The following is a 55,701-nucleotide window of genomic DNA, read 5'->3' on the forward strand; positions in this document are numbered from 1 at the left end:
TACCAAGAGGTCCTGGTTGTTCAGGTCAATTCACGGATTCCCACCCGCCCGCAACGATCAGTTTGTTCACGGGCTCTTAGGGGATGTCACAGCTCGGCCGCAAAGCCGGGCCCGGACCGCCGGGCCCGGCACGTCACTCTCCGGGACCAGGTACGTTCGAGGACGTGGCTGGATTCAGGATCGGACGCGGCGGCCGGGACAACCGGACCCCGCAAGCGCGCCCGCAACAACCTCCCTACGGGCAGCAGGGGCCGTCGAACGGCTATCCCCCGCCGCCGCAGCAGCCGTACAACGGCGGCTACGGCGGTCAGAACGGCGGCTACGCCGGGCAGGGTGGCGGTTACGGCGGTCATGGCGAGCCGGAGTACTTCGGCGACGGCGCACACCATCCGCCGGCCCCGGACCCGTACGCGGCGAACAACCCTGGCCACACCCAGGCGTTCTCGATCCACGAGGACCCCTACAGCCAGGGCCAGACCTACCACGCGGGTGCGGCCCCGGCCGCCCCCGTCGGCCCCCGCCTGCACTGGAAGGACCTCCTGAGGGGCATCGTCCTCTCCCCCGCCAGGACCTTCCTCCAGATGCGGGACTTCACGATGTGGGGCCCCGCCCTGATCGTGACGTTCCTCTACGGCCTGCTCGCGGTGTTCGGCTTCGACGGCGCCCGCGAGGACGCGATCAACGCGACGCTCTCCAACGCGGTCCCGATCGTCCTGACCACTGCGATCGCCATGGTCCTGTCCTCCTTCATCCTGGGCGTGGTCACTCACACCCTGGCCCGCCAGCTCGGCGGTGACGGCGCCTGGCAGCCCACGGTGGGCCTGTCCATGCTGATCATGTCCCTCACGGACGCGCCCCGTCTGGTCGTGGCCATGTTCCTCGGCGGCGACGCGACCTTGGTCCAGCTCCTCGGCTGGGCGACCTGGGTCGCGGCCGGCGCCCTGCTGACGATGATGGTCAGCCGCTCCCACGACCTGCCGTGGCCGAAGGCGCTGGGCGCGTCGGCGATCCAGCTGGTGGCGCTGTTGTCAATCGTGAAGCTGGGCACGTTCTAGGACGGACGTACGAAAGGGCCCCCGGCGGTGCACTGGCGGGTTCTAGCGATCCCCTCAACACCCTGGATTCAGAGAGTTGTTCGAGCCCATGGGCGGCCCGTTTCGCCGGATGCGCTGTGGTGGTGTCGGCGGTTCTGCTCACCTCGTCTGTATGACCCTCGCTGACCGATCTCTGTAGAGCTACGGATCAGAAGGTCGTCAGCGTCCCCGAACAACATGAGAGCCCCTCGATGCCCCTATCGAGGGGCTCTCCCTGTTGATCTACGGAGTACTCGCAGGTCAGAACGCTTCCGTGTTCGACTTGGCCGCTTCCCCAGACTTATGTACTGGAGGCAACACACTCCACGGGAAGTTGATCCATTCGTCGGTCCGCTTCCACACGTACTCGCACTTCACGAGGGAGTGGGACTTCTCGTAGATGACGGCGGAGCGCACCTCGGCGACATGGTCGAGGCAGAAGTCGTGCACCAGCTTGAGCGTCTTGCCGGTGTCGGCGACGTCGTCGGTGATCAGGACCTTCTTGTCGGAGAAGTCGATCGCGTTGGGGACGGGAGCGAGCATGACGGGCATGTCCAGGGTCGTCCCGACCCCGGTGTAGAACTCGACGTTCACCAGGTGGAGGTTCTTGCAGTCGAGGGCATAGGCGAGCCCGCCGGCGACGAACACCCCGCCCCGCGCGATGGAGAGGACGATGTCGGGCTGGTACCCGTCGTCGGCAATCGTCTGCGCGAGCTCGCGGACGGCGGTGCCGAACGCCTCGTAGGTGAGGTTCTCCCGTATGTCACTCATGCTCACACCTGGGTCCGATGGAAGTTGAGGAAGGACCGGGAGGCGGTCGGTCCACGCTGCCCCTGGTACCGGGATCCGTACCGCTCGCTGCCGTAGGGGAACTCGGCGGGCGAGCTGAGTCGGAACATGCACAGCTGCCCGATCTTCATGCCGGGCCAGAGCTTGATGGGGAGCGTGGCGAGGTTGCTGAGCTCCAGGGTGACGTGCCCGGAGAAGCCGGGGTCGATGAACCCGGCGGTGGAGTGGGTGACAAGACCGAGCCGTCCGAGGGAGGACTTCCCCTCAAGCCGCGAGGCGAGATCGTCGGGCAGGGAGATGACCTCGTAGGTGGAGGCGAGCACGAACTCCCCGGGATGCAGAATGAACGGCTCATCACCCTCGGGCTCCACGAGCCGCGTCAGATCGGCCTGCTCGATGGAGGGGTCGATGTGGGGGTACCGGTGATTCTCGAACACCCGGAAATACCGGTCCAGCCGTACGTCGATGCTGGACGGCTGCACCATGGTCTGGTCGTAGGGATCGATCCGTACCCGCCCGGCGTCGATCTCGGCCCGGATGTCCTTGTCTGAGAGAAGCACGTCCCGAGGATACGCAAGGCGCGCGGACCGACCACCATCGGACGGCACCGCGCGCCTGCACTCTCTGCCGGTTACCGCTTCTCCAACGCCACCGGCACGACGCTGCGAAGCCGGGCACAGCGGGGACACCGGACCAGCCGTCCGGGACCGAGCCGCTCGGCCTGCTGCATCGGGAACGAAGCGGTACTGAACACGTGCCCATCGGCACATCGGACGACGGTGCGCTCCATCAAGTCCTTCGAGTCCCTTCCCCAGAGCCGCGCCCGGCTGCTGCCCGCCGGGCGACGAAGGGCCACATTACGGGATGAAAGGGACGGCCCTCCAGGCGGCACTCCGGTCCCACCCGGACCCTCTCCCACCCCTCCACCGTACGCCCCAACTCCGGGCCCCCGCAGCCGCATCCCACCCCTGAAACGCCGTCAGACCCCACGGGCCTGAACACCGGGGGTCTGCCATGAGGTACAGTAGGCGAGCATTCGGACACCGACTCCAGTCGGCGTCTTACGCGGGTGTAGTTTAATGGTAGAACATCAGCTTCCCAAGCTGAGAGCGCGAGTTCGATTCTCGTCACCCGCTCCACGACTAAGGCCCAGGTCAGAGACCCGGGCCTTTTTGCTGTCCGCTGTGATCACTCGCCGCGTGCCAGATTCGTGCCAGAACGCTGATCGTCTGGATCAACGGTGTCGTCTTCTGGCACGGCCGCAGCTTCCTGGCGTGCCTTGCGTACGGTCGCGTCGAGTCCGGCAGCAACTTCCTGCTGTCGTTCGTCGTCGGAGTGCTGGTAGATCAGCGCGGCCTTCTCGGAGGACTGGCCGGCGCGGACCATCGTGTCCTTAAGGGTGGCACCCGAGCGCGTCGACAGGGTGTGTCCCGTGTGACGAAGGTCGTAGAAGCGGAAGCCCTCGGGGACGCCGACGACGGTACGGGCCTTGCGCCACTTCCTACCGAAGCTGCTGCGGCGGAAGGCCGCGCCCTTCTCGCCGAGGAAGACGAGCCCGTTGGGGCCCTTGCCCGCGTACAGCTCCATGTGGAGGCGCAGTTCCGGGCGGAGGAACTCGGGGAGGAAGACGGTTCGGGTCCCTGCCTCGGACTTGGTCTCGCCTGGAGCCCGGCGACCGTTCGTGCGCTCCGGTTCGGCGATCCGAACCGTGATCTTCAGTGCCTTGACGTCGACGTCCCGGCGGCGGAGTCCGGCCAGCTCCTCGGGGCGGAGAGGACCGTACGCGCCGAGGTAGACCATGAGGCGCCAGCGGGGGCCGAGTTGGTCGGCGAAGGCGTCGACCTGGGCGACGGTGGCGATGCGGCGTTCGGCCGCTTTTTCCTTTCCGGCGCCCTTGATCCGGCACGGGTTGCGCTTGATCAGGTCGTCGTCCACGGCCGTCTCCATGATGCTTTTCAGGAGGCGGTACGCCTTGGCGGTCGTCGTCTTCGCCTTGGTCGTACGGAGGCGTTCAGCACGCCATTCACGGACCAGGGGCGCGGTGATCTCGTCGAGGTCCGATTCGCCGAAGGTGGGAAGGATGTGGTCGTCCAGGAGGTAGTGGTACAGGTCTTCGCTCAGTACAGAGAGCTCTCGTTCTTCCACCCACTTCTCCGCGTAGACCTTGAAGTTGACCGACCCCGCCTCAGGGTCGCGCCAGTCTCCGCGTCGGATCTCGGTCTGCTTCTCGGCAAGCCAGTCGTCGGCGTCCGCTGTCGTCGCGAAGGTTTCCGGCGCCGGTCGCATGACACCGTCAGGCCCCGGATAGCGCGCCTGATAGCGGCCGGAGGGAAGCTTTCTGATCGCGCCGAAGCGGCGACGCCTGCCCTTGCTGTTGGCCATCAGGCAGCCCTCCCGCGGCGGGTGCGGGGGCGCCTCAGCGGCTCCACCGTGCGGGTCCGGATGAACTCCTCCACCGCGCTCTTAGGGATGCGGATGTGCCGGCCGACCTTCACGTACCGGATGCGCCGTTCCTCGATCAGTCGCCGGGGGAAGCGGGCGGTCGTGCCGAGCAACTCGGCGACCTGGTCGACGGACAGGTAGCGGTCGGTCGTCATGCGGTCGGTTCCCCTTCCGTTCCGGGGGCGGGTTCGAGGGTTGCGGCAAGCCAGGTCTCGGCAGCGCTGAGGCCCGTACCGGCGAACGCCCAGTGGGCGAGGACGAGCGTGGTGTCACCGTCTTGCGTTGCAGGCGGAGCCGTCTGAGCCCGCCGCCAGTCGGCGCGGGCGGTGCGCAGGGCGCCGAGGGTGGTGGAGTAGCGGCGGGACTTGGTGGAGAAGTGGCCGCGGAAGCCGAGCATGTGGGCCCACGCCCGCAGGCGGAGGTGTTCCAGCTCCTTACGCGCGCCGAGGGTCCAGGCGGTACGGATCATGCGGCGGGCGTGGTCGCTGATCCGGGCGTGGGCCAGCTCGGCGAGGAGCCTGATCGGTCGGTCCAGGGTGCCCGTGGCCGCCTCGGCGCCCTTGGTGGCGTACTTGGCGATGTATGCCGCTACGGCCCGCTCGGTCAGGTTCTGGCCGTCGTCGAAGTCGGCGGAACGGATCGGGCGGACGTCGAGCTGACGCCCGAAGGCGAAGGTGTGGGCTCTTCCGTCGATCTGCGGGCCGTCGATGCGTGCGGCGGTCGCGGCGGCGCGGATGGCGTCGGTCAGCAGCTCGGCCGTGGCCCAGGCCGGGGGCGAGGCGTCACCGCCTTCCGGGCCGTCGAGGCGGATGACCGCGTGGAAGTGGACGGCTCCGCGCTTCTGGTACTCGGCGACCTTGGCGAAGGACACGCGGGCGTGGTCGCGGAAGGCTCGTTGGGTGAGACCGGCGCGCTTGGCGACTTCCCGGCGGAGGTAGATCGAGAAGCGCCGCCAGAGGGCACCGGCATGCGCGTTCCAGAGAACGGCCGCTTCGTAGTCGTAGGTGTCGGAGTTCAGCGGGGTGCCGAGTACGGCGTCCTCCTGGTCGTGGTGGGTGCCGCAGCGGCATGGGCGGCCGTCGGTGCGGCGGTTGTGGACCGGGCCGAAGCCGGGGGCGGTGAAGGTGGCAAAGACACGGGGGTGCGTCGAGACCCGTTCCGGGGTGCCTTTGCCGCCGCGCAGTCCGGCGGTGATCAGGTGGTAGGTGTCGCGGCGGTACGTCTCGGCGCATGCGGCACAGCGGGTTGCACGTCGGTTGTTGCAGCGGACGAGGAGCTGACCGGCGGGGAGCGCGGCGGAGTCCAGGTGGCGCAGGATGTTGCCGATCTCGCCGGTCGCCGTGTTGACGGCGTACTCCGTGCGGTGGCCGTCGAGGCGGACGGGGTGGGTGCAGCCGCCCAGGCCGGAGAGTTGGCGGGCCAGCTCGGGCATGGTGCCCAGCGAGGCCAGCATGGAGAGTTCCGCCAGCGGGGGCGGAGTCTGCCGGGTGATGATGGGAGTTCCTTTCGGCTGTTTCGGTGGTCGGGAGGGACGGCCCCGGGGCGGCGGGATGCTTGGCGGCGTTTGCCGCCCCGGCGGCCGGTCAGCGCCTGTTGGCGTTGCTGACGAGGGAGCGCAGGACCACGGCGGCGATGGCCACGGACACGGCCGTGACGGCGACCGCCGCCAGGAGCGCGGTGAGGACGATGCCGACGACGACCACAGCGGCGACCGCTCCCACGTAGGGGGTGAGCGGGCGGCCGGCGGACGGCAGCAGAGCCTGCACCTGGTGCTGCGTGGTGATGGCCGGGGGCGAGTGCGGGGTGTCGGGGAGCTGCGGGCGGAACAACACGGCGTACCTCCTTGTCACTTGTCGGTGCCGTTGACGACGCCGACCCCGGAGCGGGTGCCGGATTCGATGGCGGGGGCGAGGAAGGTGTGCGAGAGCCAGAAGCCGAACAGGGCGATCACGACGGCGACCCAGAGACGGATGCCGAGGAACTTGATCGCGGCCCAGGCGATGACACCCAGGACGAAGACGAGCGGGAGCGAGACGGTCACGGGATCTCCTCGGATGATCAGCCGACGCGGCAGCGGTGGGTGCGGGCGGCCAGTTCGGCGGCGGCGCGGCTGTCGTAGTCGGTGGAGAAGCCGCAGCGCGGTGCGGTGCAGGCGGCGGTGTGCTTCTCGCGGCCCCTGCTGTCGTAGTACGTGCCGACCTGGACGGGTCCGATGCGGACGACGCGGCGGAAGCGGGGGTTGGCGGGCATCAGGGCAGCTCCTTGGAGTCCGGGTGGTTCTCTCCGGTGAAGTCGGCTACGTGGTCGAGCAGCCACCGCCGGATCTCCTCGCCCTCGTACTCGTCGGCGGTGAGGATCACGGGTTCGGCGATGAGCATTGCTTCGGTGAGGCGGTTCTGACGGGTCAGCTCGGCGGCGCGGTTGAGCGCGCGGAGCGTAGACGGACGCATCAGCGGAAGTACTCCTGACATCAGGTGAGTTGGGCGGCGATCGCTTCAGCGAGCGGCAGCGAGACGCCGAGCCGGGCGCGAAGCGTCGGGGTGTCGATGGGTGTTCCGGTCCGGGTCCGGTGTTCGTCGGCGACCTTGCGTGCGTGGGCGACGAGGGCGGGCGGGACCGGAGTTGTGGACGACGGAGCCGGTTCGGTTTCCACGGCGGGCAGTTCAGGGGCCGAGGTCCCCGCCGCTTCGGGTTCTTCCGGCGATCCGTGAGCGAGCAGCGTTCCGCCGAGGAAGGCGACGGCAGGCCATCCGGCGACGAGGATGCGCAGCCAGGCCGGTACGGCGTCCAGGTCGAGCAGTCCGGCCGTGGCGACGTTGGCGCCGAGCGACGCAGTGAGCGCGACGAGGAACCAACACCACCCGGACGTCTTCGACCCGCCGGAGCGCAGCCGCCGCCAGGCCGCCACCAACAGCAGGTCGACGGAGACCGGGTAGGCCCACGCCTTCCAGCCGTCCTGTCCGGCGGCGGAGGCCAGGTCGTGAAGGTGGGCGAAGGACAGTGCGGCGGCGATCAGGGCTTGGACGAGTACGGCGTCCAGGCGGACGGGCAGCCGCATCACGCCTCCTCGTCCCTTTCCTTCGTGCTGTCGGGCAGGGCGGCGGCGTAGGTCTCCAGAGCCGTGACGTAGTCGGCACAGGCGGCGGACAACTCACGGGCGAAGGCGAGGTGTTCGGCGATGGGTACCCGGTCGAAGACCGACACGCTCAGCGAGTGGTCCGCACCGTCGAGGGTGAGGATCGGAGAGCGGTCCGTGCCGTACTGGCTGAGGCGGATGGTGGTGTTGCCGTCGGCGTAGAAGGCCATGGAGGCGGTCACGAGCGTTCCTCTCTCTTTTCAGGCATGGCGGGGGTAGGGACGTGGCGCGGGACGGCCGCACCGACCGAGGGAACAGGTGTGGTTACTCGGTGACCGGGCGGGGAGCGGTCACCGGCACGGAGGCGTCTACGGGCACGGGCGGGGTGTACGGCCGGAAGGGCGCGAGCGCCGGTACGTCCGGGGCGAGGTGCGCAGACTCCCGGCAGATCTCGGCGGCGGCGCCGAGGGAGAGGTAGGGAGTGCGGATACGGGACCAGCCGCCGGAGGTGTCACCGACGACGGCCAGACCAGGCAGCTCGGGAGCGATGGAGCAGGCCGCGTAGACCGCTTCGGGCGCGATGTCACCCAAGGCCATCTTGGCGGAGGCTTCGTCGTTGACGCGGTGGCAGACGCGGCCGGTCAACTGGGCCCGGAGCATGGTCGCGCCCTTGCCCAGTTCGGCGCCGAAGCGCTGCCCGCAGACTTCCAGGTAGATGCCGGCCGCGCGGCCGAGTTGGGCGAGGCGGATGAGGTGGGTGACCATCTCGTCGCGCCGTTCCTCGTCCTTGCGGGTGGCGACGAGGAAGAGTTCGGCCACCTCGTCGACGAAGAGGACGATGGGATCGGGGCGTTCGCTCTCGGGCAGTCCCCAGACGTCAGAGGTGATCTCCTCGTCCGGGGTGCCGGGCGCGATGCCCTGTCGGGCTTTGATCAGGTCGTATCGATCCTCCATTTCCTTGACCAGGGCTGGTAGCAGCTCGGCCGCTTCCTCCTGGTCCGTCGCCAGCGCGGAGAGCCTCGAAGCGAAGGGCGCCAGTTCGACACCACGCTTGCAGTCGACGCCGACCAAAGCGACAGGTTGTGCAGCGAGGCGCGCGATGAGGTGTCGGAGGTACATGGACTTGCCGGACAGCGTGGCGCCGAGGACGAGTTCATGCGGTACGGCGCGGTAGTCGCGTACGAACGCGGTCGCGTCCTCCCGCAGGGCCACCGGAACCCGCAGAAGCCCGCTGTCGACGCGGCGCGGCATCCGCACCTTGCGCAAGACGTCGTAGCCGACGAGCCGGAGTTCGACGACACCGGGCTTGACGTCCCTCACGTACACGGCGTGAACGCCCCAGGCGTGCCGCAGCCGTTCGGCCGAGGCGGCCACGTCAGCCGGTTCCTGCCCGGGGGCGAGCCGCAGCCTTACCCGCAGGCCGGTCGAGTTGGGCCGGATCACCCCGCGACGCGGGGGCACCGGCCGGACCTCCCGCCGAGTGGTGGCCCGGACGGCCAGGGCCCGCCAGCGGGACGGCTCGACGGTCAGCCCGCAGGCGTCCATGGTCGAGGAGTACGAGGCCAGCAGCCGGGCCACCGAGAGGGGCAGCCCGACCGTGGACCAGTACGCCGCCGGGTGGGCGTGCCGGGCATAGGCCGCGCCGCCTATCACGGCGAGCGGTCCGCCCAGCTCGGCCAACGTCACCAGGTCCGTCACGGCGATCAGCCCGCCTGAGCCATCTGGAAGGCGCCGGGCATGACGGCGGTGGCGCGGTAGGCGATGCCGTGCCGCTCCCGTCCGTTGAACACGCTCTGCCACGGCCGGGCGACGAGCCCCGGCAGCGAGACCGGAGCACCGACGGCCAAGCCGTCCGTAACGCCGCTCTCAGGGATGGTGACCTGAACCAGCGACGACTCGCCCTCGTCGATGTAGACGACGCCGACGGTCATCAGTGCCTCACCACTCACGGCGTCCTTGGCGATCTCGCCGGTCTGCCGGTCGCGCACCTTCGGCGACGGCGCTTCGGTGAGCAGGATCGTGGCGTTCGAGGCGTCAATGCGAATCACACGCACAGGGGTTTCTCCTTCTGAGTCGATCAACCTGCCACCTGACAGGTTGACTTAGCAAGTTCGAAGCTACGGATGCCAGGTTGACTTGTCAAGCTGGAAGTTGGTGGAACTGGCCGCGAATCAGGCTCAGTTCAGGCGGTAGGTGTCTTCCAGCTCCTGCCGGTCAGCAGGAAGAAGCACGTCAGAGACTTCCAGCGCTTGACCCGAGGCGTCGTACGCAACAACGAGGACACTGAGGACGGGAACGCCGTCCGGTAGGTCCAGCAGTTCAGCTTCGCTCCGCTCGGGCAGTCGAGCCGAAACCCGTTCCGTCACGTGATCGAAGCGAACCTTCTTCCGCGCCTCCAGGTGCGCGCGGATGCTGCCCCCCAGGGGGGCGGAACTCTCCAACTCGGTGCCCTCGATCAGGCCGGCGGGGAAGTACGACGAGACCAGCTCGACCGGTTCGCCATCCTCCTCGACCAGGAACCGACGCATGAGGACCTTGGCCCGCTTCGGCAGCCCGAGCACGGAGGCAACACGCGCCGGAACGGGGACGTGACCGACCTCCACCAGCCGCCCCGGGGCCTGGGACTCGTCACGCGCGAGAGCTTCACTCCCCCGGCGGTCCTTCTGCTCGACGACCGCAGGACGACCGCGCACGATCGTGCCGTATCCCTGCCGGGACTCCAGCCAGCCATCCCGTTTCAGCAGCTCCAGCGCCCGGACGACGGTCGGGCGGGACATCCCGAAGGCTTGCACCAGTTGGTTCTCGCTGGGCACGCGGGTACCGGGCGCGTACGTGCCGTCCTCGATGCGACTCTGAATGGTCTGAGCGAGGCGCACGTACTTCGGTGCCTCCACTTCATACGCCATGAATGCCGCCGCCTGTCGAGATTGGCCAAGTCAACCGGTCAACCAGACTAGCGACGAATCCGCCGACGCAGTACCAGCGGAGCGTATTCCCTCTATGACGGCCAGGCATCGGCGACCACGAAGGAGACCACCGTTCCTCCGAAGCGACTGGGCCCGGAGTGCCACGACTCGGCGATGGAGTCGACCAGGAGCAGTCCGCGCCCGTGCGCGTCGTCGGCGTCGGGGTGTCGCAGGCGCACGTTCGCCGGGAAGCCCGGGTTGTGCACCTCCACCCGGAGCGAGGTCCCTTCGCGGAACCACTCCACTCGGACCGTCCAGGGGTCATCCGCACGCCCGTAGCGGATGGCATTGGTGACCAGTTCCGAGATCATCAGCGCACAGTCGTCGACCGAGCAGGCCGGGTTGTACGGGGCGATGAACTTCCGGAACCAGCGCCGGGCCCGGGATACGGACTCGGCAGCAGGATGCAGGTTCATCGCTCCGAGTCGCGGTGAGTCCTGGTCGGGGTAGCGGTCGATCGTGTAGGCCATCCGGAGCTCACTCCTTGCCGCTGCCGCTGCCGTCGCAGTCGAGGCAGCGCCGCTTCGACGTGGCACGGGTACGGTCGGCGACAGTGGCAAGCGCCAGGGTCGTACGCGAACCGACACGCTTCCAGCCGCGCCCCCGGCAACCCCGGCAAGGTAAGCGCGTGCCCTGATCCGGCCGCCGACTCGTCACACCGTGCCCCCTTCCAATGAAGTGGCCTTAGCCACTTAGTGGATAGTGGCATTGGCCACTTGCCCTGCGCAAGCGGCTCGTCGAAATGACGGACCATCAGGTGAGGGGATACCCCTGCTCGAACGCCCAGCGGTGCGGCGGGTAGGTGGCTTCGGCGAACTCCAACGGCCGATCCTGCAGGTCGAACACGACGTGATGCACGATCAAGACAGCAGATCCGGGCACAAGTTGAAGGTCCGCCTCCTCCTCGTCGGTCGCCTGCCGAGCGCACATGCGATCTTCGGCGTAACTCCCCTGCCGTCCCGTCATGTTCTCGACGTACATCAAGGTGCCCTCTTGAATCCGCTCCGGCTCCAGGAGCTTGGGCGCCCGCTGCCCGACGTCCGGCGCGAACCATGAAGTGGACAGCGTGATGGGCCCGTCCTGGTTGTTGGTCACCCGCCTGCGGTGAACGGCTCGACGGTCCTTGACCAGGCCCAGCGCCTCGGCGACGTGATCGGGCGCGTCCAGCCAGCCGGCCGACGTGATGACGGCGTACTCACCGGGCGTGTAGATCTTGCCCGTCTGCCGTGCCCGACCGTACAACTCACGGGCCCGCCGGTTCACTTCGAGGCTTCGCACGTACGTGCCGGACCCCTGCCGTTTCTCGACGAGCCCCTGATGACTCAGCGCCTCCAGCGACCGCGCGGCCGTCGGCCTGGACACCTTCCAGTTCGCCGCCAGTTGCCGTTCCGACGGAACCTCGTCCCCCGGCCGCAGGTCACCCCGAAGAATCTGATCGCGGATGAAGTGCGCGATCTGGAGATACTTCGGCTGAGCCTCCTCGATCTGCGGCATGAGCCCTCCTCGTTCAATGCAACGCAAGCGGCCAAGTGGCTATGGCCTCTAGCCACTATAGGGTGAGTGGTCAACGCCGGAACCCGTACCCTTGAGCCCATGACGCGGTTGATCGTCGCAGCAGGAGGAGGGGGCGACGCAGTCGCCGCCGCAATGCTTGACGCCGCCCTGTACGGCGACGGCGACGACCAGGCGGTGATCCTCACCTACGCGTGGGACCGCTTGCTGATCGACCCGGTACCGGGCCCCCGAGGACCGGACGACTTCACCGGCCTCGAACCGATCACCCCGACCGTGTGGCAGGTGCCAGCGGAGGCGCGCCCGATTGCCCCGGCAGGTTCCACACTCCCCCGACTCGCCGCAGAGCTCCCGCACGCATTCGCGCTGATCGATCCCAGGCAGGGCGCCGAGGGAGTCACACGCCAACTCGAACAGCTCATCAGCCACTTGGAGCCCGAGTCGATCGATCTCCTCGACGTAGGCGGGGATGCGCTTGCACGCGGAGACGAGCCCACCCTGAAGAGCCCGCTCGCCGACGCCCTCACACTGGCAGCGTGCGGCCAAGTGAACGCTCCTATCAGGCTGTTGATCGCAGGCCCCGGCCTCGACGGCGAACTTCCGCTCGCCGACCTACGCGGCACACTCGGCCCACTCGTCCACACCTTCACCGCGAAAGACGCCGAGCCGATCAGCTCGGTCCTGGAGTGGCACCCCTCCGAGGCAACCGGAATGCTCGCGGCGACAGCCCGAGGCGTACGCGGCACATGCGAAGTACGGGACGCGGGACTTCCCATCCCCCTCACCGACGAGAGCCCGACAGTCCACGCGGTCGACCTGGACGAGGCACTGAGCCGCAACGAGTTGGCCCGCGCGATCATGGCGACGGCCACCCTGGACGAGGCGGAAGCACTGAGCCGAGAAATCTGCGGCTTCTCGGAAATCGACTACGAACGCAACAAGGCCCTGTGGCTCAAGGAGCAGCCGCCAACGAGGCTCGACGCCGAGTCGCTGCTACCCGCACTCGCTCGGTTCGAGGCAGAGGCCCGAAGCCGCGGAGTCACCCACACGACGTTCCGCCACCTCACCGAGGCCCTGAACCTCGACGGCACCCAGCGCGATGCCCTACGCCGGCTGCTCATCGACAGCCGACCGGAGCAGTACGCGGCCCCCCTGTGGCACATCCCAGCCACCACCTGAGTAACAACCTTCTTCACGGGTTCAAGGCGGCTCGCTCCGCTCCCCGCGCGCGGCCCGGCCCCCGGCCGGGCCTGCGCTCCTGTCTCCGCCCCGCTCCAGCCCGGCCGGTGTCCGTGCCGCGCGCACGGCAATCAGGCCGCTTAGATTTGGGAAAACAGGCGCCTCCGGCGGGGGCGCTCAGGCTCCGAGATGGAGGGGGCGTCGTCTGCGAGTGCCGGCCGGAGTAGTGGCGGGTGCGGGGAACTCCCATCCCGCCTGCCATCGACCCAGGCAGAGCCGAGCAGACGTGGTCCCTGGCGTCCAGGTCGTTCGTACAGCGGCGCGCTCCACCTGGACGCCAGGGACCACGCCCGCTCCACGGTGTGTGGGTCGACGGCAGACGGGATGGGAGCCGGGGCGAGTGATGGGCTGAGGTGTCTTGACGCAAGCACGCAATTCAGCGGGTGGAACATTCGGAGAAGGACAACGCATGTGACAGTCCCTCAACGAGCCCTCTCATCTACCACCTGGGTTCTTGGGCGCCTTACCCTTCGTCTTGATAATCTGAGCGGCTCGTCTCTGCAGTTCACGCTCACGGGGGTCATACACCAGTTCCAAAGCGCGAGCGAAATGCTCAATCCCGTTCAAAGCATGATCCAGCGGGATGATTTCACTTTCATGACTTCCGGCATTTCCGATCCACTTCATGGCCATGAGCTGAACCCCCGCTGGCTCATTCACTTGATTGAAGAGTTCGATACGCGCATGCGTTGAAAGTCGAAACCTCTTCCCTCTCCTATCTATTCCAAACTTTTTCACTCGCTTATGGTTCAACAAGCACTCGATTGCCGAACGAATCCTATTAGCAGCAGCATTCGGATCCGACAACAGGACTCGTGACGCTGACGCAATTATGTCCTGCAGATCCTCAGGTGTTCCTTGCGGTAGCTCTATCAGTGGAAGCTCAGGAAGTATATGCCTAACCGAGTAACCCACAAGGTAGGGGTCATCTTCGGATCCCTTGACGCTTGCAGGACCCCACTCTAGGCTCCACTCACCTACAACGATATGCCTGTTTCCGCAAGGGAGGCGGGGACACTTTAACTCACCATAAAAGAAGCCGAAGGGATCGGATTCCTCCACGTCCGAGTCAAGGGATTCCGCCGTCTCGCGCAGTTCAAGACTGGCGAAGCTTTCGAACTTTTCGATCCTTGGCTCCAGCGTGATTTCTCCGCACTGCGGGCAGAGGATCCTCGGCCACTCAGCAAAAGGACCAGCAAGCTTCTCAAACTTCGCTCGGTCAAAACTAATCCCCACGCTCCCACCCAGGTTTATGTTGGTAACCGCTGCGCGCAGCGTGACTAGCCGAGGGTCATCTGCTCCGCTTCCACCTTAGGGCGACGTCGCGCCTGATAGTAAGGCAGGAGACTCGTGGGAACATTCGGGCGTACACCAGAGAGGAGTTCAGCTACGCTAATGATCTGAACCTTCGGATACTTCTGCCCATTAACCGGATAGGTGTATGTTCCTGAATGGTTGGCCGCTTCCCGCATGGCAGGAGTGGGGTTCCTCAAAGTAATGAATACTCCCATGGCGGCCTTGTTTGACTCTACCGTTCCAATCAGATCCCGCACATGGCTAGGCCCGGTAGCCCCACCTTTGACTGACACTAGAACACGCTCGCTGGTGCCACGCCTGTCTACAGGAATACGAATGACGCCGTCGATTCCCTTGTCGCCAACCTGCTTCTCATTCGGCTGGCCATCGACAAGCATTACACACCAACGTTCGAACTCGAATGGTGATTGCTGGAAAAGCTTTTGAGCGCCATCGACGTCGAAGGGGATACCGAGGATGTCATATCCCTCAGTTATTGCTTCGCCGTAAGTATGACGTAGGCGCGCGTCGATCAAGTCGATAGCCAAAGTAGTGATGTCTATCCCGATCCACCGCCGACCAAGGCTTTGGGCGGCATCAATGGTGGTTCCACATCCAGCGAACGGATCAAGAATGACATCTCCAGGGGAAGAGGAGAACTCAATGATACGCCGCAGCAACTCCACCGGCTTTTGAGTCGGATAACCAAGTCTTTCCGCTGCGCGTGAGTTAAGCGGTGAGATCTCAGTCCAAACATCACCTAGGGGCTTACCTCGCTGCTCATCTAGATAGCGTTTCAAGCGCGGCACGCGTCCAGGAGCTGTTTGTACTACCAGGCCTGCATCGTATGCCGCCTGCATACGCTCCTTTGTCCAGCGCCACACCCTGGTAACACCCAAGAACTCATAGGTAAGGTTCGGACGATCTGGGCTAGGATTGATGAGACTCGTTAGTTGGTAACGGCGGCCGCCGGAATCGATTTGCGAGTACTTGGCCAGCGTTTTCTCGTCTAGCTCGTCTTCCTTGTATGGCTGGAATAGCTGGTCATCATTCCAGAGAGCATCTTCGGTCTTTCCGTAGGCCAGGATCACGTCATGATTCGAGGGGAGGCGTCGGGACATAAGAGACTTGGCCTGAGTGCGCCGCCAAATGATCTCATTCCGGAAGTTGGTCGGCCCAAAGATGGCGTCAAGTAAAATCTTGAGATAATGGCTGGCCGTCGGATCACAGTGCAGGAAGAGAGACCCTGTGTCCTTCAACACCCTGTGCAGCTCGATCAATCGAGCCACCATCATCGTCAGGTATGCCAGGACATCGTTCTCTCCGACAAGCTTCCGAATAGCCTCTAGGGCATCCTTTACGGCCGTCGATACGTCACTCTCCAGTAGCTCCTGGAAGAGGTTCTCCGTCTCATAGCTCCACACCCAGGTGTCACCGAAGGCTTCGATCTGGGCGGGTGAGTCGTCGCCGTTTCTCTCCTTAAACAGGACGTTGTAAGACCTGTTGGAGTTGAACGGCGGGTCGAGGTAGACCAAGTCGACGCTTGCATCTGCGAGGTGTTCGCGCATGATGCCCAAGTTGTCGCCATAGTAGAGCTGATTGGGCTTGCTTGGAGACGTAGCGGTCCTGGCCATGGAGAGAGCTTGCCAGAAAAAGATCCCCAACGCACCGTCCAGGCGGGGAGGTAGCGGGTGTCCCGCTTGGCAGGTACTCAGTGCCTCACCTCAGCAGCTACCCCTTGCCGTGCTCCTCCAGCGCACTCCTCAGCTCGTCCAGCGTCCGACCGTCAGGCAGGTGCCACAAAGTCCAACCGTTGATGAAGTTGCCGGTGACGGCACCTGCCGCCTTGGACGGCGACGGGAATGGCGATGAGTGACCATCGACGATCAGTTGTCCATCGGCAGTGACCACGGCGCGCCCCTTACGGTCGGCACGCGGCTGGTGAAATGTCAGGACCGTCCCGGCCTCCAGCAGACCGGCTTTCATGATCTTCGCCAGTGGCCCCTTGGGCAGGACAGGGGCTGCTTCCGCCGACTCGTCATCCCTCCCAAGGGTGAGGGTGAGATGAACCGTATCGTCGGGTCCTGCCTTGGTCAGGTGGGCGATGATTTCGGGTCCAAAGTGAAGGCTGAAAGTAGGCATGCGTTCCCATGAGTCAGTGCGGTCGCTACACGCTTCCGCTTGTAGGTCCTTAGGTTGTCAGTAGTTAAGGAGAACTTCAAGGCAACCGTCTGTCCCCGCTCGATCTGGTGCACTTGTGGCGCGCCTATCTCACTCTTGCTTTGCTCGACGTGTCCTCTGCCCCGCCCCTCCTCCGGGCCCGACATCCACGGCTGACATCAACGACGCCGGACTGGGACCTACACCAGCGCCCCCGTCCGGCCGTGGCATCAGTCGACTGCAGCAGTGGGAGCAGGCGCGGATCGAACTCCTGAAGCGGTGCTCAACCAGCCATGGACTATCCGCGGACTCGTCCACCCACAACTGCCGCCTGCAGGGCCGTGACCTGCCGCGTTGCCAAAGTCCGAAGCGGCCTCCGGAGCCGTGTGCGAGACGGTGGTCGTTCCCTGGGCCAGCGGTGCGCTTACTCGAAAGGTGGAGCAGCTGCCACCAGCATGCCGCTGATCGAGCCCGTATCGGCGGCGGCTTTCGTGGGGTCGACGCTGTTTTCGTCTGCGATCGTCGTCGCCCAGCAATCCCCCCACGTCGCCGCCCAGTCGCCGGCCAGGTCGCTGTCAGGGGCGAGATCCTCGGGCTTGCCCCTGATGCCGTAGGCGTCGAGGAGTCGTCGCTCGACTCCGAACGGCTCGCCCAGGGCGAGCTCCGGGTACTCACTGATCCAACGCCTGAGGATCCGTCCGCGTTCGGCAATCAGCCACGCCTCCCCGTCGTTCTGCTCGCTGTGGAAGAAGAGTTGGGCTTTGCCGAAGTGCGCGCTCAACCTTCGGCACAGGTCAGTGACGTGCACTGTCTGCTGAGGATAGGACAGGCCGAAGTACGGTCCGACGACCAGGGTCCACCCCTGCAGGGGCGGGGTAACGACGACTTTGGAGAACGGCTCCTCCTCCTCATGTGCCACCTCGTCGATGAGTTCCACGCCATCGGCCCAGGTGGTCTCCCGTGCATCCATCAAGCCAAGGGTCTTCACCAACTCCGCTCGATCGACGGTCGCGACCGCGAGCCATGAGAGCCAGCAGGCGCGTATGAGTGGTGTGGAATCAGACGTCCCCATGACCCCCATCGTATGGGCGTACGAGTGGGACTCTCGCAGTAGGCCAGATGTCGCCGAGGCACCGGCCGGACGTGCCAGATGCGTGCCAGATCTCGCGGAGAACCACGGGGAACAGCGGGGAACAAGTCTGCAACCGCTCGGACGCAGTTCAACTTCCGTCGCAGGTCAGAGCAGTCACCGCTTGCAGAACACCTAAGCTTCCCAAGCTGAGAGCGCGAGTTCGATTCTCGTCACCCGCTCCATGATGAAACCCCAGGTCGGCGACCTGGGGTTTGTTTGTCGTCTAGACCAATTTGAGGGTGGCGTGCCCTCGGCGTGCCCTAAGTCGAGATCGGGTGGCCACGCGAGGGGTGCTCGGGTGCCACTTTGAGCGACCCCATCCCCCGGCGTCTCAAATGACGAGACGCATTTCGTGTGACCTTGCACCACTATCGCATTCAGTGTCTGCGAAGTCGCTTACGCAAAGCGAAAGTTCACGAACCGTGACACACGTACCGGCCGTCATACGCGTGGCTTCACACCGAGGTCGGCAAGCAGACCAGGTACCTCTTGCCGGGGAAGACCGTTCAAGTGTCACCGCACCCCATCGTGATCACGGGGTCCAGCGCCTGGGCGGCTTCGGCTGTCAACATCTTCGGGATCCCCGCGGAGACGTCGATGCCCGATTCGCTCATCGCTCGATGACAGCGGGGTTGACAGTGTCGGCCGGGGCCGAGCCGGCCGAGCGGACCTCCACCGCGTCGCCGACGAGGTGCGTCAGGAAATCCGAGCGGTCAAGCTCTCCGACGTCGCTGAGCCTTGCGATTCGATCGCTACCAGGGATGAGCACGTCACCGACCCCCCGACCGCGGTGGCCGAAGCGAAGGCCGCTTCCGGATGCGGCTGCCAGAGCGGACCCGCGTGGCTCGCGTCGAGCGGATCGACACCGTCGGTCCGCAAAGTGGGCGAGCCGTGCATGCCGAGCCGCTCGACCTCAAAGCACACATCGCGACCGTCCGTCCCCGACGACCGTACGGACTCACGCCTCGACGGCAGATCAGCGCAGCCGGACCGACGGCGACTCGGTCTACCCTCAAACCTTTTCGGCCAGCACGCGGGGGTGCCCGGCTGCGAGCAGACCGATGTCCTCGACATCAGAGGTCAGGATGGTCACCCGCCCGGGATGCTGGAGGGCGGTCGCACACAGCATGGCGTCGATGGCGTACTTGTGACCGTGCAGACCCGCTGCTCGCAACAGAGCGGCGGCAGCCTGCGCCACGCCCTGCGTGACCGGCTCGACCCGGAGCCGGGAGAGAGTCCACTTCAGTGCGGCATCGTTGATCTTCGGGTGGATGACCTCGACGAGCACGGCAGCGGAGGTGACGACCGGCAGCTCGGCGTCACGGGCGGCCGTCAGCCACTCGTGAACCTCCCGGTCCCGCTGCACCGCCTTGGCCAAACCCTCGCTGTCCAGGACCAGGGCACCGCTCACGCGGCGGCCCCGGCACCCAAGGCACCGCCGGTAAGCCTGGCACGCTTGGCCGCCACGGCCTCCGGGTCGGCCGGACCATGCACCCTGTCGAAATCGGCGATCAGCTCGTCCAGGTTTTCCCGCTCGATCTGCTGCTGCGCCGCCTTCTCCAGGTAGGCCGAGACACCCCGCTTGCCGACCCGCTCACGGATCGCCTGCAGGGTGCCAGCGGTCAGGGTCACGGAGATGCCGCTGGTGGGACCGTCACCGGGGAGGAAATCCACGTCGTCATCGGACATGACTCCCAGTATGCCATTGGAAATGCTATTGCGAGTGATGTGGTCGGTCTCCGATCTGCCATGCAGGCGGTGCACGGCGCGGGGCTCCGGCTTGGCACTTACTGGAGGCCCACGCTCCCGTGTTGGCGGGGCGACTACGCCTCGCGGGCCTGCTGCCGCCCCGCGCCAGTCTCGCGCAGCTGTTGCCGCATCTCGGCGTCGATGCCCTTCGCCAGCCTGCGCTGATGCTTCACCGGCGAGTGCTGGTACGCGTCTCGGGGCTCCTGCCGGCGTGGCTGGTCAGCGGGTGACCATGACCGCGTCCAGACGCACTGTGGCGCGGGCGGCCGTGCTGCCGGACAGCACCTTCAACTGCGCCTTATGGGTCGTGATCTTCGTACCGAGTGTGTAGGTGAACACGACCTTCCGATAACTGGTGGTAGCGGCGTAGGTGTTCACGGTGCCCACCGTGGTCCCGTCCACGATGACCGCGAAGCGGCCACCGTTGGGCGCGGCTGTCGCGATGACGCGCAATGTGGTGCCGTCCGCCGTGAAGGACACGGCGGCCCCCGGCGTGGCGGATACCCTCTCGGTCTTCGACCAGGCCGAGGTCACCGACTTCGACGCCCAAGTGCCTTTGTAGGTCAGCGCCGATGACCGGTCGTCGACGGGGATGCCGCCGGCCGCGGCGGCGCTCCAGGCCCCGGTCTGGCCCGCGTCGTCGTGCGCGCGCACGTAGAAGTGGTAGGTCAGACCCGGCTTCGGCGTCACCGGGCTGCCGGAGGAGCCGAAGACCGCCGACTTCGAGATGGTAGACGTGCGCCAGGTCTGGAGCGGCCCGAGCGTCCACACGCCTGTGCTGCTGCGGGTGGCGACCTTCCAGCCGACGTCGTACGACGTCACGCCCGCTGTCTTCGCCGTCCAGCTGACCGGGATCACCGCGCTGGTCGAGGAGTTGCTGGCCAGGGTCGGCGCGGTGACGGAAGCAGCCGGAACGGTCCTGCGCAGCGTGACCTTTCCGCTGACGTCCGCAGCCGGAACGCCGGTCACCGCGTCCTTCACGGAGAGAGTCCAGGTGAAGGAGCCGTCGGCGGCCGCCGTGCCGGCGTCCGTCTTGCCGTTCCACACCGGGGCGATGGCGCCGCCCGAGGCCGTTCCGGTCAGGGTGCGCACCGAGGTGGTGCCCGACTTGAGGACGAGCGTCCAGGTCACCGGCCGGTTGTACGTCCATTTCGGCGCCCAGGTGTCGGCCTTGCCGTCGCCGTCGGGGCTGAACCCGATCGGGGCGGAGGCGGAGGTGCGGGACGGGGCGCCGGCCCACACGAGGTGTGTGACACCGTCGCCGTCCATCCACGCCGCCCAGGGCGCCTCGCGGTCAACCGCCCACCGTTCGGCGGAGGCGGTGTCAGTCCTCTCCGGCAGCACGAACAGTGGCTGCGCGGCGCTGCCCGTCACGCCCAGGGCCTGGGCGTTCAGGGTGACGCCCGTGGCGGCGTACTTGGTGAAGGTGTAGAGCACGTTCATGCCGAGGACCGGGGCACGGAGGGAGGCGTCCACCGTCGTACGGGTGGTGGTCCCCGCGTTCAGCAGCAGGCCCTGGTAGGCGGCCCCGCAGGTGGTCAGCAGGATCCACGAGCCGCGCACCTGGAGGTCACCCGGCAGACAGTCCACCGTCGTCACGGTGGAGACGGCGGCGGTGGCCAGGTCGGTGCGTTGGATCGACCAGCTGGAGGAACTGGTCTTCACCGACGAGTAGAGGGCGCCGCCGTACAGGGCCGATCCCTCGGGCACGCGCTCGGCGGCGCCGGTGGCCACGGTGTAGAGCAGCAGGGTGCCGTTGAAGGCGGTGGTCTTGTCCCACAGCAGGAACCGGTTACCGTCGAAGTCCACGACCTGGTCGAGCGACGCGTCCGTCCGCTGGAGGGGGACGCCGGTCAGAGTGCCGTTCGCGTACACCTGGTAGGCGTCGCCCTGCTTGACCAGCACCCGGTTCCCGGCCCCGGCCAGTGTCTGGTGGACCGTGCCGGTGGAGTAGGCGAGGACGCGCGACGGCGTGGTCGCCGCGGCCCCGGATGCGCCGACCGTCAGGGCGGAGGAGAGCAGCACGCCGGTCAGGCGGGAGGAGTCGTCCGCGGTGTAGAGGGTGCCGCCGGACAGGGCCAGAGCGTCAAGTCGTGCCGGGCCGGCAGGGATCGTGCTGGCATCGCCGGCCGCCTTGGACACCCGGCCGTCGGTGAGTGTCTGGACGGCGGCGTCGACATCCGGCCGGTACAGCGCCGCACGCATCCGGCCGTCGTCGCCCACCGAGATGTCACCGAACGTGCCGTTCAGGTCGGCGGGAGCGGTGGAGCCGTCGCGGGCCATCGCGTACAGCTCGTTGCCGTCCGCGCTCCACTCGTACCAGGCCAGGGTGTCGTCGCTGATCCACCGGGCCCGGTCGGTGGGCAGGGTGACGGTCGCCGGGCCTTCCGAGGGGGCTGCCCGCTGCCACTCGGTCAGCGTCGCCCCGTCGATGACCCCGACATGGGTGGGGGTGAACTCCAGGCCCTGCGGCAGTGCGTCGGTGTCCGGTTCGGCCACGGTGACCGTGTCGCCGGTCGAGAAGTCGACGTAGACGATCCGGCGGAGCCAGGACGCGGCCGCTCGCCGCAGCACCAGCGCGCCGTCCGCGTCCGACGCCAGCACCCCGTACTGGTTGTCGTCGGACATCAGGGTGCGGTCGGCGGCGGACGTGCGCAGCACCAGGCGAACGCGGTACTGGGAGTCGGCGTCGTAGTACGCCTGCTGGACGAGGATTCCGTCCCCCGCCTGACCGCGGTATCGCTCGTCGCCCGCCGCGCCCGAGCCGTCGTACGCGACGGCCAGCGTCTTCTGGGTGCCCGTGTCCAGGTGGCGCAGGGTGACGTGGTCGGCGAGGTCGCCGTTGGGGTTCGTGGAGGTGGCGACGGCCACCACGGAGTCCTGGACGGACACGGCGTCGACGGAGACGCCCTCGCCGGTGTCGGCCAGCGCACCCAGGTCCTGCGGGGTGCCGCCGGACAGGGAGAGCCAGCCATGGGCCCGTGTGTTGGCGGCGGTCTTCTGGCGCCAGACGACGGCCTGCCCGGAGCCGGACACCTCGCCGGCCGGCGGCACGGATGTGGTGCGGGCCGGCAGCGAGGTCGTCACCCCGTCAGCAGCCACGGCAACGGGAGATATGGCGACAGTGCCCGCGAGGGCCAGCGCCGCGGCCATTGTCATGCAAGGGAGGAGATGACGTCTGTGCGCCGGCATGGATCGGTTCCTCTCACGTATGAGGGCCGCAGTGTCGCATGGGCGCCGAACCCCTGTTCCAGCAGGGCTTCAAGAGGGAAAGCGGTCGCAGTGCCGCGGCATGGCGGCGGCAGCGGGCCGTTCACCGACTCGTCATCCCGGCCTGGCTCCTCGTACACCGGCACGCTCACGCCTGGCAGGTCCAGGAGACCCTCACCCAGCGCGGACAGCACCGCGGCGCCGGGCCGTCGACCTCGTGGTGGCCACCACAGCCGAACTGCTGGGACTGACTCTCCTGCACCGTGACCGGGATCTCGAGTGCATCGCCGCCGTCACCAGCCAGGCGCTCCAGTGGTACGGCCCGGACGTCGGCAAGTGAGCCAGGGGCGAGGGCCGACCGCACTGCGGAAGCCGCGACATTCGATCCGGCAGCAGGAAACGGGCTTCGCCGGAAGATCTGTGCATGCGCGAACAAGCTCTCTGGCCGGACATCCGGCCGAGAGGAGCCAAGTGCAGAGCCCGTCCATGCAGTCGCCCTGCCTGCCGCTCTTCGAAGCCGTGCCCACAGCGTGCCCATAAGAGCGGACTACCACGGTCAACAGCGGTGCGATCCGGCCCGCACGACCACCCGAGCACAAGCCATCTGCGCACGTCAGAGCCATACGGCCTGCCCGTCCCCTCGGAGAGACGGATGGCGTTTGCGGACGCCGCGGCACTATGGGTTGCCCAACTCCTGCCGAGGAGACAGGACTTCAACGAGTGCGCCACGGTGGACACGGACGGACCCGGCGGCACCCAGGTGATGCTCCACGATCTCCGGTATGACGACGCGGGCCGCCACCTGGAACTCGTCGAGTCAAGTCGTCGGGCAGTACCCGGAAATGTTGTGGCGGCCCACCGGCCGTATGTCCGTGTCAGCTCGCGGCCCATACGTATCGGTGCTCGGGGCGGCCGGTCTCGCCGTACTTGAGGGTGAGGCCGATGCGGCCGGCGCGTTCCAGGTACTTGAGGTAGCGCTGGGCAGTGGACCGGCTGATGCCGGTGCGTTCGGCGACCTCGTGGGCGGACAAGGGCTGTCCCGCCTGGTCCAGGGCGCGGCGGATGATGTCGATCGTGGGGGCGGAATAGCCCTTGGGGAGGGCGGAGTGCGGTTCGGCGGTGGATCTCAGGGCGCTGAAGATCTGGTCCACCTGGTCCTGGCCCGCCCGGCCGCGTCCGCCGACGTCCTCGAGGGCGTGGCGGAGGGTGGTGTAGCTGTCGAGTCTGGCGCGCAGGGCGGCGAAGGCGAAGGGTTTGACGAGGTACTGGAGGGCTCCGTAGCGCAGGGCGGCCTGGACGGTGGCGATGTCGCTGGCCGCCGTCACCATGATGACGTCGGCATGGTGGCCGAGTTGCCGCATCCGGCGCACCAGGGTCAGCCCGGTCTCGTCGGGGAGGTAGTGGTCGAGGAGCACGAGGTCGATATGGGTGCGCTCCAGGGTGGCCAGGGCGTGGGCGGCGGTGTGGGCCCGGGCGACGACCCGGAAGCCGGGTACCTGGGTGACGTACATGGCGTTGATCTCGGCGACGTGGAAGTCGTCGTCCACGACCAGGACATCGATCATCTGGACTCTCCTGAGAAGGCGAGTTCGACCACGGGGGCGCTTTCCTCGTCGAGGGCGCTCTCCTCAGCGACGTCGTCAAGGGCGAGCGCCTCGGGCAGGACGACGGTGAACACGGCGCCGCCGCCGGCGCGGGCGGTGACCCTGGCCGTTCCGCCGTAGCGCTCGGCGAGCCGCCCGACCAGGGCCAGGCCGATGCCGCGGCCGTGCGGACGGCGGTCCGGGGGTTTGGTGGACCAGCCCTCGGTGAACACCTGCTCGTGCATCTCGGGCGGTAGGCCCGGCCCGGTGTCGGCCACGCGCAGGACGGCGGTGGTGCCCTCGGCCCGCAACTCCACCTCGATGAAGGGGTCGGGGGGCCGGTGCCCGGCCACCGCGTCCACGGCGTTGTCGATGAGGTTGCCCAGGACGGTGACCAGGTCCCGAGGGTCGACCACCCGGTCGGTGAGCAGCGTGTCGGGGGACAGGCGCAGAGGTACGCCGCGTTCGGCGGCGACGGCGGACTTGCCGACCAGCAGGGCCGACAGCAGCGGGTCCCGCACGCGCTCGGCGATCTGCTCGGCGGAGGCCCGGTGGGTGTGGGCGACGTCGGCGATGAGCTGGGCGGCCCGGTCGTGGCGGCCGATCTCGATCAGCCCGAGGAGGATGTGCAGGCGGTTGGCGTGTTCGTGGCCCTGGGCGCGCAGCGCGTCCAGCAGGCCCTGCGTGCTGTCCAGTTCGCGGCCGAGGAGTTCCAGTTCGGTGCGGTCGCGCAGCGTCACCACCGTCCCGGCGTCCCTGGTCGGCATGCGGTTGGCGATCAGGACCCGGCCGCCGCAGACGGTCAGCAGGTCGGTCCCGTCGACGCGTCCGGCCAGTACGTCCGCGGTCCGTCCCGGGGGCAGGGCCTCGTCCGGGGTGTGGCCGGTGGCGTCCGCGTCGAGGTTCAGCAGTCTTCTGGCCTCGTCGTTGACCAGGCGGATCCTGCCGTACCGGTCGCAGGCGACGACGCCCTCCCGGACGCCGTGCAGCATGGCCTCGCGCTCGTCGAGGAGGGCGGAGATGTCGGCGAAGGCGACGCCGTGGGTGCGGCGGCGCAGGCTGCGGGAGACCAGGAGCGCGGCCAGGACGCCAACGGCGAGGGCGGCGCCCGCGTACAGCATCATCCCGGGAACCGCGCCGAACAGCTGGTCGCGCACGCTGCCGTAGGCGATGCCGACCGAGACCGCCCCCACGATCTCGCCCCGGTCGTCGCGCAGCGGCACTTTGGCGCGGGCGGAGCGGCCGAGCGTTCCGGTGTCGATCTCCATGACCTCCTGGCCGGCGAGCGCACGACCGGGATCCGTGGAGACGTACTTGCCGATCTGGGCCGGAGTGGTGTGCGACCAGCGCACCCCGCGGGTGTCCATCACGACGACGTACAGCGCCCCGGTGGCCCGGCGTACGCGTTCGGCCGCCTGCTGCACCGGGCCCGACGCACTCGGCTCGGTGGCGACCAGATCACGTGCGACGGCCGGCTCGGCGGCGGTCTGGGCGATGGCGAGTGCCCGGCGCATCGCCTGGTCGTCGAGGTGGGAGCCGAAGGGGGCGAGAAACAGACCGGTGGCGAGAATCGTCACCCCTGTGGTGATGGCCAGCTGTACGGCCAGCACCTGGGCGAACACACTCCGGGGCCAGGGAATCCGCACCTGCCCACCTCATCTCTCCTGGTCACTCCGCGGTCGCCCGACATGTCGTGGGGCTGATTCATCCGATTGACGCGGTTGTGAACGCAAGGTAAGCGCCGGAGAGGCCGCTGCCCAGTCCTCTGGCGCATTTTCGTCGCCAGGGCGTCGGCACAACGAGCAAAACGCAGCTTGTGAACACAAGGAGAGGTTGCGCCCACAAGACTGCCTGTGGTTCCGGTCACTCCTAGCCTCCCCGCAACAAGTGCCAGCGGGCACCGCACGAGGAGGACAACCATGGCCAGAACCCACCGTCCCGCGACCGCGCTCGCCCTGGCGCTCGCGCTCGGCGCGCTGACCGCCTGCGGGAGCGGCAGTGACACGACCGAGGCGGCGGAGAACAAGATCGCCGCGGGCCAGGTCCCCGACTACTACCCCGAGGACTACAGCGCTCTGATCGAGGCGGCCGAGAAGGAGGGCGGCAAGCTCACCGTCTACTCCAACCTCGGCGACGAGAACATGGCCCCCATCGTCCGGGACTTCAAGAAGAAGTACGACTTCATCAAGACCGTCTCGGTCAACGAGCTGGACAGCGACGAGTTGTTCCAGAAGGTCCTCTCCGAGAACGCGGCCGGGAAGTCGCCCGCGGACGTGCTGATCTCCAGTGCGGCGAGCGCCTGGGCGGACTTCTCGGGGCGCAAGGACACGGTGCTGGAGTACGACTCCCCGGAGGCCGCCGAGCTGGGCGACGAGGCGGAACTGCTGCCCAGCGTGTACTCGATGTCGAAGGACCCGATGACGATCGCCTACAACACCTCCCTGATGGAGAAGGCGCCGACCGGCATCGCCGACCTGGCCGAGATCATGAAGGCCGACGAGGGCAAGTTCAAGAACAAGGTCACCGTCCGTGACCCGGAGGGCTCGTTCGGCTTCACGGTGACCCGTGCCCTCACCGAGGGCAACCCCCAGGCATGGGACGCGCTGGAGACCATGCTCCCGCTGACCCGTCCGGAGACCTCGTCCGGGACCCAGCTGGAGAAGATCGTGGCCGGCGAGTACACGGCCGGCTTCCTGATCAGCGCCTCCCCCGCCTACCCCGTCGTCGAGGACAGCGCCGGCCTGGTGAAGATCGTCTTCCCGAAGGACGGCACCATCGTCCTGCCGCGCGGCCTCGGCATCGCCGCCAAGGCGCCGCATCCGGCGACCTCCAAGCTGTTCCTGGACTTCGCCCTGTCCCAGGAGGGACAACGCGCGGTCGCCGAAGGCGGCCTGTCGTCCTACCGGAAGGGCGTCGAGGGCAAGGGCCTGCACACCTACCAGGAGGTCGTCGACGCGGTCGGCGAGGACAACATCATCGCCGTCGAGTACGCCCCCGTCGCCAAGAACGACGCCGACGCCTGGCTCGACCGGTTCAACGGACTCCTCAAGAAGTAGGCACCCCCGAAGGGACGATCGGAGCCAGAGCAGATGTCGACCCTGACCCAGTCACCCAGCACACCGGCTGACGAGCATGAGAAAAGGTTCGAGCCGCCGAGCTACCGCCGCCCCCTCGGCATCGGACGGGACCAGGTCGTCCAGTACGCGGTACTCGCGTTCCTCGCCGTCCTGGTACTGGCTCCGATCCTCCCGACCCTCTACCAGAGCGTGCGCAACCGCCCGCTCTACGAAGCGGGCGGCGCCTTCACCCTCAGCGGCTACACCAAGCTCTTCACCGACGCCGGCTTCGGCGAAGTGGCGCTCAACACGCTGCTGTTCGCCGGTCTGACCACCCTCCTGAGCCTGCTCATCGCGATCCCGATGGCGGTCGTGGTGGTCCGCACGAAGCTGCCGGGCGGCCGGCTGATCGCCCTGGCGATGCAGTGGCCGTTCTTCATCTCCTCGCTGATCCTGGGCTTCGGCTGGATCATCATGTACGGCCCCGCCGGGTTCGTCAGCATCAAGGTCCAGCAGGTCCTCGGCAGCGTGCCGTGGAACCTCTACTCGATTCCGGGGATGGCGCTCACGGAGGCCGTGGCACTCGCCCCGATCGCCTACGTGTTCTGCGCCAACGCGCTGCGCCAGTCGGACGCCTCCCTGGAGTCGGCGGCCCAGGTCTGCGGCGCCGGACCGCTGCGGATCCTGATACAGGTGGTCGTACCGATGTTGCGACCGCCCATCGTCTACAGCGCCATCCTGGTGTTCTCCGTCTCGATCGAGACCCTGAGCGTGCCGCTGCTGTACGGCCAGCCGGTGAACATCGACGTGTTCTCGACGTTCCTGTACCGCAACGGCCTCCAGTCAGTGGATCCCGACTACACGGTACTGGGCGCCGCCTCCACGATCATCGTGTTCTTCACGCTGGGCCTGGTGGCGGTGCAGGCCCGGCTCCTCAAGGACGCCGCCCGCTTCGTGTCCGTGCGCGGCAAGGTGACCCGCCCCCGCAAGCTGGATCTCGGCTGGCTGAAGTGGGTGAGCATCGCGTGCATCTGGCTCTACGTCATCGCCGGCGCCCTGATCCCGATCCTCGGCCTGGTCCTCCGCTCCTTCACGCTGGTGTTCACCCCGCTCCAGTCGCCCCTGAAGACGGTCACCACGAAGAACTACGAGCTCGTCTTCGACTCCGACAACTACGTGCAGTCCCTGTGGAACAGCCTCATCGTCGCCGGGGTCGGATCGGTGACGATCAGCGCCATCGCCGTGCTCGCGGTGATGGTCGCCCGCCGCTCCGCCTTCCGCTTCGGCCGGGCGGTGGAGTACCTCGCGCTCATCCCGCAGTCACTGCCGGGCATCATCATCGGTATCGGCTTCTTCTGGGCCTTCGCGCTCGCCCCGTTCGGCATGGGCTCGGTGCTGCAGGGCACGATCTACGCCGTCATCATCGCCTTCGGTATGCGCGCCCTGCCCAGCGCGTTCGGCTCGGTCGCCCCCGCGATCATGCAGATCGGCGGCGAACTGGACAACGCGGCCCGGGTCTCCGGCGCCGACTGGGTGATGACGTTCTTCCGCGTCCTGCGGGCCCTCGTCACACCGGCGTTCGCCGGAGCACTGGTGCTCACCTTCGTGATCATGCTCAAGGAATACTCTCCGGCCGTGTTCCTCAGCTCCGCGGACAACAACATCCTCGGAACCACCATGCTCAGTCTCTGGACCCAGGGGCGGGCCGGATCCGTCGCCGCTCTGGCGACCCTCCAGATCGTCATCACGGCGGTCTTCGTCGCACTCGCCGGCCTGCTCATGAAGGGAAAGCACCATGCCTGAGGTGACCGTGAAGAACCTGGCCAAGACGTTCGGGGACAACTCCGTCCTCGGCGATGTCACCTTCACCATCAAGGACGGCGAGTTCTTCACTCTCCTGGGAGCCAGCGGCTGCGGCAAGTCCACCACGCTCAACTGCATCGCCGGGCTCGAACAGCCCAGCGAGGGCTCCATAACCGTCGGCGGAAGGCCCTTCGTCGACACCTCGGCCGGCGTGTTCCTGCCCCCCGAGGAACGCAACCTCGGCATGGTGTTCCAGTCCTACGCGCTGTGGCCGCACATGACCATCGCGAAGAACCTCGCGCTCCCCCTCGCCATCCGCAAGATCCCCAAGGACCAGCAGAAGACCCTGATCCACGACGCCCTCGACAAGGTCGGTCTCGCCGAGCTGAGCGCCCGCTACCCGCACCAACTCTCCGGCGGCCAGCAGCAACGCGTCGCCCTCGCCCGCGCCCTGGTCTACTCCCCCACGGTCCTCCTCCTCGACGAGCCGCTGTCCAACCTCGACGCCAAACTCCGCGAACAGGCCCGCGCCTGGCTCAAGCGCCTCCAGGAAGAGCTGGGCATCACCACCGTCTACGTCACCCACGACCAGGAGGAGGCCCTGGCCCTCAGTGACCGGATCGCGGTCATGGAGGGCGGCAACATGATCCAGATCGGCACGCCGCACGAGATCTACGAGCGGCCCGCCGCCCCCGCGGTGGCCGCGTTCGTCGGCCGCTGCAACTTCCTCACCGGCCGGGTGATCGGGCAGGAGGGCAAGCGGTACAGCATCCTCCTCGACTGCAGCGCCGACGTGGTGCGGGTCGACAGCGACGAGAAGCTCCCGGGCGGCGACTCCGTCACGGTGGCGATCCGTCCGGAGCGCCTGGAGGTCGTCCCGCAGCCCGGTACGGCTTCCGGCACCAACCGCCTGAAAGCCCACGTCCTCACCAGCTCCTACGTCGGCTCCCGCTACGAGTACGACGTCCGCCTCGGCGACCAGGTCGTCCAGGTCCTCAGCGGCCACGGCGGACTCTCCGGGGAAGTGTCCCTCGTCTTCGAGCCAGCCCATGCGCTCCTGTACGCGGACAAGGTCGAACTCCCCGAGGAACAGCGCGACTTGCTGACGGTCAGTCCGTGAGGAACGCGAACCCCGGTTCACCGGTCCCAGGAGACGGCGCCCCGCCCCGCGTTCGGAGGCCAGGAAGTCCTCCAGGTCCGGGGACAGTCGGTCGGCGGCGTCGACGTGGGGCCACCAGTTTCCGACGACCTCCAGGCCGGAACGCCAGTCGGAAGGGCGTGGCACCAGTGCCGTACTGAAGCCGTACAGGACTGGCCAGTTGGTCTGTTCCTGCCGTCGGCGCGTCGCGGAGGCGGCGAGCGGGGGCAGTCGCAGGCGGTGGCGCAGGTCCCGGGTCGCCTGTGCGTAGACGCGGTCGGTCATGCGGAGGGCGAAGCTACCGGCCACACGGTTGGCGGCACGGTTGCCCAGTGAGCGGGAGCTCATGACGACGGGCGGGAAGTCGCCTGTCGGTGCGGTGGGTTGGAGGCACACGCCGAGGCTCGGTATGCCCGTGGCCTCGGTGAGATGCCAGCCGAGCGGGGCCGTGGTGGCCGACAGCAGGAGAAGATCCGTGCCGTCGGCCACCGCGTCGGCGAGCCCCTGGCCCAGTTCGGTGGTGAACGCGGTAGCGGCGCGCATCAGGTCCCGTCTGCTCCTTACGCCTCCGTGAGCTCGTGTGTCGGCAGGCATGCGGCGGAATTCCAGCCCGGCCTCGCGTACGAGGGGCGCGAAGGCGTCCGTGGTGGCCAGGACGACGTCGTATCCCGCACGGCGCAGTTCGGCGCCCAGGCCGGTGTAGGGCGCGACGTCACCGCGCGATCCGGCCGCGGCGATCAGGATTCTCATCGGTCTTCTCGGTCTTTCCGGGAGTCGGTACGGGAACCGGTGCGGCGGGAGGCATTGGCGTGGACCGCCTTGCGCAGATAGGCGGCCAGGCCCGCGCGTTGCTGCGACGGCGGTACGACGAGGGCGAAGGCGCGCGGGTCGGCGGCGAAGTCGTCCGCGATGCGCCGGTGCATGCCCGGCTGGCAGGGGGTGAACCAGCGTCGGGTGGGTGCCGGTCGACGACCGTGCCTACGACCGCGCCTGGCGGGTCCAGGAGATCCTCACTCAGCGCGGACAGCACCGCAGCGCCGGGGCCGTCGATCTCGTGGTGGCCGCCACGGCCGAGTTGCAGGGGCTGACCCTCTTGCACCGTGACCGGGACTTCGAGTGCATCGCCGCCGTCACCGGCCAGGCACTGCAGTGGTACGGCCCAGAAACCGGCAAGTGAGTCAGGTAAGGGATCACTTCATCGGAAGGCCGTGCCCGGGCGAAAGGGTCCCGAGCCGAGTGTGTGCGAACGAGCCGAGCACAGAGCCCGTTCACGCATGCGCCTGCCCACCCGTTCTTCGGAGTCGTGCCCACAGCGTGCCCGTACAGGCCGGACAACCACGGTCAACAGGGGCGCGATCGAGCCGTCGCGACGACACCGGCCCGATGAATCTCCTCAGGTCACCGGGCACGCGACCGCCCAAGCGCCGTCGCTTCCCAAGCTGAGAGCGCGAGTTCGATTCCCGTCACCCGCTCCAGAATGAAGCCCCAGGTCAGCGGCCTGGGGCTTTTGCGCGACCGGGTCTCTCCCGCGTTTTCTGCCGTGTGTCGCACCCGAAGATTGGGCACGCGGAGGGCGCAAGTGCCGGACAGGCGCCGCACGCTCAACGCTCCCGCCTTCGGAAACGTACAGCTCACCTGGGGCTTCGTAGTGTGCATCGCAACCCTTCGGAACGGGAGGCCCTCAGCTTGCCGATCCCCCGACAAGGTTGATGAAGTCTTCGCGTACCCGCGGAGGCGACAGTTGCCGAAGTCCCTCCCAACAGTCAGGACTTCAGCATCACGATCCCCTGTCAGAGCGGGAGGTCGTCGGGCAGGACCCGGAATGCCTTGTGGCGGCCCAACGGTCGAACGGCCCGGAAGTCTCGTCGGTCGAGGGCGAGGATCGCGTCGGTGTCGTAGTCGGCGGCAAGCGCCACATTCACTGCGTCGGCGAGATCGAGGTCCAAGGCGCCGTAGCGGACGCGGACCGACTGGGCGGCGCCCAGGTGGTCCTCCGTGATCTCCGGCATGACGACGCGCCCCCGGCTCATCCAGCGCCGGAGGTCGTCGACCGCACTGAGGGCGGCCTCCCGCCCGAGTTCGCGTGTGGCAACGTGATCGAGTTCGGCCAGCAAAAGCGGCGACATGATCAGGAGTCCGGCCGCCATGATCGCCTCATTCGCCCCCCGGTGCTCCGGGTGAGCCGAGTCGAGGGCGGCCAGGAGGCCGGAGGTATCCGCAATGACGATGATCACGCGGCGGTTCCGGAGTCCGAACCGGCCTCACGTCGCACGGCGTCTGCGACCGCGTCGCGGACCTCGGCCCTGGATGGCGTACGACCCGGCCCCTCGAAGGTGCGTGAGAACAGCGGCTCATCCCAGACACGGTTCGCCATCGCCGCGAGGTGGATCCCCTGGCGGATGATCTCGGCCTCGCTTATCCCGCGTCGCTTGGCGGCCTCCTTGATGATCGCCAGGTCTTCGGGGTCGGCGTAGACATTGGTGCGCTTCATGGACATGTACCAAGCCTAGTCCATGTACTGGATTGATGTACCCATCACTGTCGTTGGTTTCACGGTGACCGGGACTGCCGAGCTGCCCTCACCGATCCTGTCCCGGTCCAGACTGTCCGAGGGGAGAGGGGTATGTCATGGGATTCGGCTTCCGTGTCGGTGTGCCTGGGATGAGTATGCGTGTCTCCACGCGCGGGGGGTACGGACCTCGGTCGGGCCACGCGCGGCGAGGCTCAGCGTGGGCAGTGGCGGTGCCAGGATGCCGACTGGACTCGGCCCCTTCTACGCCTCCAGTTCCCTCGGCGGCGGCCGACGACGGACCAGCACACGCCGCACCACACGGCCTCGGACGGTCGCCCCGTCGGACGCACAACTGGACTGGGTGCGCCGCCAGGCGGAGCGGGCTCAGCAGGAGGCGGAGCGCGATGCCGCCATCGCTCAGTTGCGAGAGCTGAAGCGGCAGACGACCAGCGTCCATCTGGAGTCCTTCCCCACGGCCCGTCCACCCGTGATATCGAACCTCTCCAGGACCTGCTGGAGACGCCCATCGCTTCAGCGGTGGAGACGGTCAGAAAAACCGCGTCGAGATCAACGCCCGCCCGACCCACTGGGGCCCCGTCCCACCCCGGAATGCCTGAACGACGGCCCGACCGGCCGACGACCGTCAGGGGCATTCGTACGTCAGGTGGGTGGTGACCGTGCGGTGGGTGGGCGAGAGGATCCGTATTTCGGCCTGTGCCGTGTAGTGGCCCTTGCCCTGGAAGGTCCACAGCAGGTGCAGACGTGCCTGCCTCTGGCCCCGGACCACCACTTCGCGCAGGACGCCCGAGGCGGTGCCGTCACTTCGGATCCATCGGTAGGAGAGCGTGCCCGGCCGGCCGTTCGTGGCGACGAGGGCGACTATGTCCGCTGTGTCGTCGCATCCCAGAACCATCGGCCGGGCCGTGACCGCCGCCGTACGCACCGCGACGGAAGGCCCGAGGCGCTGCCAGGCGAGGAAGGCGATGACGGCGATCAGTACGAGCGCGGGCAGAGTGTGGCTTCGCAGACGTCGGCGCGGGGGCACGCGAGGCGGCGGCACCGCGGGCAGCGTCTTATGGGTACGGTGCGCGACGGCGGCTTTCACCCCCGGGCCGAAACGCAGCACGGTGCCTTCGGAACGGTCGGGCAGCGTCGGCGGCGTCGGCAGGATCTCCGTGGAGGGCTGCCCGACGAGGGTGGTGTCCGGCTCGGGCCTCTGGATCCAGTGGCTGGCCAGCACCGTGGCGCTGTACTCGGCGTCGGCGGAGCCGGGTTCGTCGCTCGGGGCGCGTTCGTCGGTGGGGCCGAGGTGGAGGGTGGAGGTGTGGTCGTCGGCCGGGTCAAGCATCCGGGTTTCGTCGGCGGGGCCGAGCACCTGGGTGGGTTCCCAGTCCTCGGCAGACGCGGGAGTGCGGTCGTTGTGAGCGCTCATCGGATGACACACCGCCTGGTCTGAAGCTGCTGCGAGGCGCCGCCGTCGGCGGAGGCAGGAGTGGTCGTGGCCTGCACCGCCCAGTAGCAGCCGGTGCCCTGGAAGGTGTGGTCGACGGTGAGCGTGTACTGGGTGGCACCGCTGCGCTCGAACGTCTGGGACGCACCGTCCGGGGTGCCGAGCTGTCCCCCGGTGTCGCTCGTGAACCACGAGACGGTGATGGAGAGCGGCCCGGTGCCGTCCGTGGTGATGTCGATCGTTGCCGTGCCGGTTGTCGGACCCGTCTGCTGGAAGCCCGACACCGCGACGTCCTTGACGGCCGGAGCAGTCGGCGAGGTGGGGGAAGCTGTCGTCGGCGTCGCCTCGGTGGTCGCCCCGCCGGGCGTACTCGTCTCCGGGGCCGGAGCCGTGGTGGCGGACGCGGAGGGCTCGTCGGTGCCGGCAGTCGCCGGGTCCGAGGGCGACAGGCTGGGTGACACGGTGGACGTCGGGGCCGACGGGGACGAGTTCGCCGACGCGGTCGGACCGGTGGGCACTCCCGGCTCCACGCCGGGCTGGGCACTGGTGGTGGCCAGGGCCTGCGCCGCCTGTTGCGGATCCGCTCCCGGGGTGTGCTGGATGCCGTAGGACAGGACGACGGCCAGAAGCACGGCCGCACCGGCCACCAGCGCCCCCGGCCGGCCGGGACGCCACGACTGCGCCCAGCCGCGGCCCGGGCTCAGGACCGTACGTGCCGTGTCCGTCGTGGCACGCGGAGCGCTGCGGGCCGAGGGCAGCAGCAGCGGCAGCAGGGCCACCAGCGCGGCGAGCCGGCCGCGCCCGCGCTCCTCCCAGTCGGGCCCGTAGGCGGCGCCGGCCACCACCTCGAGTTCAGTGACGAACTCCTCGGCGTGTGTGGGCCGTTCCCGCGGGTCCTTGGCCAGACCGCGCCGGACCAGCTCCCGCACCGCCTCGGGGGCCTCCTCTGCGGGGACGGGCGCGTCGACATGCTGCAGCGCGAGTTCGGCGAGATTGTCACCCGCGTACGGCTTGTGGCCCGTCAGGCACTCGAAGAAGGTGGCCGTGGCCGCGTACACGTCGGCGGCGGGAGAGGCGGGCGCGCCGGTCCACTGCTCCGGGGCCATGTAGGAGGGGGTTCCCGCCACGCCGACGCTGGTGCCGGCGTCCACCGCGATCCCGAAGTCGACGAGCTTGGACGATCCGTCCGGCACGACCAGGACGTTCGCCGGCTTGTAGTCGCGGTGGACGACGCCGACGCGGTGTGCGTCGGCCAGGCCGAGCAACGACCCCTTGAGGACCACGAGTGCGGCCTCGGGATCGAGCGGGCCCTCCCTGGTCAGCAGGGTCCGCAACGAGACACCGTCCACCAGCTCCATCACGATGGCGGCGCCGTCCGGGCTCTCGACGTACTCGTACAACCCGGTGACGTACGGGCTCTCCAGGCCGCCGAGCAGCCGCGCCTCCGCCCTGAACTCGCGTACGAAGCCCGGCCGGGTGCGCAGTGATTCGCTGAGGTACTTCACCGCGACCGGAACGCCGGTCTCCTCGTGCACGGCCAGGACGACTCGCCCGCTTGCCCCCGATCCGAGCTCCAGTGACTCGGTGTATCCGGGCACTGCCCATGTGTTCATTCCAGCCCCCCAAGGCCGCGCGTGCTGCCGGAAACTCACCCGCCCCGGAGCTTCGGCCACGCGTCCAAAGACACGTTTTCAGCCACTGCGGTTGCGATGCGGCATCCGGTATCCCCGTTCCGGACACCGGCAGCCGGGATATGGGAGGGAGCACCACTGGATAGTGCCTCAGAATCTGTACAGATCGACCCGGAACGCCGGTACCAGTCCGGCGCACGGTCCGCGTCCCACGCGGGTGCGCGACCGACTCAGCCCGTTTCTCCCCCTTTCGCCGCCGCCGCGGTGTGGATCAGGGGTGGCTGAAAAAGATCGGATGAATCAAGCGGGAGGATCTACCGGTGACCGGAATTCCGACCCCTACGGAAGGGGACGGCACCAGGGTTGTCGACCTCGTGGTGGCGGCCACAGCCGGGTTGCAGGAACGGACTGCTGCACCGCGACCGGGACTTCGGGTGCATCGCCGCGACCGGCAGGCCTGGCGCTCCAGTGGTGGCTGCCTCGAGGCCGACGAGTGAGCCCGAGCCCGAACGCCGACTGCTCTGAGGCCGCTGCACCATTCGGTCTGTAAGCAGGAGACAGGCTTTTCCGAGAACTCTGTGCATATACGAAGGCGCTCCCCAGCCAACGTCCGAACGAGCCCGGCCAAGCGCGGTGGCGTTCGTCCGCGCGCTCTGCCCGCCGGTCCTCGCAGCTCGTGCCCACAGCGTGCCCGTAAGAGCGGACAACCGCGGTCAACAGTGGTACGACCAGACCCGCGCAACCGCTTCGGCACGCCGCATCGGCACAGGTCACCCGGCCTGGAGGCGCGCAAGCGCCATCGCTTCCCAAGCTGAGAGCGCGAGTTCGATTCTCGTCACCCGCTCTCCTCAAAGCCCCAGGTCAGCGACCTGGGGCTTATTTGCCGTCCAGACCATTCGTCGACCCTCGCGCCCCCGACACGCCCCGGGATAGGGCACGCGGAGGGCGCGGGGTCCCCCCGCGGTGCATTTGGTCACCAACTACTCTCCCTCCTCGACTGCGCGACCTGGTGCGCCCCTTGGCGCACGGGGCCCTGGCAAGACGCGCGGCCGAAGCCATCAGCTTGCCGTTCCCTTGGTGAAGAGAGCCGGATGTTCGGAGTGCCGCGGGCTCGACAGCCTCCCGAACCATCATCTTGTTTCACTTGTTGCGTTTACTTCGATTGTTTCGAATAATGGGTATACGCAGACTCGACGCTGCTTCCCGCACCGACAGGGGCGCACCATGACCAAAACAGACATCCGACCTGTGAAGCTGCCACCTGAAAAGGCCGCGGCCGCAGCGCACGCGCTCGCACAAGTCGGCAGCTACCTGGCGGCACACCAGGACCTCGCAGAGATCACCGTGACGGTCGAGGACGGAGAGCGCGAGCCCCTCGCCCTACCCCGCGAGGCCGTGGAACTGCTCGCCACCATGCTGGCCCACCTGGGGGCCGGCCGCGCCGTCTCGGTCGTCCCGTCCGACGCCGAGCTCACCACACAGCAGGCAGCAGGCATGCTCAACGTGTCGCGGCCATTCCTGATCGGGCTGCTCGAGGCCGGAGAAATCGAATACCGAACCGTCGGCACACATCGGCGGATCACCGCGTCGTCGCTCCTGCAGTACAAGCGCAAGGACGACCAGCGTCGCCGCGAAGCCGCCGACGAGCTCACCCAGCTCGGCCAGGAAATGGGAATGATCTAGCACGTGGCCTTCGTCGCCATCTACGACGCCAACGTCCTTTACCCCAGCACCCTGCGCGACGTCCTCATCCGAATCGCGCAGGGTGGCCTCGTCCAAGCCAAGTGGACCGATCAGATCCTCGACGAGACATTCCGTAACATCCTCAAGAACCACCAGGACATCTCGCCCGAGAAGCTCGACCGCGTCCGCGCCTTGATGAACGCTGCAATCCGGGACTGCCTGGTCAGAGGACACGAACCACTGATCGATGGCGTAAAGCTGCCAGACCCGGACGACCGGCATGTCCTGGCCGCGGCGATCCGGGCCAAGGCACAGGCCGTCGTCACCTTCAACCTGAAGGACTTCCCTACCGATGCCCTGGCCCCCTGGGACGTCGAAGCTGTGCATCCGGACGCCTTCCTGGAGGCACAGATCGATCTGGCGCCGCAGGTCGTCTACGGCGCGGTACAGAGGATCGCGGACAGCTGGCGAAAGCCGCCGGGCACAGTGGACGACGTGATCGCCAGGCTGGAGCGGCAGGGCCTGGTCGCTTCGGCGGCAGCCCTACGAACGCTTGCAATCACGCCCTGACTGCCGTTCTCAAGCACGCAAGGCGGCGACCGTGCGCACCACGCTATTGGCAAGCACATGGAGTTCGGCTTCACCGAGATCGTCGTCCACTCAGGAACGACAACTACGGGGAATCGCGGCGCCGGGTTCACCCTCCCCTGCAGAGAGCACCTGTACAGCATCGGAGGGTATTGGGAAGGCGTCGCCCGAGTCGGGGTCCCACAATGTCACCTCACCACCGACCACACCGAACGTGCCGTACACCTGCTTGGGGTCCAATCGGTGCCCGTACAACGGAAGTTCGTCCAGGGAGCCGATCGGAGTGACGCAGACGGGTCGGGGATTGCCACCGTAGTAGTGATCCGGTACTCGGCCCGATCGCCACTGCCGTACCGCATCATCACCGGCCGCGCCGGCGCCGTCCAGTACGGTCACCGCCCACGCCAACGTGAGCGCAATGGCCCCGGTCAGGGCGGCGATCGGGTCTCCGGCTACCCTCGGGGGCCAGGCGTCGGATGCCGCCCGTGACGAACACCGCGCCTGCCAGGAGGAGGTGCAGGCGTACAGCGGCAGTGGGATCAGCGATCCAGGTCACCCAAGCCGTGACCGCGAAGAGCGCTCCGCTGGTCGCCAGCGCCGCCAGCCATGCGTGACTACGCCGGCGCCGGTGGACCATCACCGCATCCCCGTCCCGCGGGGCATCGCCCCCATCCCCGGCTGCCGTGCAAGGCCATCCGACGTGAGCGAGCCGGTGCGGCGCCGGCGGACGACACGACGTCGACGGACGAACGGAAGCATGATGGTCGCGCACCACCAACTCAGCAGCGCCCACACCACCAGCGCAGGCAGAGCCAGCCACCAAGGCCCAGAAGCAGCCGGGATGCCGAGCACACCCGCAGCCCAACTCAGCGCCGTCGCTCTCACCACCCACCGGTGGCTTTCCCTCACCCTGGTCCGGTGCATTCCGTCGTGTGCTCGCACCCGACGCGAAAACGGGGAACGCACCCGACTCTCACCAGCGTGCCGCTCGGCCTCCTCCAACGAGCCGAACAGCACCGTCCCGGTGTCGTGCAACCCAATGCGCCGCTCCAGATTGAACAGCCACCGCAGCCACCAAATGGCGTGCGTGCTGGGCGGGGCGCAGACGAACCAGTGCGGTTCCTGGCGACGCTGCCTCCGCCGCATCCGCGCACTCACAGGCCGCAGATCAAGCTCGGCATCGTCCGCCAGGTCCTTGACCTCCTGCGCCGCCCACCGTTCCGGTCGACGACCGGAATCACGCCCGACGGGGATGCCAAGCGCGTAGACCGACTTCCGGACCGCCTCATCCGGAAGGACTCCGCCCGGGGTGCGAACCTCCGGGTACACCTCCTCGTGAGCGTCAAGTACCTCCCAGCCCCTCTCCTCGAACAAGGCGCGGGCCTTTCTCCGGTGCCCGACCGGCCCCGCCCCGCGACCGCCCCGTGAGAGCCGCCTCCACCCGGACGGTGAGCAGCGCAACTCCGCGCCCCTGTCCCTGGTCTGCCTGCACGATCCCCTCCCTTCATCGGGAGTTGATCTTCCCTGTCGATCACGGACCTCAACACTGATCCGTGGAAATGACACTGGCCCGGCATGCCTGTCGTAGCGTGACTCCCTGACGAACCGGTGTGTGCACTCGCGACGCGGTCTCTGGTCCAGGCAACAGAGCGAGCCGAGCCCGGCGCTTCAGCCGTCGCCCTCACGCGATATCCCGCGGATACACGACGCCGTGCCCATAGCGTGCCCGTAAGACCGGAAAACCACGGTCAACAGCGGTACAAACCGACCCTCACGACCACCCAAGGAGACGACATCTGTACAGGTCAGCGACCCAGGGCGGCTTCGCCGCCCGCCGTGGGGCGGGTAAATGGGCAGGGCGGATGCCCCGTAGCCCTTGATCAACACGGCGCCGCGGGGTGGCAGCGCCGGAGGCGAGGTCAGCTACCTGCACTTTTGCCCGCGCCGGTTCGTATTTACGCGTCAGAGCCACAGAACCCGCCCAAGCGCCGTCGCTTCCCAAGCTGAGAGCGCGAGTTCGATTCTCGTCACCCGCTCCATGTGAAACCCCCAGGTCAGTGGCCCGGGGGTTCTTTGTTGTCTGGACCGGTGGGCGTGGGCTGGACCGGTGGGCGTGGGCGGCCCTTGTCCACTTGGTCAGGTGGCCGTCACGCTGACCGAGACTGGCTCAACCTGTGGTTGATGGTTCTGCGGGCGATGTGCGTCGAGATGCCGGGCGATCCAGATGGGCCACCACTGTGGCGTAGAACCGGTGCACGGCGTCGTCGACGCTGCGGATGAAGCCGGACTCGGCGCTGCCGCGGCCGCTGCCCATGCCCTTGAGGAGGGACAGCCGGAAACCGGTGATCTGCGTGCCGTTCTTCGGCAGCATGTCCCCCGGTTCCGGGCGCAGCCGTTCCAAGGTGCCCCGTGGTCCTCCTGCCTCGCCCTCGACCAGAGTCTCGACGTGGAGGTCGGCGGGAGCTTCGGCGAGACGTCGGACCAGCCGTTTCGCCCAGGTCAGGGGGTAGCCCGACGCCGGCGCCGGAATCTCGATGGAGGCGCGGAGTCTGCCGGTGCGCAGGTCGGCGGTGATCGCGAGAACTCCGGGCGTGCCCTCGATGCGCAGCTCCGCTTGTAGTCTTCCGTCGAGACAGAGCTGATCGGCCAGGCGCGACCGGCGTGTTCCGGGATCGGTTCCGCGCTTGGTGCGTTGAACAGGCAGCACCTTCTGGCCGAGTTCGCCACCGAGTGCGAGACAGACCTGGCGGACGAGTCGCTCCCAGCTCTCCACCACCTCAAGGGCGCGTGGATCCCCCTGGCACAGGGTCTCGTCGTCGATGCCGTTACGGACAGGGACCCACGCCGAGCCCATGTTCTGAAAGCCATGGCATCCGGAGTTCTCGTGCTGGAGGTAGTGCAGCAGTTCCTGGAGCAGCCAGGCGTGCGCCCGGTCGCCCACACCCTCGTGCCGGATCAACATCTGTGCCTGGTGGGCCACTTCGGCCCAGGACAGGTGCCACAAGGCCACTTTGTGCTTGCGCCGTCCGTCGATCCTGACATCGACCAGCGGGCTGCCCTCCAGCGCGACATCGTTCGACAGTGTGATCACGGCTTCGTAGCCACGCCGGGCAGCGATGTCCATGTACGCCTGCACCTGTTCGGCTTTGAGGGCGTTCCCGTTGGTCTTGGTCTCGACCAGCGCCGTCCACAGCTTGCCGGCCCGCTCGACGCGGATCACTCCGTCCGGGCGTCGTGGCGTTTCGCCGTACGGCAGCGATACCTCGGCGAACGTCTCCATGCGGCCCGCCGGCGCTCCGAACGCAGCGGTGAGCCTCCTGCCGAATTCCGGGATCTGCGCCATCACCGACAACAGCACCGACGTCGCCCGCGTTTCCCGGTCGCGGTCACTCTTGAGCGCGGACACCGGAAAGAGCCTGGCCTCCTTCCAGGACTCGTTCTCCGCCAGAGACTTCTTGACCTGCTTGGGCAGGGTGACCTTCTTCCTGGCGGTGCGGGGCCGTGCGGGCACCTTTCGCGATTCCGTTTCGTCATCGGGCCGCCGGGGCGCCGGGACGGCGTCCAGCGTCGCTCCCGGTTCGCTCTCGGTGGTCCGATGCGGCAGCGTGGCGTCCGCCGGCTCGTCGCTCGCTGGGCTGTCCAGCGCTTCCTCGGCCGCCGCGTCGTCCTCGATGTCGACGCCGAAGTCCGTCGCCAGACCTGCCAGACCCGCGTCGTAGCCCTGCCCCACGGCCCGGATCTTCCACTGTCCGCCACGACGGTAGAGCTCACCGAAGATGAACGCGCTCACCGAGCCGGGGTCATCGATCGCGAACCGTAGGAGGTTCTCGCCGGATGCGTCGGCCAGCGTCAGCTGCAGGTCGCCCAGCTCCCCGAAGTGAGCTCCGTCGTACCGGCTCGCGGCCACCACGATCCGATCGATGTCGTTCGGGACCACCGTCAGGTCAAAGCTGATCCGGTCCTTGCTGCCGCTCCCGGTGGGCGTCTTGCCGAGGAGTTGCACACTTCCGTCAGCGGCGACCGGATTGTTGTAGAAGTAGAAGTCGGCGTCGCTGCGCACCTTGCCGTTGACGTCCAACAACAGGACGGAGACATCCGCGTCGCCCTCCCCCGACGGGCTGGTCCAGTCCAGGCTCACCATCACGGAGTCGACACTCCCGCTCAGGGTCGTCAGACCTACGTTGGCACCCTTGATCAACTCGTACATTCCCCACCCCCAATAGGGCACGTCAGCCGCAAATCGCCCTGTCCTCGCCACCCACCGGGCAACGCAACGTGACGTGCCACACACTCACTGCTCAGCGGGACCTTATTACCCGACGAGCGCAGGCTGTGGCCGTTCGCAGATAACGCCGGCAGTCCAGCCCCGCGGGCTGCTACGCCGTAGGTACACGTCGAGATAAGCGAGGACAGCACCGCAGCGCCGGGCCCGTCGACCTCGTGGTGGCCGCCACGGCCGAATTGCAGGGGCTGACTCTCCTGCACCGGGACCGTGACTTCGAATGCATCGCCGCCGTCACCGGACAGGCGCACCAGTGGTACGGGCCCGACCCCGGCAAGTGAGCCGGTCCGGTCCCGCAACAGGCACACACTTCCCAAGCTGAGAGCGCGAGTTCGATTCTCGTCACGCGGTGTTCGGGTTACTGCACGTCCACGAAGTCGCCGGTCGCCTTGGTGGGTGGGGTGGTGGAGGTGCCCGCGAAGTTCCAGCGCCAGTAGCCGTCTTCGGATGCGGGCAGCGTCGTCGTCAGGTTGCCGGTGGTGGAGCGGGGCCGCCGCCGGAGTGGTAGGTGATGACCGCGTCGCCGTCCCGGTCCACGCCGGCCCGCACCATGCCGGAAACCGCCGTACTTCACCGATTCGACGCTGCCGCCCGCGGTCCGCGCCCCGCCTTCCGGTGGATGTGACCTTTATTGCGATGGTGGGATCGCGGGGCGTTCTGCGGTGTCACCTCCGTGGGCGACGGGGGCAGCGGGGCGGGGCTCATCGGCTGAGGTCACGGCGTTGGGGCCGGAAGTTACCCGGCGGAACACTGCGTCCGCGCGGATCAATATCTGTAGCCGTGAAGTAAGAAATAGGTGCGGTACGCGGCGAGTATTCCTCGACCGTCGGACACAGCGGATTTTCTTGACCCCACAGGACCCATCGCACCGTGCTAATGTCGATCTCAGTTGCAGGTGTGGTTGCCAGAAGGTTCATTTTCCTACGGGGTAATCAGCACGGCGACGTGGAATTCGCACAGTGCGAACTCCGTACTTCGTCTCCGAAGGAGAAATGACATGACTACTGGCACCGTGAAGTGGTTCAACGCGGAAAAGGGCTTCGGCTTCATCGAGCAGGACGGCGGCGGCGCCGACGTCTTCGCCCACTACTCGAACATCGCCGCCCAGGGCTTCCGCGAGCTGCAGGAAGGCCAGAAGGTGTCCTTCGACATCGCGCAGGGCCAGAAGGGCCCGACGGCCGAGAACATCGTTCCTGCCTGACACCGGCAGCAGCGCATTCTTCGCAGCTGGGGCCCGCACCTTGGGGTGCGGGCCCCAGCTCGCTGCATTTCAGGGCGCGGCCCGAGGCGCCCATCATCTCCGGCTCGTTCTCGCGATTCTCTGCGCCGTTCATTTTGCTGCGGAAATTCCTTGTTCGCGCCTACGTGCCCACATCGAGGAAGGTTCCGCTTGAACCGCGCACGCCCCGCACGCACCACCCGCACGACCCGTACGTACGACCGCTCCCGGGGTGCCGCCGCCCCGCGCTCCGAGGCTTCGCGGCGCTCCACGGGCTACCCACGCCGACAGACCGCGCCCCAGGGCGAGTTCGCGCTGCCGGTGACGGTCACCCCCGCGCTGCCCGCCGTCGAGTCGTTCGCCGATCTCGCCCTGCCGGCGCCGTTGCTGGCCGCGCTCGGCCACCAGGGCGTGACCGTGCCGTTCCCCATCCAGGGGGCGACCCTGCCGAACTCCCTCGCCGGACGTGATGTGCTCGGCCGCGGCCGTACCGGGTCGGGCAAGACCCTCGCCTTCGGCCTCGCGGTGCTGGCCCGTACCGCGGGCCGGCGCGCGGAGCCCCGGCAGCCGCTCGCGCTGGTCCTCGTCCCCACCCGCGAGCTGGCCCAGCAGGTGACCGACGCGCTCACCCCGTACGCCCGCTCCGTGCGGCTGCGGCTGGCCACCGTGGTCGGTGGCATGTCGATCGGACGGCAGGCGAGTGCGCTGCGGGGCGGGGCGGAGGTCGTCGTGGCGACGCCGGGACGGCTCAAGGACCTCATCGACCGGGGCGAGTGCCGACTGGACGACGTCGACATCACCGTTCTCGACGAGGCCGACCAGATGGCCGACATGGGCTTCATGCCCCAGGTCACCGCCCTGCTCGACCAGGTGCGCCCCGAAGGGCAGCGGATGCTCTTCTCGGCCACGTTGGACCGCAACGTCGACCGGCTGGTCCGCCAGTACCTGACGGACCCGGTGGTGCACTCCGTCGACCCGTCGGCGGGTGCGGTCACCACGATGGAGCACCACGTGCTCCATGTGCACGAAGCGGACAAGCACCGGACGACCACCGAGATCGCGGCGCGGGACGGCCGGGTGATCATGTTCCTGGACACCAAGCACGCCGTGGACCGGCTGACCCAGCACCTGCTGAACAGCGGTGTCCGCGCCGCGGCTCTGCACGGCGGCAAGTCCCAGCCCCAGCGCACCCGGACCCTCGCCCAGTTCAAGACCGGACATGTGACGGTTCTGGTGGCGACCAACGTCGCGGCCCGCGGCATCCACGTCGACAACCTCGACCTGGTCGTCAACGTGGATCCGCCGAGTGACCACAAGGACTACCTGCACCGCGGCGGCCGTACCGCCCGTGCGGGCGAGTCCGGCAGCGTCGTCACCCTCGTGACCCCCGGCCAGCGCCGGGGTATGAGCCGGCTGATGGCTTCGGCCGCCATCACCCCGCAGATCACCTCGGTGCGTTCGGGTGAAGCGGAACTGAGCCGTATCACCGGCGCCCAGACCCCTTCCGGCGTCCCTGTCGTCATCACCGCACCGGCTGCGGCACGTCCCAGCCGTACCGGGTCCGCCTCGTCCCGGGGCCACCGCGGCCGTCCCGCCCGGCGGCGCACGGCCGGTGAAGCGGGGCGGCGCGGGGCGCAGCGGCCGTCCGCCTTCGACGCGGCGGCCTAGCACTGCGCACGGGAAGAGTCACCCACCGCCGAAGGAGGCAGCTATGACACCGGTTCACACACCGCAGCAGCGGGCGGGTCACGCCCCCATGACCGTGGCCGACATGACCGCGGTCGACATGACCATGGCCGACATGACCGTGGGCGACATGACCGTGGGCGACATGACCATGGCCGACATGACCGTGGGCGACATGACCATGGGCGACATGACCATGGGCGACGACATGGACGCGTCCGGACCCCGGGTCCGGGACGACATGACCGTCGAGGTCGCCCTGTCCATCATGGCCGGCGCCAGGGTCGAGTACCTCCTTCTGTGCGACGGGGACGACCAGTGCACGGGCTCGGTCACCCGGGCCGAACTGGTGGCTCACCGCGGCAGTTCCACGTACACGGACCGGATCCGGCTCCGGGACGTCCTCGACGGCCCCTTCAGGACCAGGAGCGCAGTGCTGGCCTCCATGTGAGGACGGGCGGGAGACCGCCACCAGGATCCCAGTGAGGGCCCTGCCGACGCGCGTCGGCAGGGCCCTCACTGCTGTCTCGCTATCTGCTCCCCCGAAGGGCTGAAATCTACTCTCGCCAGAGTAGACATTGCGCTCCTGCGCGGTTAGTCTTTTTCTCGTTGACACAGTCGAGCGAAACCCGGCAGACACGAACTGCCGGGGTGGCAGTACATGAAATTCGCAGGTCAGTGCGGCTCCGGAGTCCCGAAGCCAATGCGTTCCCAGAACGGTGACGGGGCTGGGAGCCGCACTGGGCGGCTCGCAGGTCGAGGGGCCGCCAACAGCAGTACCGCAGTACCGGTAAGTGTTGGTTCAGAGGAAGAGCGGAGGAGCAGACGCCATCAGGATCGCCCGGTCCGCAAGCACTCGGCCCGGGTACCGCAAGACCCCGGATTGGAAGGTGGTCCCCGGTCACGCAGCCGCGATCCCCGCACCCCCCTGCTGCAGGGCTGGTAGCGGAAACAGAAGGTCGGCAGAGCATTAGGGCCGACAGATGGTGTTGAATTTCCTTCGGGGCCCTGGTGCCGTACGGCACCAGGGCCCCTCGACGCGTTGTACTACGAGGTGACATGACAGCAGATACCCCGCTCAGTGGCCGTCTGGACGACGACGACTACCCCGCTTACACGATGGGGCGGGCCGCCGAGATGCTCGGCACCACCCCGGCGTTCCTGCGAGCCATCGGTGAGGCTCGTCTGATCACTCCGCTGCGCTCGGAGGGCGGGCACCGCCGCTACTCCCGCTACCAGCTGCGGATCGCCGCGCGCGCCCGCGAGCTCGTCGACAAGGGCACCCCGATCGAGGCCGCTTGCCGCATCGTCATCCTTGAGGACCAGCTTGAGGAAGCGCAGCGCATCAACGCCGAGTACCGCCGCCGTGCCGGGCACGAAGCGCACCACGGTTCCCTTCCCGGATCCGGCTGATCACGTGGTACGGGCTGCGCGTCGACGCGCCCCGAACACGGAGAAGGACCCTGGGGCACGACGGTCGTCCATCTCCCGAACGTCCTGCCCGTAGCGTGCCCGTCAGCGCGGACCACCGAGTGTCGGATGGTGTCCAGGTCGCGGCGGTTCGTCTCGGGAAAGGGCCAGGGCGCACGCCAGGGAGAGCAGGGGCCACGGCGCTCATGAACCAGCCGCCCATGGAGGGGCTGTAGTTCTTGGGGATGCCCAGGTTGGCTCGGCGGTGGCCACGTCACCGATCTCGCCGTCGTCCGGCCCGCCGCACACCTGCCCCGGCTCCAGAAGGTCGGCGAGCCGGCGCACCACAGCACCGACAGCGGCCCTGGGAAGCGCAGGCGCGGGTCTCAGGGGGATGTCGTTCACCGGAGCAGCGTGAACACGCATCCATCGCGTCGACACCGTCTGCCCGACCGGCGGACAACAGCTCCGGATCAGGATGAGTCAGGCCGGGCCCACGCCTGCGCGGGCCCGGCCGGTTCGCCTCTGTGCGCCGGTCAGTGAGCCGTCAGAGCGGGCTCCCCGGCTCCTCCGGGCGGATGCGGCCTCGCCAGCCGGTTCCGGTGGCCGCGCCGCTCTCGACGTAGTCCTTGAAGCGGCGCAGGTCTCCCTTGACCCGGCGGTCGATCACGCCCAGGGCGTCCGCGCCCTTCTCGGCGACGCCGGTGGGTTCGACGTCCATCGTGAGTTCCACGCGGGTGTGGGTGTCGTCGAGCCGTTCGAAGCGGACGGAGCCGCGCTGCTGGGTGTCGCCCCCGATGGTCCGCCAGGTGATGCGGTCGTCCGCCAGCTGGTCGACGATCTCCGTGTCGAACTCGCGCCGCACCCCGCCGATGCTGGTGACCCAGTGGTTGTGCCGGTCGTCGAGCTGCCTGATCTCGTCGACGCCCTCCATGAAGTTCGGGAACTCCTCGAACTGGGTCCACTGGTCGTACGCCGTCCGGAGCGGGACCTCCACGTCGACCTTTTCCTTGACCGTGCTCATTGATCCTCCTGGTCCGCTCTTCGCTGTGCGTGTGCGAGGCACCGAGTACCCGGGAAGCCCGACGTGAAGACCGGACCCCGCCGTGATCCGCCGGGTGGGGTAAGGCCGGGGCACGGTGCCCGCCTGTGGGGCGGCCGCTGCGGTGTACTGCCGGGGGAGGTGGGCGATGGCCGTATCCGGACGGGCGTGTGGTCCCGCTGTTGCCGTGCTGCTGGCGGTCTGCGGTGTCAGCGGGTGCCCGCGGCGAGTTCGGGGGCGCAGAGGTAGCGGGGCAGGACCGAGAAGCCCGCGCCCGCGGTGACCGCCGTCAGGACGCCGCGCAGGTCGGGCATGGTGACGGCGGCCCGGCAGTTCAGGCGCTGCTCGAAGACGTGGCGCCAGTAGCGGCGGAGGATGGGGAGGTCCTCGGCGTAGGCGATCAGAGGGACGGTGTGGAGGACGCCCGGGCCCTCGGTGGTCACGCGGTCACCGATCCGGTCCGCCCATTCCGGCGCCGCCACCAGCACGAACTCCTCGTCGAACAGCGGGGTCGCGACGAGCGTCCGGCCGCGGGGGCGGGTGGTGGCGAGGACCAGGTCGTGGCCGCCCGCCCGCAGTTCGTCGAGGAGGGGATCCGTCAGACCGGGCGTGACCCTCAGCCGTACGCCCTCCGCGACCAGCGGGGCCAGCGCGGGCAGGACACGGAGGCGGAGGAGTTCGGCAGGACCGGCCAGGTGGACCGGGGCCGGCGGGCCGGCCTCGTCCGGGTCATGGCCGGTGGCCGCCAGCAGCGCGTCGAGCGGTCCCGCGACCCTCGCGGCCAGGTCGTTTCGGCGACCACTACAAGGTCGGTCCCAGCAGGGCCTGGGGCGGGGCGGACCGGCTGAACGTGCGGGACTTCCAGAAGTCGCGGCCGGAGCTGCGCGGGGATGCGGACGGCCACCCGGGACCCCTCACATGGCGGCTGCTGTTCTCGTGAGAACTTAAATTACTGAACCGTAACCTACCGGCTGGTATCCACTCGGGTGTTACCGGCGGTACGGTCCTGGCGAGCCCCTCACAGGCGGCCCCCGCACGCGCTCCGGACGACTGCGCGTGCGGGGGCCGTCGCACCACCGCACCTTCCTGCCAGCCGCTTCAACAGGAGGTTCGCCATGCCCGTACGCAGACGGCTCCTGGCCGCGAGCGTCATCAGCGCCGCCTGTCTCGGCGCCCAGGTCCTCACCGGCACCGCCGCGACGGCGGCCGACGAGGTCGTGTCCCGAGGCGTCACCATCCCGGCGTTCTACAACCCGCCCGTCACCCTGCCCGCCGCGGACGGCACCCTCGTCCGCACCGAGCCGCTCAAGCTGGCCCTGAGCCTGCCGAGCCTGAACGGCCCGCTGCCGGGCAGGGCGACCCGGCTGATGTACAAGTCCACCGACTCCAACGGCCGCCCGGTCGCCGTGACCGGCGCCTACATCGAACCCACCGCCGCCTGGAAGGGCGAGGGCCCACGCCCCCTGGTCGCCCTCGCCCCCGGGACCATGGGCCAGGGCGACCAGTGCGCCGCGTCCATGGGCCTGGAGCGTCCGCTCCGGCTCAACGGCGAGACGGTCTCCGTCGGTTACGAGGACCTGGCGATCTACCGCCTCCTCGCCACCGGTACGGCCGTCGTCGTCACCGACTACGCGGGGCTCGGCGCGACCGACCGGCTGCACACCTACGTCAACCGGGTCGACGAGGCCCACGCCCTGCTCGACGCCGCCCGCGCCGCCCGCAGCGTCGACGGGGCCTCGGTGACCGCCGGGTCCCGGGTGGGCCTGTTCGGGTACAGCCAGGGCGGCGGCGCGAGCGCGGCCGCCGCCGAACTCCAGCCCTCCTACGCTCCCGACGTCAACCTCGCCGGGACGTACTCCGGTGCCCCGCCCGCCGACCTGACCGAGGTCACCCGGGCGATCGACGGCAGCGAGCTGGCCGGCGCGCTCGGCTGGTCCCTCAACGGCTTCCTCCAGTCCGACCCGACCCTGAAGCCGATCGCGGAGGCCAACCTGAACACGGCGGGCAAGGCGGCGCTGGCCGACCTGTCGACGATGTGCGTGGGTGACGCGTTGTTCAAGTACGGCCGGGCCAAGAGCACGGCGTGGACGACGGACGGCCGCTCGGTCAGCGACATCATCGCCGCCACCCCGGCCCTGAAGTCCTTCCTGGACACCCAGCGCATCGGCACCCTGAAGCCCTCCACCCCGGTCCGCGTGGCGACCGGCGTCAGCGACGACCTGGTCCCCCACGCCCAGGCCCGCCGCCTGGCCGTCGACTGGTGCGCGAAGGGCGCCAACGTGACCTACGACCCCGTGATCCTCCCGAACACGGGCAGCCCCCTCCTCAACCACTTCGGCCCCCTGCTCACCGATCAGGGCGACGCGGTCGACTGGCTCACGGACCGCCTCGACGGCAGGTCGGCCCGCTCCAACTGCTGGAGCATGCCGCTTCAGCCCTGACGCGGCTCACTCCAGGCGGTCGGCAAGACCGGCCGCCTGGAACGCGGCCTCCACGTCCCTGCGCCCTTCCGTGAAGTGGTCCCAGCTGTCGCAGTGCACCGGCACGACCCGGCGGGCGCCGAGGATACGAGCGGCTTCGGCGGCCTGGGCGCTGTCGAGGACGAGCTGGGCGCCGTCGAAGAGGACCGGGAATCGGGGGGCGCCGGCGAAGAGGATCGCGGTGTCGACCGGCCCGAAGCGGTCTGCGATCTCCTTCACGGCGTCGAGAGAGGCGTTGTCACCGCTGACGTAGAGCGAGGGCAGTCCGTCGCCGGTCAGGACGAAGCCGACGACCTCGCCGGTGATGGGCTCCACCGCCTCACGCGGACCCGGCCCGTGGATCGCGGGCACGGCCGTCACGGTGACGGTCCCGCCCTCGGGCCGGTCCAGCTCGGCGGTCTCCCAGTCGGCCATCCCCTTGGCGTTGCCACCGAGCCGCCGGCCGCCGCCGGGGGTGGTGAGGGTGAGCGGTATGCCGTCCAGGAGGGCGCGGCCCGAGCGGTCGAGGTTGTCGGCGTGCTCGTCATGGGAGAGCAGGACCACGTCCACCGGGCCGAGGTCGGCCGGGGCGACGGAGGGCGGGGCCGTCTTGCGCAGGGTCGGGCGGCCGGGGTTCGGGTACTCGCCGGGGCCGTCGAAGGTGGGGTCGGTCAGAAAACGCAGCCCGCCGTACTCGAAGTAGGCGGTGGGGCCACCGAGGACGCGTACGGGCACAGCTGTGGACATAATCCATGCTCCTCACGGATGAGAGTTCGCCTATCCGTGAGAGACGGTAGACTGTTCTCACGGATGACCGCAAGGCGTACCATGAGAATCATGAACGAGACGCTGCCCCTCGCCCCGGGAGCGGACCAGTACCCGGCCCTCGACTTCGCCAACAGCGCCGTAGCCCTGCCGGGCGGCCACTACATCGACTTCCTGGGCACGGCCGAGGCAGCGGGCGCCTGGCTGACGGACCACGGCCTGGCCCCGGCGGACGCCGGGATCCGGGAGATGTGCGCGGCGCAGTTGCGGTCGCTGCGGGAGCAGATCCGGGCGCTGCTGGCGGCCCACATGGACGGGGCCCCGGCACCCAAGGGAGCGCTGGCCGCGGTCAACGACGCCCTCACCCGGGCCCCTGCCGCCTCCCTGCTGCACTGGGACACCACCCGGGGCCTGTACCGGGCCGCCGCCCACCCCACCGACCAGATCCTCGACCATGCCCTTGCCGCGCTGGCCACGGACGCCGCGGACCTCCTGACCAGCACCGACGCCGAGCGCCTGACCGCCTGCGGCTCCCCGCCCTGCAACCGGTACCTGCTGCGCCACGGCCGCCGGCACTGGTGCTCCACCCGCTGCGGCGACCGCGCCCGCGCGGCCCGGGCCTACGCCCGGCGGACCGGTTCCGCCGAGGAGGCGCTTATTCGGCGGAATCAGTGATAATTGGGGCATGAGTACGACGACGTTTGAACTAGCGGCCACCTCGAGTGAAGTACTCAACGTGATCGCCGCCTTCGCAGGCGGCCTGTTCATCGCCGGTGCACTGGTGTGGGCCGTGCAGTTCGGCATGCGGGTCATGGACCGGGAGCTTCCGCATCCCAGCCCCGAGGAGCAGCCGAAACTGCCCGAGGGCGGGCCGGTCCGCGAACTCAGGGAGATGCGGGAGCCGGACGAGGTGCCGCGGTCGGAGGGCGGCGAGCGGCTCATGCCGTACGACCTCCGGCACGCGAGCAGCAAGCGGGGCGAGGACCAGAAGCGCAAGCGCTGGCTGCCGGGGTCCAGTGGATCGTTCGGCAGCGGTGGTCTGGGACACGTCTGAGCTTCGCGGGCGAGTTGTCCGGCTGCCGGCCGGTGGCGGCCGGCCGCGCGGTTCCCCGCGCCCCTGGGGCGTCGCCGTCCCGTCGGCCAAGGGGCTGCCCCGCCGACCAGGGGCAGCCCCCCGCCGGGGGGAGTTGCCGCCAGGGAGGTCCGTGACGGACGCCCTTGCCATGACAGCCGTACGTCCAGTCCCCGGCGGCACGTCCAGCTTGGCCCCCGCCGAGGGGTGCTCCGGCACGGATCGGGGAAGATCCGTACACCTAATCCGGCACGGCCGATACCTACGTACGCGCCGCCGGGATCTCCGTACGCGAGGTGATCCCCAGCTTGGCGAGGATGTGCTCGACGTGGGCGTCCACCGTGCGCTTGGAGATCACCAGGCGCTCGGCGATCTCCCGGTTGGACAGCCCCTCCGCCACCAGACCGGCCACTTCCCGCTCCCGCCGGGTCAGCACATCGGCGGGCTGGCGCGGCCGGACCACGGGTGACCGGTCCCGCTCACCCGCCGGCACATCCGCGTCCGCCCGTACGGCGTCCAGGATCTGGCGGCCCGACATCCTGGCCCCCGTCTCCCGCCAGCGCTCGAACTCCTCCGTGCCCAGCGCGGCCCGTACCTCGTCGCGGACCGTGTCCTGCTCCTCCAGCAGCCGGGGCAGCAGGGTCACCGGGTCGCCGCTGAGGCGGCGTGCGTGCTCGGCGAAGCCGAGCAGCCAGCAGGCGCGGACCGGACGCTCATGGCGGGCCGCGTGCCAGGCCAGGCCCATGCAGGCGAGCGCGGCCACCAGCACCTCGCCGATCTCGCCCGCGGCCTCCAGCGCCCGGCGCAGCGGGTCGAGGGACTCCTCGTACCGGCCGGTCAGCGCCAGCACCATCCCCTGCGCGGCCAGCGTGGAGCCGTACAACTGGCAGTCGCCCGTGCCCTCCAGGTACCCGAGGCCGGTCCGGCACAGCTCGACGGCGCCCTCGGTGTCGCCGAGTACCGCCCTCAGCAGGGCGCCCTCGTAGTGGACGACGCCGATGCCCATCAGGTCGCCCGTGGCGACGATCTTCGCGCGGGCGTCCTCGAACGCGGCCAGGCTGCCTTCCACATCGCCGCCCAGCGCCGACAGCGCGGTCACATAGGCCCCCGCGAACAGCTCGACCCGGCTCTCGCCGGAGCGCCGGGCCACCTCCAGGGCCTGCGGGAAGCGGTCCAGTGCCGTCTCCAGATCGCCCGTCCACACCCCGCTCTCGCCGGTCATGAACAGGCCCCAGGCCCGCTCGGGGCAGTCCTGCGGGGTGCGGTCGAGGCACTTGTCGATCCAGTAGCGGCCCTCGGACAGGGTGCCGGCCGCCCGCCAGTGCGGCACGAGCCGGGACGCCAGCCACAGGGCGTCCGCGGTCAGGTCCTCCGTGGCAAGGCCGTACTCCAGGGCGGCCCGGACGTCGGCGATGTTCTCGCGGATCGCGCGGTGCAGCCGGACCTGGGCGGGGCTCACGAACTCGTCCCAGAAACGGCCCGCGAGGTCGTCGTAGAAGGCGAAGTGGCGTCGGCGTACGGCGTCCGCCGCGGGCCCGAGCATGTCGGTGCCGTACTCGCGGATGGTGTCGAGCAGCCGGTAGCGGCCGCCGTCCTCGCCGATGCGCTGGACGACCGACTTGTCGACCAGACCGATCAGCGCCTCCACCACCTGCTCGGGCGGCAGTTCGGGGTCCGCGCAGACCCGCTCGGCGGTGGACAGTTCGAAGGAGCCGGCGAAGACCGACAGCCGCGCCCACAGCAACCGCTCCTGGGGCGTGCACAGTTCGTGGGACCAGTCGATGGCGGTGCGCAGGGTCTGGTGGCGGCTGAGCGCGGTGCGGCGGCCGCCGGTGAGGACCTCGAAGCGGCGGTCGAGGCGGGCCACCAGCTCCGCGAGCGGGACCGCGCGCAGCCGGACCGCGGCCAGTTCCAGGGCGAGCGGGATGCCGTCGAGGCGGTCCGCGAGGGCGAGGGTGCGCTCACGGTCGGCGGAGGTCAGGGCCGGGCCGCCGGTCACGGCGGCCGCGCGCTGCACGAACAGCTCGACGGCGTCTTCGCAGGGCAGCGGCGGGATCGGTACGCAGTGCTCGCCGGGCACGTCCAGCGGCTGCCGGCTGGTGGCGAGGACGCTCAGCTCCGGGGCCTCGCGCAGCAGGATGTCGCAGAGCATCGCGCAGGCGTCGACGAGGTGCTCGCAGGTGTCCAGGACTATCAACAGCCGCCGCTGCCGCAGATGTTCGACGACGGCGTCCAGCGGGCTCATCCCGGACTGCTCGGGCAGCTCCAGCACCCCGGCCAGGGTCGCCGGGATCAGCTCGGGGTCGTGCAGCGCGGACAGCTCCACCAGCCGCACCCCGTCGGCGAACCGTCCGCCGGCCGCCCCGGCCGCGCGTAACGCCGTACGGCTCTTGCCCACGCCGCCCGGGCCGACCAGCGTCACCAGCCGGGACCGGTCCAAGGTGCCCTGGATCAGGGCGAGTTCCTCGGTCCGGCCCACGAAGCTGGTGAGCTCCACCGGGAGTTGTCCGCCGCGCCGCTGCCCGAAGCCGAATCCCATGCCGCCCCCGTGTTCGTCCCCGTAGACGTCTGCCACTCGACAAAGGGTAGTCATGGGGATGCCGAGCGTGAGCGGTCCGGGGAAAACCGGGATCAGCGCTCCGTCGACGTGCCCGCCTTGGCGAACGGCTTGCCGGGAGCCGTGGCGAGGGCCCAGATCACGAAGAAGTCGATCGCGACCATGAGGACCGACCAGGCCGGGGAGTACGGCAGGAACAGGAAGTGGGCGACCATGTTCAGGGAGGCCAGGAAGATACCCGTCATCCGGGCCCACCACATGCCCTTGAGGATGCCCCAGCCCACGACCGCGGCCAGTGCGCCCAGGCACAGCAGGATCACGCCCCAGCCGGTGAGGCTGATCTCGTAGACGTACTCGGTGACGCGGTCGTACACATCGTCCGAGGCGAGCGCGGAGATGCCCTGGAGGATCGCGACGATGCCGTTGACCATCATCAGGACACCGGCGAAGACCAGTCCGCCGGTCCGCCAGGCGGTGTCGGGCGGGGGGCCTTGCCAGCCGGCGGTGCCGGGGGCCGGTCCGGCCGGGCGGTTCGTCTCGCCCCAGACCGGGGGCTGCTGCCCCTCCTCGGCGGTCGGCGGCTTCGCGTGCGGCTGCTGGGTCATGGGCACGTCCCGTTCCTTCGGGGCGGGCGGCACCCTGCGCACCGTCCGCCGGTGACGTCGTCGCCTCCACCCTCCGTGGGGCCACGGCCGCCCACCACGGGGGTGGGCCGAACGGGTGAGCACCCGAACGGCCGAGTCCGTCTGGGCGGCCTCCCCCGCCCACGCCTCCAATGGACAGGTCAGCGCACCCACACGGCGACGGGGTTGGACCATGAGCGAGGCACCCGCGGCCTTCACCGAGCAGGACCACGCGGACCGCATGGCCCGGGCCACCCGGGACGCCATCGCCGCCGGGCTCGCGGGGCTGCTGGTCACCCCGGGCCCGGACCTGACCTGGCTGTGCGGCTACCGTCCGACCGCCGTCACCGAACGGCTGACCCTCCTCGTCCTCACCCCCGAGTCCGAACCCCGGATGCTGGTACCGGCGCTGGAACGCCCCGACGCCGAGGCCTGCCCCGGCGCGGGCGCGCTGCGTCTTTCGGACTGGCGCGACGGACAGGACCCGTACGCGGCGGC

The 55,701-nt window shown here is 68.6% G+C and carries 50 protein-coding genes, 1 tRNA gene and 8 pseudogenes (1 of these 59 only partly in view); 20 read left to right on the forward strand and 39 right to left on the reverse strand.

Annotated features, from left to right (window positions below):
• Positions 1–83: 83 nt before the first annotated feature.
• Positions 84–1,055: a Yip1 family protein gene (locus RMT89_RS28815; RefSeq protein WP_315886699.1), complete on the forward strand. Its 972-nt coding sequence runs from the start codon at positions 84–86 to the stop codon at positions 1,053–1,055.
• A 279-nt stretch (positions 1,056–1,334) separates the two neighbouring features.
• Here the strand turns inward: RMT89_RS28815 and RMT89_RS28820 are convergent, their stop codons facing one another.
• Together RMT89_RS28820 and dcd are read right to left on the reverse strand one after the other, a co-directional pair.
• The gene (locus tag RMT89_RS28820) at positions 1,335–1,844 is read right to left on the reverse strand and encodes a phosphoribosyltransferase (protein WP_315886700.1); all 510 of its coding nucleotides are present in this window, start codon (positions 1,842–1,844) and stop codon (positions 1,335–1,337) included.
• Positions 1,845–1,846: 2 nt separating this feature from the next.
• Positions 1,847–2,422, reverse strand: a complete 576-nt coding sequence (gene dcd / locus RMT89_RS28825) for a dCTP deaminase (protein ID WP_250077761.1) — start codon at positions 2,420–2,422, stop codon at positions 1,847–1,849.
• 505 nt (positions 2,423–2,927) lie between these two features.
• On the opposite strand from dcd, the gene RMT89_RS28830 reads away from it, so the two are divergent.
• Positions 2,928–3,001: transfer RNA gene (locus RMT89_RS28830), tRNA-Gly, on the forward strand.
• 49 nt (positions 3,002–3,050) lie between these two features.
• Here RMT89_RS28830 and RMT89_RS28835 read toward each other — a convergent pair.
• From RMT89_RS28835 to RMT89_RS28900, 14 genes are all read right to left on the reverse strand, one after another.
• A complete protein-coding gene (locus RMT89_RS28835; RefSeq protein ID WP_315886701.1) occupies positions 3,051–4,244 on the reverse strand; it encodes a tyrosine-type recombinase/integrase in 1,194 nt (397 codons plus the stop codon).
• A complete protein-coding gene (locus RMT89_RS28840; RefSeq protein WP_315886702.1) occupies positions 4,244–4,459 on the reverse strand; it encodes an excisionase family DNA-binding protein in 216 nt (71 codons plus the stop codon). Before RMT89_RS28840 ends, RMT89_RS28835 begins: the two co-directional genes overlap by 1 nt.
• Entirely contained in the window at positions 4,456–5,757 is a 1,302-nt protein-coding gene (locus RMT89_RS28845) for a replication initiator (protein WP_315886703.1), read from the reverse strand. The genes RMT89_RS28840 and RMT89_RS28845 overlap by 4 nt, the downstream gene beginning before the upstream one ends.
• Before the next feature lie 130 nt (positions 5,758–5,887).
• On the reverse strand, positions 5,888–6,133 hold the full coding sequence (locus RMT89_RS28850; RefSeq protein WP_315886749.1) for a SpdD protein: 246 nt from the start codon (positions 6,131–6,133) through the stop codon (positions 5,888–5,890).
• 17 nt (positions 6,134–6,150) lie between these two features.
• Complete coding sequence (locus RMT89_RS28855) at positions 6,151–6,345, reverse strand: hypothetical protein (protein WP_315886704.1); 195 nt, start codon at positions 6,343–6,345, stop codon at positions 6,151–6,153.
• Positions 6,346–6,362: 17 nt separating this feature from the next.
• On the reverse strand, positions 6,363–6,554 hold the full coding sequence (locus tag RMT89_RS28860) for a mobile element transfer protein (RefSeq protein ID WP_315886705.1): 192 nt from the start codon (positions 6,552–6,554) through the stop codon (positions 6,363–6,365).
• Complete coding sequence (locus RMT89_RS28865) at positions 6,554–6,754, reverse strand: hypothetical protein (RefSeq protein WP_058081260.1); 201 nt, start codon at positions 6,752–6,754, stop codon at positions 6,554–6,556. The genes RMT89_RS28860 and RMT89_RS28865 overlap by 1 nt, the downstream gene beginning before the upstream one ends.
• Positions 6,755–6,774: 20 nt before the next feature.
• Positions 6,775–7,362, reverse strand: a complete 588-nt coding sequence (locus RMT89_RS28870; protein ID WP_315886706.1) for a DUF2637 domain-containing protein — start codon at positions 7,360–7,362, stop codon at positions 6,775–6,777.
• Positions 7,362–7,622: a hypothetical protein gene (locus RMT89_RS28875; RefSeq protein WP_315886707.1), complete on the reverse strand. Its 261-nt coding sequence runs from the start codon at positions 7,620–7,622 to the stop codon at positions 7,362–7,364. The genes RMT89_RS28870 and RMT89_RS28875 overlap by 1 nt, the downstream gene beginning before the upstream one ends.
• A gap of 82 nt (positions 7,623–7,704) precedes the next feature.
• A complete protein-coding gene (locus RMT89_RS28880; protein ID WP_315886708.1) occupies positions 7,705–9,078 on the reverse strand; it encodes an FtsK/SpoIIIE domain-containing protein in 1,374 nt (457 codons plus the stop codon).
• A 5-nt stretch (positions 9,079–9,083) separates the two neighbouring features.
• The gene (locus RMT89_RS28885; RefSeq protein WP_315886709.1) at positions 9,084–9,434 is read right to left on the reverse strand and encodes a hypothetical protein; all 351 of its coding nucleotides are present in this window, start codon (positions 9,432–9,434) and stop codon (positions 9,084–9,086) included.
• A gap of 123 nt (positions 9,435–9,557) precedes the next feature.
• Positions 9,558–10,286: a GntR family transcriptional regulator gene (locus RMT89_RS28890; protein WP_315886710.1), complete on the reverse strand. Its 729-nt coding sequence runs from the start codon at positions 10,284–10,286 to the stop codon at positions 9,558–9,560.
• 92 nt (positions 10,287–10,378) lie between these two features.
• Entirely contained in the window at positions 10,379–10,816 is a 438-nt protein-coding gene (locus RMT89_RS28895) for an ATP-binding protein (RefSeq protein ID WP_315886711.1), read from the reverse strand.
• A 283-nt stretch (positions 10,817–11,099) separates the two neighbouring features.
• Positions 11,100–11,840, reverse strand: coding sequence for a GntR family transcriptional regulator (locus tag RMT89_RS28900; RefSeq protein WP_315886712.1), 741 nt, complete (start codon positions 11,838–11,840; stop codon positions 11,100–11,102).
• Positions 11,841–11,939: 99 nt separating this feature from the next.
• On the opposite strand from RMT89_RS28900, the gene RMT89_RS28905 reads away from it, so the two are divergent.
• On the forward strand, positions 11,940–13,037 hold the full coding sequence (locus tag RMT89_RS28905; RefSeq protein WP_315886713.1) for a DUF1152 domain-containing protein: 1,098 nt from the start codon (positions 11,940–11,942) through the stop codon (positions 13,035–13,037).
• 495 nt (positions 13,038–13,532) lie between these two features.
• Here the strand turns inward: RMT89_RS28905 and RMT89_RS28910 are convergent, their stop codons facing one another.
• From RMT89_RS28910 to RMT89_RS28945, 8 genes and pseudogenes are all read right to left on the reverse strand, one after another.
• Complete coding sequence (locus RMT89_RS28910) at positions 13,533–14,333, reverse strand: DUF4145 domain-containing protein (RefSeq protein WP_315886714.1); 801 nt, start codon at positions 14,331–14,333, stop codon at positions 13,533–13,535.
• Positions 14,334–14,377: 44 nt separating this feature from the next.
• Positions 14,378–16,027 carry a DNA methyltransferase gene (locus tag RMT89_RS28915; RefSeq protein ID WP_315886715.1) on the reverse strand — a complete coding sequence of 550 codons (1,650 nt, stop codon included), beginning with the start codon at positions 16,025–16,027 and terminating at the stop codon, positions 14,378–14,380.
• A gap of 97 nt (positions 16,028–16,124) precedes the next feature.
• On the reverse strand, positions 16,125–16,535 hold the full coding sequence (locus RMT89_RS28920) for a DUF4357 domain-containing protein (protein ID WP_315886716.1): 411 nt from the start codon (positions 16,533–16,535) through the stop codon (positions 16,125–16,127).
• 442 nt (positions 16,536–16,977) lie between these two features.
• Positions 16,978–17,625, reverse strand: a complete 648-nt coding sequence (locus RMT89_RS28925; RefSeq protein WP_315886717.1) for a hypothetical protein — start codon at positions 17,623–17,625, stop codon at positions 16,978–16,980.
• Positions 17,626–18,194: 569 nt separating this feature from the next.
• Positions 18,195–18,448: pseudogene (locus RMT89_RS28930) on the reverse strand (hypothetical protein); the annotation flags it as partial.
• 249 nt (positions 18,449–18,697) lie between these two features.
• Positions 18,698–19,096: a PIN domain-containing protein gene (locus RMT89_RS28935; protein WP_315886718.1), complete on the reverse strand. Its 399-nt coding sequence runs from the start codon at positions 19,094–19,096 to the stop codon at positions 18,698–18,700.
• Positions 19,093–19,374 (reverse strand): hypothetical protein, encoded by a 282-nt coding sequence (locus RMT89_RS28940; protein ID WP_315886719.1) that lies wholly within the window; start codon positions 19,372–19,374, stop codon positions 19,093–19,095. The genes RMT89_RS28935 and RMT89_RS28940 overlap by 4 nt, the downstream gene beginning before the upstream one ends.
• 279 nt (positions 19,375–19,653) lie before the next feature.
• Positions 19,654–22,593 (reverse strand): fibronectin type III domain-containing protein, encoded by a 2,940-nt coding sequence (locus RMT89_RS28945; protein ID WP_315886720.1) that lies wholly within the window; start codon positions 22,591–22,593, stop codon positions 19,654–19,656.
• Positions 22,594–22,796: 203 nt separating this feature from the next.
• Between RMT89_RS28945 and RMT89_RS28950 the strand changes: the two are divergent.
• Positions 22,797–22,984 (forward strand): annotated as a pseudogene (locus RMT89_RS28950) (VapC toxin family PIN domain ribonuclease); the annotation flags it as partial.
• A gap of 535 nt (positions 22,985–23,519) precedes the next feature.
• Here RMT89_RS28950 and RMT89_RS28955 read toward each other — a convergent pair.
• On the reverse strand, positions 23,520–24,209 hold the full coding sequence (locus RMT89_RS28955; protein ID WP_315886721.1) for a response regulator: 690 nt from the start codon (positions 24,207–24,209) through the stop codon (positions 23,520–23,522).
• Positions 24,206–25,873, reverse strand: a complete 1,668-nt coding sequence (locus RMT89_RS28960; RefSeq protein ID WP_315886722.1) for a sensor histidine kinase — start codon at positions 25,871–25,873, stop codon at positions 24,206–24,208. Before RMT89_RS28960 ends, RMT89_RS28955 begins: the two co-directional genes overlap by 4 nt.
• Before the next feature lie 273 nt (positions 25,874–26,146).
• Here RMT89_RS28960 and RMT89_RS28965 point away from each other — a divergent pair, with 273 nt between their 5' ends.
• Genes RMT89_RS28965 through RMT89_RS28975 form a run of 3 tightly spaced genes read left to right on the forward strand, consistent with a single transcriptional unit; the run spans position 26,147 to position 30,206 of the window.
• Positions 26,147–27,283 (forward strand): extracellular solute-binding protein, encoded by a 1,137-nt coding sequence (locus tag RMT89_RS28965; RefSeq protein WP_315886723.1) that lies wholly within the window; start codon positions 26,147–26,149, stop codon positions 27,281–27,283.
• A 33-nt stretch (positions 27,284–27,316) separates the two neighbouring features.
• Positions 27,317–29,086 carry an iron ABC transporter permease gene (locus RMT89_RS28970; RefSeq protein ID WP_315886724.1) on the forward strand — a complete coding sequence of 590 codons (1,770 nt, stop codon included), beginning with the start codon at positions 27,317–27,319 and terminating at the stop codon, positions 29,084–29,086.
• A complete protein-coding gene (locus RMT89_RS28975; protein ID WP_315886725.1) occupies positions 29,079–30,206 on the forward strand; it encodes an ABC transporter ATP-binding protein in 1,128 nt (375 codons plus the stop codon). The genes RMT89_RS28970 and RMT89_RS28975 overlap by 8 nt, the downstream gene beginning before the upstream one ends.
• A gap of 57 nt (positions 30,207–30,263) precedes the next feature.
• Here RMT89_RS28975 and RMT89_RS28980 read toward each other — a convergent pair.
• Positions 30,264–30,974, reverse strand: a pseudogene (locus RMT89_RS28980) (glycosyltransferase); the annotation flags it as partial.
• Positions 30,971–31,174 (reverse strand): annotated as a pseudogene (locus RMT89_RS28985) (TipAS antibiotic-recognition domain-containing protein); the annotation flags it as partial. The pseudogenes RMT89_RS28985 and RMT89_RS28980, both read right to left, overlap by 4 nt.
• Positions 31,175–31,176: 2 nt before the next feature.
• Between RMT89_RS28985 and RMT89_RS28990 the strand changes: the two are divergent.
• Positions 31,177–31,401: pseudogene (locus tag RMT89_RS28990) on the forward strand (PIN domain-containing protein); the annotation flags it as partial.
• 613 nt (positions 31,402–32,014) lie between these two features.
• Here RMT89_RS28990 and RMT89_RS28995 read toward each other — a convergent pair.
• The 4 genes from RMT89_RS28995 to RMT89_RS29010 all read right to left on the reverse strand — a co-directional run bounded on the left by RMT89_RS28995 (position 32,015) and on the right by RMT89_RS29010 (position 35,799).
• Positions 32,015–32,458 carry a PIN domain-containing protein gene (locus RMT89_RS28995; RefSeq protein WP_315886726.1) on the reverse strand — a complete coding sequence of 148 codons (444 nt, stop codon included), beginning with the start codon at positions 32,456–32,458 and terminating at the stop codon, positions 32,015–32,017.
• Positions 32,455–32,721, reverse strand: a complete 267-nt coding sequence (locus RMT89_RS29000; protein WP_315886727.1) for a CopG family transcriptional regulator — start codon at positions 32,719–32,721, stop codon at positions 32,455–32,457. The genes RMT89_RS28995 and RMT89_RS29000 overlap by 4 nt, the downstream gene beginning before the upstream one ends.
• Positions 32,722–33,379: 658 nt before the next feature.
• The gene (locus RMT89_RS29005) at positions 33,380–34,168 is read right to left on the reverse strand and encodes a hypothetical protein (RefSeq protein ID WP_315886728.1); all 789 of its coding nucleotides are present in this window, start codon (positions 34,166–34,168) and stop codon (positions 33,380–33,382) included.
• A complete protein-coding gene (locus RMT89_RS29010) occupies positions 34,165–35,799 on the reverse strand; it encodes a protein kinase domain-containing protein (protein ID WP_315886729.1) in 1,635 nt (544 codons plus the stop codon). The genes RMT89_RS29005 and RMT89_RS29010 overlap by 4 nt, the downstream gene beginning before the upstream one ends.
• A gap of 1,242 nt (positions 35,800–37,041) precedes the next feature.
• On the opposite strand from RMT89_RS29010, the gene RMT89_RS29015 reads away from it, so the two are divergent.
• The gene (locus tag RMT89_RS29015; RefSeq protein WP_315886730.1) at positions 37,042–37,500 is read left to right on the forward strand and encodes an excisionase family DNA-binding protein; all 459 of its coding nucleotides are present in this window, start codon (positions 37,042–37,044) and stop codon (positions 37,498–37,500) included.
• 3 nt (positions 37,501–37,503) lie between these two features.
• A complete protein-coding gene (locus RMT89_RS29020) occupies positions 37,504–38,070 on the forward strand; it encodes a PIN domain-containing protein (protein ID WP_315886731.1) in 567 nt (188 codons plus the stop codon).
• A 2,185-nt stretch (positions 38,071–40,255) separates the two neighbouring features.
• Here RMT89_RS29020 and RMT89_RS29025 read toward each other — a convergent pair.
• Complete coding sequence (locus RMT89_RS29025) at positions 40,256–42,295, reverse strand: TerD family protein (protein ID WP_315886732.1); 2,040 nt, start codon at positions 42,293–42,295, stop codon at positions 40,256–40,258.
• Positions 42,296–42,489: 194 nt separating this feature from the next.
• On the opposite strand from RMT89_RS29025, the pseudogene RMT89_RS29030 reads away from it, so the two are divergent.
• Positions 42,490–42,651 (forward strand): annotated as a pseudogene (locus RMT89_RS29030) (VapC toxin family PIN domain ribonuclease); the annotation flags it as partial.
• A 77-nt stretch (positions 42,652–42,728) separates the two neighbouring features.
• On the opposite strand, the pseudogene RMT89_RS29035 reads toward RMT89_RS29030, so the two are convergent.
• Positions 42,729–42,854: pseudogene (locus tag RMT89_RS29035) on the reverse strand (calcium-binding protein); the annotation flags it as partial.
• Positions 42,855–43,367: 513 nt separating this feature from the next.
• On the opposite strand from RMT89_RS29035, the gene RMT89_RS29040 reads away from it, so the two are divergent.
• The 4 genes from RMT89_RS29040 (at position 43,368) to RMT89_RS29055 (ending at position 46,688) form a co-directional block, all read left to right on the forward strand.
• The gene (locus RMT89_RS29040; protein ID WP_315886733.1) at positions 43,368–43,571 is read left to right on the forward strand and encodes a cold-shock protein; all 204 of its coding nucleotides are present in this window, start codon (positions 43,368–43,370) and stop codon (positions 43,569–43,571) included.
• A 189-nt stretch (positions 43,572–43,760) separates the two neighbouring features.
• Entirely contained in the window at positions 43,761–45,257 is a 1,497-nt protein-coding gene (locus tag RMT89_RS29045; protein WP_315886734.1) for a DEAD/DEAH box helicase, read from the forward strand.
• 208 nt (positions 45,258–45,465) lie between these two features.
• The gene (locus RMT89_RS29050) at positions 45,466–45,726 is read left to right on the forward strand and encodes a hypothetical protein (RefSeq protein ID WP_399498497.1); all 261 of its coding nucleotides are present in this window, start codon (positions 45,466–45,468) and stop codon (positions 45,724–45,726) included.
• A 608-nt stretch (positions 45,727–46,334) separates the two neighbouring features.
• On the forward strand, positions 46,335–46,688 hold the full coding sequence (locus RMT89_RS29055; RefSeq protein ID WP_315886735.1) for a MerR family transcriptional regulator: 354 nt from the start codon (positions 46,335–46,337) through the stop codon (positions 46,686–46,688).
• A gap of 544 nt (positions 46,689–47,232) precedes the next feature.
• Here RMT89_RS29055 and RMT89_RS29060 read toward each other — a convergent pair.
• Together RMT89_RS29060 and RMT89_RS29065 are read right to left on the reverse strand one after the other, a co-directional pair.
• Positions 47,233–47,709, reverse strand: coding sequence for an SRPBCC family protein (locus tag RMT89_RS29060; protein ID WP_315886736.1), 477 nt, complete (start codon positions 47,707–47,709; stop codon positions 47,233–47,235).
• 236 nt (positions 47,710–47,945) lie between these two features.
• Positions 47,946–48,518, reverse strand: a pseudogene (locus RMT89_RS29065) (substrate-binding domain-containing protein); the annotation flags it as partial.
• Between the two features lie 59 nt (positions 48,519–48,577).
• On the opposite strand from RMT89_RS29065, the gene RMT89_RS29070 reads away from it, so the two are divergent.
• On the forward strand, positions 48,578–48,667 hold the full coding sequence (locus RMT89_RS29070; protein ID WP_315886737.1) for a hypothetical protein: 90 nt from the start codon (positions 48,578–48,580) through the stop codon (positions 48,665–48,667).
• Between the two features lie 175 nt (positions 48,668–48,842).
• Positions 48,843–50,168: a lipase family protein gene (locus tag RMT89_RS29075; RefSeq protein WP_315886738.1), complete on the forward strand. Its 1,326-nt coding sequence runs from the start codon at positions 48,843–48,845 to the stop codon at positions 50,166–50,168.
• A 6-nt stretch (positions 50,169–50,174) separates the two neighbouring features.
• Here the strand turns inward: RMT89_RS29075 and RMT89_RS29080 are convergent, their stop codons facing one another.
• Positions 50,175–50,933: an MBL fold metallo-hydrolase gene (locus tag RMT89_RS29080; protein ID WP_315886739.1), complete on the reverse strand. Its 759-nt coding sequence runs from the start codon at positions 50,931–50,933 to the stop codon at positions 50,175–50,177.
• A gap of 81 nt (positions 50,934–51,014) precedes the next feature.
• On the opposite strand from RMT89_RS29080, the gene RMT89_RS29085 reads away from it, so the two are divergent.
• Positions 51,015–51,626, forward strand: coding sequence for an ABATE domain-containing protein (locus RMT89_RS29085; protein WP_315886740.1), 612 nt, complete (start codon positions 51,015–51,017; stop codon positions 51,624–51,626).
• 10 nt (positions 51,627–51,636) lie between these two features.
• Positions 51,637–52,005 carry a DUF6479 family protein gene (locus tag RMT89_RS29090; RefSeq protein WP_315886741.1) on the forward strand — a complete coding sequence of 123 codons (369 nt, stop codon included), beginning with the start codon at positions 51,637–51,639 and terminating at the stop codon, positions 52,003–52,005.
• A gap of 280 nt (positions 52,006–52,285) precedes the next feature.
• Here the strand turns inward: RMT89_RS29090 and RMT89_RS29095 are convergent, their stop codons facing one another.
• Both RMT89_RS29095 and RMT89_RS29100 read right to left on the reverse strand, forming a co-directional pair.
• Positions 52,286–54,562 (reverse strand): LuxR C-terminal-related transcriptional regulator, encoded by a 2,277-nt coding sequence (locus RMT89_RS29095; protein ID WP_315886751.1) that lies wholly within the window; start codon positions 54,560–54,562, stop codon positions 52,286–52,288.
• Between the two features lie 92 nt (positions 54,563–54,654).
• Positions 54,655–55,185: a hypothetical protein gene (locus RMT89_RS29100; protein WP_315886752.1), complete on the reverse strand. Its 531-nt coding sequence runs from the start codon at positions 55,183–55,185 to the stop codon at positions 54,655–54,657.
• Positions 55,186–55,396: 211 nt separating this feature from the next.
• Here RMT89_RS29100 and RMT89_RS29105 point away from each other — a divergent pair, with 211 nt between their 5' ends.
• Positions 55,397–55,701, forward strand: the beginning of a protein-coding gene (locus tag RMT89_RS29105; RefSeq protein ID WP_315886742.1) for an aminopeptidase P family protein. 820 nt of this gene lie beyond the right edge of the window; only the first 305 of its 1,125 coding nucleotides appear in the window; the start codon lies at positions 55,397–55,399; its stop codon lies beyond the right edge, outside the window.

The organism is Streptomyces sp. P17, from assembly GCF_032436805.1.
In the GTDB taxonomy this organism is placed as follows: domain Bacteria; phylum Actinomycetota; class Actinomycetes; order Streptomycetales; family Streptomycetaceae; genus Streptomyces.

What these genes read in the sequence shown, in the direction of transcription:
- RMT89_RS28895 (WP_315886711.1), bottom strand. Translation starts at nt 10,816, where the DNA reads ATGGCCTACACGATCGACCGCTACCCCGACCAGGACTCACCGCGACTC.
- RMT89_RS28970 (WP_315886724.1), top strand. Translation starts at nt 27,317, where the DNA reads ATGTCGACCCTGACCCAGTCACCCAGCACACCGGCTGACGAGCATGAG.
- RMT89_RS29085 (WP_315886740.1), top strand. Translation starts at nt 51,015, where the DNA reads ATGAGAATCATGAACGAGACGCTGCCCCTCGCCCCGGGAGCGGACCAG.
- RMT89_RS28900 (WP_315886712.1), bottom strand. Translation starts at nt 11,840, where the DNA reads ATGCCGCAGATCGAGGAGGCTCAGCCGAAGTATCTCCAGATCGCGCAC.
- RMT89_RS29040 (WP_315886733.1), top strand. Translation starts at nt 43,368, where the DNA reads ATGACTACTGGCACCGTGAAGTGGTTCAACGCGGAAAAGGGCTTCGGC.
- RMT89_RS29075 (WP_315886738.1), top strand. Translation starts at nt 48,843, where the DNA reads ATGCCCGTACGCAGACGGCTCCTGGCCGCGAGCGTCATCAGCGCCGCC.
- RMT89_RS28820 (WP_315886700.1), bottom strand. Translation starts at nt 1,844, where the DNA reads ATGAGTGACATACGGGAGAACCTCACCTACGAGGCGTTCGGCACCGCC.
- RMT89_RS29100 (WP_315886752.1), bottom strand. Translation starts at nt 55,185, where the DNA reads ATGACCCAGCAGCCGCACGCGAAGCCGCCGACCGCCGAGGAGGGGCAG.
- RMT89_RS28940 (WP_315886719.1), bottom strand. Translation starts at nt 19,374, where the DNA reads ATGTCCGATGACGACGTGGATTTCCTCCCCGGTGACGGTCCCACCAGC.
- RMT89_RS29025 (WP_315886732.1), bottom strand. Translation starts at nt 42,295, where the DNA reads ATGTACGAGTTGATCAAGGGTGCCAACGTAGGTCTGACGACCCTGAGC.
- RMT89_RS28870 (WP_315886706.1), bottom strand. Translation starts at nt 7,362, where the DNA reads ATGCGGCTGCCCGTCCGCCTGGACGCCGTACTCGTCCAAGCCCTGATC.
- RMT89_RS29060 (WP_315886736.1), bottom strand. Translation starts at nt 47,709, where the DNA reads ATGAGCACGGTCAAGGAAAAGGTCGACGTGGAGGTCCCGCTCCGGACG.
- RMT89_RS28860 (WP_315886705.1), bottom strand. Translation starts at nt 6,554, where the DNA reads ATGCCCGCCAACCCCCGCTTCCGCCGCGTCGTCCGCATCGGACCCGTC.
- RMT89_RS29010 (WP_315886729.1), bottom strand. Translation starts at nt 35,799, where the DNA reads ATGAACACATGGGCAGTGCCCGGATACACCGAGTCACTGGAGCTCGGA.
- RMT89_RS28815 (WP_315886699.1), top strand. Translation starts at nt 84, where the DNA reads ATGTCACAGCTCGGCCGCAAAGCCGGGCCCGGACCGCCGGGCCCGGCA.
- RMT89_RS28945 (WP_315886720.1), bottom strand. Translation starts at nt 22,593, where the DNA reads ATGACAATGGCCGCGGCGCTGGCCCTCGCGGGCACTGTCGCCATATCT.
- RMT89_RS29050 (WP_399498497.1), top strand. Translation starts at nt 45,466, where the DNA reads ATGACCATGGGCGACGACATGGACGCGTCCGGACCCCGGGTCCGGGAC.
- RMT89_RS28890 (WP_315886710.1), bottom strand. Translation starts at nt 10,286, where the DNA reads ATGGCGTATGAAGTGGAGGCACCGAAGTACGTGCGCCTCGCTCAGACC.
- RMT89_RS28845 (WP_315886703.1), bottom strand. Translation starts at nt 5,757, where the DNA reads ATGCTGGCCTCGCTGGGCACCATGCCCGAGCTGGCCCGCCAACTCTCC.
- RMT89_RS28840 (WP_315886702.1), bottom strand. Translation starts at nt 4,459, where the DNA reads ATGACGACCGACCGCTACCTGTCCGTCGACCAGGTCGCCGAGTTGCTC.
- RMT89_RS28915 (WP_315886715.1), bottom strand. Translation starts at nt 16,027, where the DNA reads ATGGCCAGGACCGCTACGTCTCCAAGCAAGCCCAATCAGCTCTACTAT.
- RMT89_RS29000 (WP_315886727.1), bottom strand. Translation starts at nt 32,721, where the DNA reads ATGTCCATGAAGCGCACCAATGTCTACGCCGACCCCGAAGACCTGGCG.
- RMT89_RS29095 (WP_315886751.1), bottom strand. Translation starts at nt 54,562, where the DNA reads ATGGGATTCGGCTTCGGGCAGCGGCGCGGCGGACAACTCCCGGTGGAG.
- RMT89_RS28920 (WP_315886716.1), bottom strand. Translation starts at nt 16,535, where the DNA reads ATGCCTACTTTCAGCCTTCACTTTGGACCCGAAATCATCGCCCACCTG.
- RMT89_RS28835 (WP_315886701.1), bottom strand. Translation starts at nt 4,244, where the DNA reads ATGGCCAACAGCAAGGGCAGGCGTCGCCGCTTCGGCGCGATCAGAAAG.
- RMT89_RS28975 (WP_315886725.1), top strand. Translation starts at nt 29,079, where the DNA reads ATGCCTGAGGTGACCGTGAAGAACCTGGCCAAGACGTTCGGGGACAAC.
- RMT89_RS28865 (WP_058081260.1), bottom strand. Translation starts at nt 6,754, where the DNA reads ATGCGTCCGTCTACGCTCCGCGCGCTCAACCGCGCCGCCGAGCTGACC.
- RMT89_RS29015 (WP_315886730.1), top strand. Translation starts at nt 37,042, where the DNA reads ATGACCAAAACAGACATCCGACCTGTGAAGCTGCCACCTGAAAAGGCC.
- RMT89_RS28925 (WP_315886717.1), bottom strand. Translation starts at nt 17,625, where the DNA reads ATGGGGACGTCTGATTCCACACCACTCATACGCGCCTGCTGGCTCTCA.
- RMT89_RS29005 (WP_315886728.1), bottom strand. Translation starts at nt 34,168, where the DNA reads ATGAGCGCTCACAACGACCGCACTCCCGCGTCTGCCGAGGACTGGGAA.
- RMT89_RS28905 (WP_315886713.1), top strand. Translation starts at nt 11,940, where the DNA reads ATGACGCGGTTGATCGTCGCAGCAGGAGGAGGGGGCGACGCAGTCGCC.
- RMT89_RS29080 (WP_315886739.1), bottom strand. Translation starts at nt 50,933, where the DNA reads ATGTCCACAGCTGTGCCCGTACGCGTCCTCGGTGGCCCCACCGCCTAC.
- RMT89_RS29055 (WP_315886735.1), top strand. Translation starts at nt 46,335, where the DNA reads ATGACAGCAGATACCCCGCTCAGTGGCCGTCTGGACGACGACGACTAC.
- RMT89_RS29090 (WP_315886741.1), top strand. Translation starts at nt 51,637, where the DNA reads ATGAGTACGACGACGTTTGAACTAGCGGCCACCTCGAGTGAAGTACTC.
- RMT89_RS28955 (WP_315886721.1), bottom strand. Translation starts at nt 24,209, where the DNA reads ATGATCGATGTCCTGGTCGTGGACGACGACTTCCACGTCGCCGAGATC.
- RMT89_RS28965 (WP_315886723.1), top strand. Translation starts at nt 26,147, where the DNA reads ATGGCCAGAACCCACCGTCCCGCGACCGCGCTCGCCCTGGCGCTCGCG.